44 protein-coding genes (2 of these 44 cut by a window edge) are annotated in these 57,671 nt (G+C 69.4%); 19 read left to right on the top strand and 25 right to left on the bottom strand.

Annotated elements, in window-relative coordinates; translation table 11 throughout:
• Positions 1-1,482, bottom strand: the 5' portion of a protein-coding gene (locus IT184_14485; protein MCC7010011.1) for a hypothetical protein. 1,266 nt of this gene lie to the left of the window's left edge; only the first 1,482 of its 2,748 coding nucleotides appear in the window; the start codon lies at positions 1,480-1,482; its stop codon lies off the left edge, out of view.
• 364 nt (positions 1,483-1,846) lie between these two features.
• On the opposite strand from IT184_14485, the gene IT184_14480 reads away from it, so the two are divergent.
• From IT184_14480 to IT184_14470, 3 genes are read left to right on the top strand one after another with little or no spacing between them, the layout of a single operon-like run.
• Entirely contained in the window at positions 1,847-2,779 is a 933-nt protein-coding gene (locus IT184_14480; protein ID MCC7010010.1) for a DmsE family decaheme c-type cytochrome, read from the top strand.
• Positions 2,780-2,792: 13 nt separating this feature from the next.
• Positions 2,793-5,519: an MtrB/PioB family outer membrane beta-barrel protein gene (locus IT184_14475; GenBank protein MCC7010009.1), complete on the top strand. Its 2,727-nt coding sequence runs from the start codon at positions 2,793-2,795 to the stop codon at positions 5,517-5,519.
• 8 nt (positions 5,520-5,527) lie between these two features.
• On the top strand, positions 5,528-6,178 hold the full coding sequence (locus IT184_14470; GenBank protein ID MCC7010008.1) for a c-type cytochrome: 651 nt from the start codon (positions 5,528-5,530) through the stop codon (positions 6,176-6,178).
• 107 nt (positions 6,179-6,285) lie between these two features.
• Here IT184_14470 and IT184_14465 read toward each other — a convergent pair whose 3' ends face one another.
• From IT184_14465 to IT184_14420, 10 genes are all read right to left on the bottom strand, one after another.
• On the bottom strand, positions 6,286-6,939 hold the full coding sequence (locus IT184_14465) for a hypothetical protein (protein MCC7010007.1): 654 nt from the start codon (positions 6,937-6,939) through the stop codon (positions 6,286-6,288).
• A 738-nt stretch (positions 6,940-7,677) separates the two neighbouring features.
• On the bottom strand, positions 7,678-10,557 hold the full coding sequence (locus IT184_14460; protein MCC7010006.1) for a c-type cytochrome: 2,880 nt from the start codon (positions 10,555-10,557) through the stop codon (positions 7,678-7,680).
• A 324-nt stretch (positions 10,558-10,881) separates the two neighbouring features.
• Entirely contained in the window at positions 10,882-11,289 is a 408-nt protein-coding gene (locus tag IT184_14455) for a hypothetical protein (GenBank protein ID MCC7010005.1), read from the bottom strand.
• Between the two features lie 409 nt (positions 11,290-11,698).
• Positions 11,699-13,237, bottom strand: a complete 1,539-nt coding sequence (gene actP / locus IT184_14450; GenBank protein ID MCC7010004.1) for a cation/acetate symporter ActP — start codon at positions 13,235-13,237, stop codon at positions 11,699-11,701.
• Between the two features lie 7 nt (positions 13,238-13,244).
• On the bottom strand, positions 13,245-13,553 hold the full coding sequence (locus IT184_14445) for a DUF485 domain-containing protein (protein MCC7010003.1): 309 nt from the start codon (positions 13,551-13,553) through the stop codon (positions 13,245-13,247).
• A gap of 48 nt (positions 13,554-13,601) precedes the next feature.
• Entirely contained in the window at positions 13,602-14,609 is a 1,008-nt protein-coding gene (locus IT184_14440; GenBank protein ID MCC7010002.1) for a HoxN/HupN/NixA family nickel/cobalt transporter, read from the bottom strand.
• Positions 14,610-14,653: 44 nt separating this feature from the next.
• Positions 14,654-15,109 (bottom strand): hypothetical protein, encoded by a 456-nt coding sequence (locus IT184_14435; GenBank protein MCC7010001.1) that lies wholly within the window; start codon positions 15,107-15,109, stop codon positions 14,654-14,656.
• 9 nt (positions 15,110-15,118) lie between these two features.
• A complete protein-coding gene (locus IT184_14430; protein MCC7010000.1) occupies positions 15,119-16,270 on the bottom strand; it encodes a PQQ-binding-like beta-propeller repeat protein in 1,152 nt (383 codons plus the stop codon).
• Positions 16,270-17,877 (bottom strand): hypothetical protein, encoded by a 1,608-nt coding sequence (locus IT184_14425; protein MCC7009999.1) that lies wholly within the window; start codon positions 17,875-17,877, stop codon positions 16,270-16,272. Before IT184_14425 ends, IT184_14430 begins: the two co-directional genes overlap by 1 nt.
• The gene (locus tag IT184_14420; protein ID MCC7009998.1) at positions 17,874-18,755 is read right to left on the bottom strand and encodes a hypothetical protein; all 882 of its coding nucleotides are present in this window, start codon (positions 18,753-18,755) and stop codon (positions 17,874-17,876) included. Before IT184_14420 ends, IT184_14425 begins: the two co-directional genes overlap by 4 nt.
• 249 nt (positions 18,756-19,004) lie before the next feature.
• Between IT184_14420 and IT184_14415 the strand changes: the two genes are divergently transcribed.
• The 3 genes from IT184_14415 to IT184_14405 all read left to right on the top strand — a co-directional run bounded on the left by IT184_14415 (position 19,005) and on the right by IT184_14405 (position 22,350).
• A complete protein-coding gene (locus IT184_14415) occupies positions 19,005-20,303 on the top strand; it encodes a PQQ-dependent sugar dehydrogenase (protein ID MCC7009997.1) in 1,299 nt (432 codons plus the stop codon).
• A 90-nt stretch (positions 20,304-20,393) separates the two neighbouring features.
• A complete protein-coding gene (locus tag IT184_14410; protein ID MCC7009996.1) occupies positions 20,394-21,941 on the top strand; it encodes an MFS transporter in 1,548 nt (515 codons plus the stop codon).
• Between the two features lies 1 nt (position 21,942).
• Positions 21,943-22,350 carry an EVE domain-containing protein gene (locus IT184_14405; protein MCC7009995.1) on the top strand — a complete coding sequence of 136 codons (408 nt, stop codon included), beginning with the start codon at positions 21,943-21,945 and terminating at the stop codon, positions 22,348-22,350.
• On the opposite strand, the gene glgB is transcribed toward IT184_14405, so the two are convergent.
• From glgB to IT184_14390, 3 genes are all read right to left on the bottom strand, one after another.
• Complete coding sequence (glgB, locus tag IT184_14400) at positions 22,328-24,232, bottom strand: 1,4-alpha-glucan branching protein GlgB (GenBank protein MCC7009994.1); 1,905 nt, start codon at positions 24,230-24,232, stop codon at positions 22,328-22,330. The genes IT184_14405 and glgB overlap by 23 nt on opposite strands.
• A gap of 72 nt (positions 24,233-24,304) precedes the next feature.
• Positions 24,305-25,138, bottom strand: coding sequence for an inositol monophosphatase (locus IT184_14395; protein MCC7009993.1), 834 nt, complete (start codon positions 25,136-25,138; stop codon positions 24,305-24,307).
• Entirely contained in the window at positions 25,135-26,760 is a 1,626-nt protein-coding gene (locus tag IT184_14390; protein ID MCC7009992.1) for a B12-binding domain-containing radical SAM protein, read from the bottom strand. Before IT184_14390 ends, IT184_14395 begins: the two co-directional genes overlap by 4 nt.
• 161 nt (positions 26,761-26,921) lie before the next feature.
• Between IT184_14390 and IT184_14385 the strand changes: the two genes are divergently transcribed.
• Both IT184_14385 and IT184_14380 read left to right on the top strand, forming a co-directional pair.
• Complete coding sequence (locus IT184_14385; GenBank protein MCC7009991.1) at positions 26,922-28,061, top strand: ATP-binding protein; 1,140 nt, start codon at positions 26,922-26,924, stop codon at positions 28,059-28,061.
• A gap of 125 nt (positions 28,062-28,186) precedes the next feature.
• A complete protein-coding gene (locus IT184_14380) occupies positions 28,187-28,735 on the top strand; it encodes an inorganic diphosphatase (GenBank protein MCC7009990.1) in 549 nt (182 codons plus the stop codon).
• A gap of 10 nt (positions 28,736-28,745) precedes the next feature.
• Here the strand turns inward: IT184_14380 and IT184_14375 are convergent, their stop codons facing one another.
• On the bottom strand, positions 28,746-29,903 hold the full coding sequence (locus IT184_14375; GenBank protein ID MCC7009989.1) for a diphosphate--fructose-6-phosphate 1-phosphotransferase: 1,158 nt from the start codon (positions 29,901-29,903) through the stop codon (positions 28,746-28,748).
• Between the two features lie 100 nt (positions 29,904-30,003).
• Between IT184_14375 and IT184_14370 the strand changes: the two genes are divergently transcribed.
• Positions 30,004-30,798: a DUF4159 domain-containing protein gene (locus tag IT184_14370; protein MCC7009988.1), complete on the top strand. Its 795-nt coding sequence runs from the start codon at positions 30,004-30,006 to the stop codon at positions 30,796-30,798.
• Between the two features lie 632 nt (positions 30,799-31,430).
• Here the strand turns inward: IT184_14370 and IT184_14365 are convergent.
• Positions 31,431-33,176, bottom strand: a complete 1,746-nt coding sequence (locus IT184_14365) for a PQQ-binding-like beta-propeller repeat protein (GenBank protein ID MCC7009987.1) — start codon at positions 33,174-33,176, stop codon at positions 31,431-31,433.
• Positions 33,177-33,239: 63 nt separating this feature from the next.
• A complete protein-coding gene (locus IT184_14360) occupies positions 33,240-34,670 on the bottom strand; it encodes a glycoside hydrolase family 140 protein (protein MCC7009986.1) in 1,431 nt (476 codons plus the stop codon).
• 92 nt (positions 34,671-34,762) lie between these two features.
• Between IT184_14360 and ychF the strand changes: the two genes are divergently transcribed.
• Entirely contained in the window at positions 34,763-35,866 is a 1,104-nt protein-coding gene (gene ychF / locus IT184_14355) for a redox-regulated ATPase YchF (GenBank protein ID MCC7009985.1), read from the top strand.
• An 8-nt stretch (positions 35,867-35,874) separates the two neighbouring features.
• On the opposite strand, the gene IT184_14350 is transcribed toward ychF, so the two are convergent.
• Complete coding sequence (locus IT184_14350) at positions 35,875-36,666, bottom strand: MgtC/SapB family protein (GenBank protein MCC7009984.1); 792 nt, start codon at positions 36,664-36,666, stop codon at positions 35,875-35,877.
• A gap of 99 nt (positions 36,667-36,765) precedes the next feature.
• Here IT184_14350 and IT184_14345 point away from each other — a divergent pair, with 99 nt between their 5' ends.
• Together IT184_14345 and IT184_14340 are read left to right on the top strand one after the other, a co-directional pair.
• On the top strand, positions 36,766-37,815 hold the full coding sequence (locus IT184_14345) for a DUF3616 domain-containing protein (GenBank protein MCC7009983.1): 1,050 nt from the start codon (positions 36,766-36,768) through the stop codon (positions 37,813-37,815).
• A 37-nt stretch (positions 37,816-37,852) separates the two neighbouring features.
• A complete protein-coding gene (locus IT184_14340) occupies positions 37,853-38,749 on the top strand; it encodes a DUF1080 domain-containing protein (protein ID MCC7009982.1) in 897 nt (298 codons plus the stop codon).
• A 24-nt stretch (positions 38,750-38,773) separates the two neighbouring features.
• Here the strand turns inward: IT184_14340 and IT184_14335 are convergent, their stop codons facing one another.
• The gene (locus IT184_14335) at positions 38,774-39,712 is read right to left on the bottom strand and encodes a ThuA domain-containing protein (GenBank protein ID MCC7009981.1); all 939 of its coding nucleotides are present in this window, start codon (positions 39,710-39,712) and stop codon (positions 38,774-38,776) included.
• 125 nt (positions 39,713-39,837) lie between these two features.
• Here IT184_14335 and IT184_14330 point away from each other — a divergent pair, with 125 nt between their 5' ends.
• Positions 39,838-40,686, top strand: a complete 849-nt coding sequence (locus tag IT184_14330; protein ID MCC7009980.1) for a sugar phosphate isomerase/epimerase — start codon at positions 39,838-39,840, stop codon at positions 40,684-40,686.
• A 129-nt stretch (positions 40,687-40,815) separates the two neighbouring features.
• Here IT184_14330 and IT184_14325 read toward each other — a convergent pair whose 3' ends face one another.
• The gene (locus IT184_14325; GenBank protein MCC7009979.1) at positions 40,816-43,206 is read right to left on the bottom strand and encodes a PQQ-binding-like beta-propeller repeat protein; all 2,391 of its coding nucleotides are present in this window, start codon (positions 43,204-43,206) and stop codon (positions 40,816-40,818) included.
• A 223-nt stretch (positions 43,207-43,429) separates the two neighbouring features.
• Here IT184_14325 and IT184_14320 point away from each other — a divergent pair, with 223 nt between their 5' ends.
• Positions 43,430-43,906: a YbaN family protein gene (locus IT184_14320; protein MCC7009978.1), complete on the top strand. Its 477-nt coding sequence runs from the start codon at positions 43,430-43,432 to the stop codon at positions 43,904-43,906.
• A gap of 34 nt (positions 43,907-43,940) precedes the next feature.
• On the opposite strand, the gene IT184_14315 is transcribed toward IT184_14320, so the two are convergent.
• Positions 43,941-44,954 carry a YncE family protein gene (locus tag IT184_14315; GenBank protein MCC7009977.1) on the bottom strand — a complete coding sequence of 338 codons (1,014 nt, stop codon included), beginning with the start codon at positions 44,952-44,954 and terminating at the stop codon, positions 43,941-43,943.
• Positions 44,955-45,083: 129 nt separating this feature from the next.
• Here IT184_14315 and IT184_14310 point away from each other — a divergent pair, with 129 nt between their 5' ends.
• Together IT184_14310 and IT184_14305 are read left to right on the top strand one after the other, a co-directional pair.
• On the top strand, positions 45,084-45,851 hold the full coding sequence (locus tag IT184_14310; GenBank protein MCC7009976.1) for a DsbA family protein: 768 nt from the start codon (positions 45,084-45,086) through the stop codon (positions 45,849-45,851).
• A gap of 41 nt (positions 45,852-45,892) precedes the next feature.
• The gene (locus IT184_14305; protein MCC7009975.1) at positions 45,893-47,899 is read left to right on the top strand and encodes a hypothetical protein; all 2,007 of its coding nucleotides are present in this window, start codon (positions 45,893-45,895) and stop codon (positions 47,897-47,899) included.
• Positions 47,900-47,907: 8 nt separating this feature from the next.
• Here IT184_14305 and IT184_14300 read toward each other — a convergent pair whose 3' ends face one another.
• Positions 47,908-49,266 carry an amino acid permease gene (locus IT184_14300; GenBank protein ID MCC7009974.1) on the bottom strand — a complete coding sequence of 453 codons (1,359 nt, stop codon included), beginning with the start codon at positions 49,264-49,266 and terminating at the stop codon, positions 47,908-47,910.
• A gap of 163 nt (positions 49,267-49,429) precedes the next feature.
• Entirely contained in the window at positions 49,430-49,687 is a 258-nt protein-coding gene (locus IT184_14295) for a GlsB/YeaQ/YmgE family stress response membrane protein (protein ID MCC7009973.1), read from the bottom strand.
• 435 nt (positions 49,688-50,122) lie between these two features.
• On the opposite strand from IT184_14295, the gene IT184_14290 reads away from it, so the two are divergent.
• Together IT184_14290 and IT184_14285 are read left to right on the top strand one after the other, a co-directional pair.
• The gene (locus IT184_14290; protein MCC7009972.1) at positions 50,123-50,641 is read left to right on the top strand and encodes an isoprenylcysteine carboxylmethyltransferase family protein; all 519 of its coding nucleotides are present in this window, start codon (positions 50,123-50,125) and stop codon (positions 50,639-50,641) included.
• 22 nt (positions 50,642-50,663) lie between these two features.
• Positions 50,664-51,695 (top strand): HAMP domain-containing histidine kinase, encoded by a 1,032-nt coding sequence (locus IT184_14285; GenBank protein ID MCC7009971.1) that lies wholly within the window; start codon positions 50,664-50,666, stop codon positions 51,693-51,695.
• Between the two features lie 18 nt (positions 51,696-51,713).
• On the opposite strand, the gene glgX is transcribed toward IT184_14285, so the two are convergent.
• Both glgX and treY read right to left on the bottom strand, forming a co-directional pair.
• Positions 51,714-53,825: a glycogen debranching protein GlgX gene (glgX, locus tag IT184_14280; protein MCC7009970.1), complete on the bottom strand. Its 2,112-nt coding sequence runs from the start codon at positions 53,823-53,825 to the stop codon at positions 51,714-51,716.
• 95 nt (positions 53,826-53,920) lie between these two features.
• Positions 53,921-56,599, bottom strand: coding sequence for a malto-oligosyltrehalose synthase (treY, locus tag IT184_14275; GenBank protein MCC7009969.1), 2,679 nt, complete (start codon positions 56,597-56,599; stop codon positions 53,921-53,923).
• A gap of 416 nt (positions 56,600-57,015) precedes the next feature.
• Between treY and IT184_14270 the strand changes: the two genes are divergently transcribed.
• A protein-coding gene (locus IT184_14270) for a manganese catalase family protein (GenBank protein MCC7009968.1) crosses the window boundary here: on the top strand, positions 57,016-57,671 show its 5' portion. It continues 214 nt past the right edge of the window; only the first 656 of its 870 coding nucleotides appear in the window; it begins with the start codon at positions 57,016-57,018; the stop codon falls past the right edge of the window.

Here is a 57,671-nt window from a genome sequence, read left to right as displayed (position 1 = left end):
CGGCACGACCGTCCGATCGTGCTTCAGCACGAGCAGCCGCTGCGCCGTGTCTCTCCACCAGCCGTTCACGTGCGTCAGATGCGCCACGAGCTGCGCCGGCGATTCGTCGAGCATCCGCGGCGCCGTGCGATCCAGCGCGATCGCCGGCACCGCCGGCCGCGCCGGCATCGTCGCCGTGGCCGCGACCGCCGGCAGGCCGTCGAACCGCAGCCGCCAGACGCGTCCGTGGTTCGTCGCCTTGTCGAGCCCGTACTGCTCGATCTTCGCGCGAAGATACGTGCCGCGGCCGGTCCAGTTCTTGTCCTGGATGATGCCGTTGTACATGTCGACGATGTAGACGGCGCCGTCGGGGCCGAGCTTGATGTTCAGCGGCCGGAACAGCGGGTCGGTGCTGACGATGAACTCCGATCCCGGATACGCGTTCTTCAGGACCGTGATGCCGTCGGCCTTGGTCACCTTCGCGCGCCGGACGAGGCGGCCGACCGGATCGCAGAACAGCAGGTCGCCGAGCATGTCGGGGTAGCGATCGCTTCGGACGATCTCCTGTCCATTCGTGGACGTGAAATGGTTCAGCGCGTCGATCGGCATCCGCACGCGGGGCATGCCGCCCTGCATGTCGCCGATGCCGGGCGCGGGCCAGACCACGTCGAATCCCGGCTCGAACTGGTCGGCGAGGTTGTACGACCCGTAGTGGATCGGCACCTGAAAGTTGACCGGCCCGCGCTCGCCGCCCGAATTGACGAACCACATCTTCCCGTCGTCATCCATCGTCAGGCCCCACTCGGCACCGTTCGGCCCAGTGGGCTCGCGGAGGATGCCGGAGGGCGTCCAGCGGAACCGGAACGCGTTGTAGGTCGTGTAGATCCAATTGTCGAGGCCCCAGACGAGGCCACTCTGCTCGTGCTGCACGTTGCCGTCGCGGTTCGAACCGACGCCCGTGTAGAAGACCTTGCGCACGTCGGCGACGCCGTCGCCATTCGTATCGGTGAGCAGCACCACGTCGTCCGAGTGCGTTTCGTTCATCAGGATGCCCCGATCGATCGGCAGCAGCATGCGCGGCAGGACGAGCTTTTCGGCGAAGACCGTGTGGCGATCGAAGATGCCGTCGCCCTTCGTGCTCTCGTGCAGGCTGATGCGGCTGACGGGATCGATCTGGCCCGTTCCGTCCGCGTCGCGCATGAACGTGCGCATCTCGGCGACGTACATGCGGCCGTTGCCATCGAAGGCGATCGTCGCCGGGCTGACGATGTCGGGATCGGAGAGCACGAGCTCGAGGCGGAAGCCGGGCGGCAGGATGAAGCGCTTCGCCTCGTCGGCCGGCGTCAGCGGCGTCACGGGCGGCTTCGGCGTGAAGTCCGCGACCGTGTTGGCGGGATCGGCGACGTTCGCGCCGCCCTGACCGCGAGCGCCGGCCGGGGGCGCCACGACACCGCGGCCTTGCGCGGCGCCGCGGCCCGGGCCGCCGGCCGGGAGCGCCTCCACGGAGGGCGCTGGTTGATCCTGGGCCCTGGCGACAGGCAGTTGGCCGGACGCCGCGAGGGCGACCAACGCGAACAGTGCGAGCGCACCGGAACGGCCTGCTCGGCGATTCCTCCAGACAGCCATGCGGTTCCTCCAGCGAATCGTGCGCAGTAGCTTACGCGCCGCGGCCGAGGACGGCGAAGGAAAAACCGTGCTGGTCCGAGAGCGTGCCTCGGAATAACCCTCACGTGCTGCGGAAATACCCCAAACGGTCAAGGCCATGCCGTTGACGGATGCACCGTTGCCACGAAGAGCGACGGATCCGCCGTGGCTGTCCCTTTGCAGGGCGCATCGTCGCCAGATCCTCGCAGCAGGTTGGGGTGACATGGGTGGCGCGCAGGCACTCCGCAATCTCGTCCTAGGCTTCACGGTGTGCCTCGTCGCCGGCGGGGCCGCGGCACAGACGCCGGCTTACATCGGGGAGGCCCGGTGCATCGAATGCCACGGACAGGAGAACCAGCACTTCGACGACTCGGTGCACGCCAAGGCCTTTCGGCTGAATCCAAGAACTGACATCGAGCGCCGGAGCTGCGAGGCCTGTCACGGGCCGGGATCGCTGCACGCCAAGAACGGCGTCGACAAGACGCTCATCATCGGCTTCACGAAGGCGTGGGGTACGCCGGTCGAGACGCAGAACGGCCAGTGCCTGACCTGTCACGAAGGCGGCAACCGCCTGCACTGGCCTGGATCGGCGCACATGTCCAACAAGGTCGCCTGCGCCGACTGCCACAACCCGATGCGCAGGACGTCGGCCGACGTCTCCTTGGTGCGGCAGCGCATCACCGAGACCTGCTTCCAGTGCCACCCGCAGGAGCGCGCGGAGTTCCGCAAGCGGTCGCACATGCCCGTCCTCGAGGGCAAGATGACGTGCGTCGACTGCCACAACCCGCATGGCTCGGCGACGCGCTCGCTGCTCAAGGCCGACTCGGTGAACGACGTCTGCTACGCGTGCCATGCGGAGAAGCGCGGCCCGTTCATCTGGGAACACGCGCCGGTTCGTGAGAGCTGCCTCAATTGCCATCAGCCGCACGGCTCGAATCACGACAAGCTGCTCGTGAGCGCGCGTCCGTATCTCTGCTCGCAGTGCCACAACCCGCCGGTCGGCCATCCCGGGCAGTTCTTCCGGGACGGCCAGACGGCCGCGTCCGCGCTCGTCGGCGGAGCGCAGAGCGCACGCGTCATCGGGCGCTCGTGTCAGAACTGCCACACCGCCGTGCACGGCAGCAACCATCCGGCCGGCGCGCGGTTCCAGCGCTGACGAGGAGGAGCCGATGTTGATTCGTCCTGCGACACGCCTCCTGCTCTGCTGCGGCGCGTGGGGGCTCGCGGCGCTCCCGGCCTCCGCCCAGGAGCACGCCGGCAACGCCATGAATCCCGGCATCGCCAGTGCCGTCGTGGAACGCGATCCGGTGGGCATGGGCCTCGCTCACGTTCCGCGCACGCCGACCGGATTCCTGATCCCGACCCCGGCCCGGTCGAAGGAGCCGCGCCGGACGGCCGGCGGCTGGCTCTACAGCGCCCAGGTGGACTTCGGCGCGCTCGGCACCAGCGGCGACGATGGCAACGCGAAGTTCAAGGAGTACAAAGACCTGTCGAACGGCGCCTACCTCGACAGCTTCGCCATGTCGCTCGAGAAGGCGGGCTCCGCGGGATATCTCGAAGTGCTCGGCGGCGGCATCGCACGCACCGACCAGTTCCTCACGGTCCGAACAGGCAAGTACAACGCCTGGCGGCTCCGAGGCAGCTTCAACGAGACGCCGCACGTGTTCACGACGACCTACCGGTCGCTATGGACGGGCCTCGGCAGCGACACGCTCCTCTTGTCGGGCCTGACGCCTGGCGGCGGTGCCAGTGCCGCCGCCGCGCAGACGGCCATCCAGACCACGCTGGCCAACACGGCGACGACCGAGCTCGGCCTCACCCGGCAGAAGGGCATCCTCCGGCTCGATCTCACGCTGCCGGCGAACTGGAAGTTCTACACGAGCTACACGCGGGAACGCCGTGAGGGATCCCGGCCGTTCGGGCTGGTCTTCGGCGGCGGCGGTGGCGGCGGCAACGTCGAAGCGCCCGAATCGATCGACATGACGACGAACGACGTGGTCACCGGGCTGACGTTCGCGCGCGGGCTCACGAACCTGAACGTGCAGGCGACCGCGTCGTTCTTCACCGGCGGCATCGACACGCTGACGATCCAGAACCCGTTGTTCGTCACGCTGAACACCATCACCGGCGTCCCGGCGAGCTCGTTCACGCAGGCTCGGTACGCGATGCCGCCGGACAACCGCTACTACAACGTGCGCGCGGAGCTGGCCCGGAGCCAGCCGGCGCTCGCCGCCAGCCGATTCACGGGCCTCGTGTCGATCGCCCGGTTCCAGCAGAACGACGACCTGCTGCCATGGACGGCCGAGCCGCTCACGGCCGGAGTCATCAACGGCGTGTCAGCCGCCAACCGGTGGAACACGACGGACGCGCTGACCCGCAAGACGTCGGGTGCCGAGATCGACACGACGCTCGTGGACCTGGGCTGGTCGCTGCGGCCGGCGAACGCGCTCGACGTGCGCGCGAAGGTCCGCTACTACGACACGAACAACTCGACGGAGTTCTTCGCGTGCAACCCGTTGACGGGTCAGTGGGGGCGCCTCATCAACGACGGCACCGGCGGAGCGTTCGCCACGCCGAACCTGACGGCCGGGAACAACCCGGCCGGCACGCTGGCCACCGGCTACAACGGCACGGGCTGCGACCTGGCGCGCACGATCGCGCTCGGGCTCGTGCCCGCCGCGGGCAACGTCAACATCCGGAACATGCCCTTCGAACACCGGCAGCTCACCGCGCGGGTGGCAGCCGACTATCGCTGGAATCGTCATCACAGCCTGGAGCTCGCCTACGAACGCGATGCGTTCCACCGCGCCTATCGCGAGCGCGACGAGACCTGGGAGCACCGGATCAAGGCCACCTACGTGAACCGGGGATTCGACTACGGCACGCTGCGCCTCGCCTACGAGTACGGCAACCGGCGCGGCAGCGAGTACGTGGCCGATCCGTACGAGCCGTTCCTCAGCGGCTCGTTCGGGCCGCTGCCGTCGGCGCCGACCAGCAACGTCGCGAACTGGCTGCACAACATCGAGCAGTTCCGGAAGTTCGATCTGGCGGACCGCAATCAGCACACGGCGAACGCCCGGCTGAACGTGGCCCTGCTGCCGTCCGTCGACGCCGCTGTCGGCCTGCTGGCCCGCGACGCGGCTTTTCCGTCATCGCTCTACGGCCGCGCCGATCACCAGCGGCAGGTCTCGCCGAACGTCGACGTGACCTGGCAGATCTCGAATGACGCGAGCGCCAGCGCGTTCGCCTCCTTCCAGCGCTCGCGGATGTACCAGGTCGGCCTGCAGCCGAACGGCTGCGTGCTCGGCAACTCGTACTACTTCTTCAGCGACGGCTCCATCCAGACGAACGCGACCGGCATCGCGCCGGCGGCACCGGCAGGCACGACGCTCGTGGCCACCCAGCTCGTGCTGCCGTCGAACTGGCTGTCGCTCTGCGGAAACGCCGCGGCCGACAGCCCGCTCTACCCGACCAGCCGCGCCTGGAACGTGACGCAGCGCGACCGCAACAACGCCGCGGGCCTGACCTATCACAACGGCTTCGGCCGGGCGACGCTCGATCTCGTCTACACCCGCATCCGCAGCCGCACGGCGATCGACTACGGCTACAACGCCGCCGCCCTCGCGATTCCCACCGCTCAGGCCGCGCTCGCGGGCTCCGGCTGGTCGGACCTCGTGTTCGACCAGCATCTCGCTGACGTCGACCTGTTGCTGCGGTTGACCTCGCGCGCCGGCCTCCACCTCATCTACCGGTACGAACGCGGGCGCATCCAGGACTGGCACTACGACGGCGTCGCCGAGAATCCGGCGCCGGCCAACAACGCCGTGTACCTCGACAACGGGCCGCAGCACTACAAGGTCCACGTCGGCGGCGTGCTGTTTCGACTCGACCTGTGAGGATCGCCATGCGTGTCGACGACACTCGAGCCCCACGACGATCTGCGGGGAACCCGCGACGCTGGCTGATCGCCGCGGCCCTCGTGCTCTCCGTCGGCGCCCCGGCCAGCGGGCAGGAAGGCACCGATCCCGGCGATCCGCGCCTCTGCATCGCCTGCCACGCCGTGCTCGGCACGCCCGCCGTGCCGGGAGCGTCGATTCTCGCCGCCCAGCGCGCGGACTATCTGTACAAACAGCTCAAGGACTACCGAAGCGGCCGGCGGCCGAGCGCCGTCATGGTGCCGGTCCTCGGGGTGGTCGGCGGCTCGCAACTCAAGGAGATCGCGGCGTTCTTCGCCAAGCAGGCGCCGGTGCCCGGAATCGTGGAGGACCCGTCGCTGCTTCCGGCCGGCAAACAGCTCTACGAGAACGGCAACGCGGCGACGGGCGTGCCGAACTGCATGGGATGCCACCAGGCGGACGGCGGCGGCAGCCCGAACTACCCGCGCATCGCCGGTCAGATGCAGTCGTACGTGACGGTGCAGATGGACGAGTTCAGGAAAGGCACACGCGCGAACGACCGCGCGGGCGTCATGCGGCTCGTCGCCTCACGCATGACCGACAGCGAGATCAAAGCCGTCGCGGAGTACATCGCGAGCCTGTCGCACACGCCCGAGTAGCCAGCCGATCGCGCCGCGCGGGCCTCTCGCCCGGATCGAGCGCAACGCGAATCGTCACGTCGCCGCTGACCGCCGTGAAGCACCACGCGATCGACCCGCCTGCGGGCCTACGAACGCGGCGGCGGAACGATGCGAAGGTAGGGCCGCGGGGCCTCCCAGCCGCCAGGATAGATCGTTCTGGCTTCCTCGTCCGACACGGCGCCGGAGATGATCACGTGCTCTCCCTGCTTCCAGTTCGCGGGCGTCGACACCTCGTGCTTCGCGGTGAGCTGCAGCGAATCGATCACGCGCAGCACCTCGTCGAAGTTCCGGCCCGTGCTCATCGGGTAGACGATCATCGCCCTCCAGCGAGGCGCCGGAAGCGACCCGGAACGCGGGGCGGTGACAGGTCTCAGAAGCGTGCGACCGACTCGACCACGACGAACAGCCCGGCAAGGCCGAGCGCGGCGGCGAAGCCCCGCTGCAGCCGCGGCCCCGACACCCAGGGCGCGAGGCGCGCACCGGCCGTCATGCCGCTCAGGCTGCCGGCGAGAAACGGCACGGCGATGTTCCAGGACACTTCGCGGCCGCCCACGAGCATCGAGACGAGCGCGACCGTGCTCACGAGCGCCATCACCATGAGCGACGTCCCGACCGCGCGCAGCATCGACGTCCCGGTCGCGAACAGCACTGCCGGCACGACGACGAATCCTCCGCCGACGCCGAAGATGCCGGAGAGCAAACCGGTCAGCACGCCCGCACCGGACAGCACCGATCGGCATCGCCACGACAGCCGCTTCGACGCCGCGCACACCGCCGTGCTCGCCAAACCTTCCTGCCCGGCCATCATCCACGTGCGCACGCTCACCAGCGTCACGAGCGCGCCGAAAAGCGTGAGGAGCATCGCTTCGGGAAGCGTGCCGCCCCACCACGCGCCGACAGGAGCGCCGACGATGCCGCCGAGCGCGATGAGCGTGCCGGCGTGCGTGTCGACCTCTCGGCGCCGTAGCCTGGTCCGGAAGCCGACCACCGCGGAGGCCACGACCGACAGCAACGAGATGGCAATCGCGTGAGGTGGATCGATCGACAGGCCGTACACGAGCAGCGGCACGGCCAGCGTGGCGCCGCCGGCGCCCGTCAGGCCGAGGGCCAAACCGACGACGCTTCCGAGGAGAACGGACTCGAAGACGAGCATGACTCGGGCCTCGAGGCAGAGGCACACCGGCACGAACCGTGTGCTCGAACCTCGCGGCTCTCATCAGGGTAAACGAACGCCGCGCGCAACGCGGCGAGTCCAGCATCGCGGCCGCATGGGTGCCCGTCGTCGCGTGCGTCCGGCTGCGCGCTCGAATCGCTGTCGAACCCTCTCGCATCGGCCGTCGCGCGCTTGGTGCGGAAGACGCCGTCGCGCAACCGCGACGCGAGATCGTTTCCGACGACCCGGGCTCCGGCGACGGCTCACCGCCGTCCGCTCGTTCGATCGGCGCCGGATCGAGAAAGAGGCGCTACGCAGGGCCGTGTTACTTGCCCGGCCCTGCCTCGTACACCTTCAAGCTCGAGATGACCCAGGCCGGCGCGTCCGCGACGGTGTCGGTCTGCGTGACCTTGATGAACTTCGCGCGCTGCGGCGTGAACCCGATCGCGGTGTGCGCGCCGGTGCCCTTGCCGGTCGCGACCGGCTTCGTCCACTTCGCGCCGTCGAGCGAGAGCTCGACCTGATAGCCACGCGGGAACGTCGGCTGCGGCGCGCCAGCTCCGCCGCCTCGCCCGGCCCCACCGCCTCTCGCCGGAGCCGGCGCGGGCGAATCGAACTCGATCTCGGCGACGTTCACCGGCTGCGGCAGCTCGATCTGGAACCACATGCCCGCCGCTTGCGGCGCGTTCGTCGACCATGGGCGGACGGCCATCAGCGCAGCGGACGCGTTCTCGGCGCCATGGCTGGCCGACAGCTTCCAGGCTGCGTGGTTCTCCAGCCGTCGCGGCAGCGTCGGCTCGAGCTCCTTGTACGTCCACGGCTGCTTGCGGCTCGCGGTCGCCGCGCGCAGCCGCGCCACGTCGCCGGCCGTCACCATGCCGCCGGGATTGCCGAACGCCGAGCGGACGTAGGAGGCGATCGACGCGATCCACTGATCCGTGTTCGTCCCCATCGGCAGCATGATGTCCGACCCGGCGCCCTCACCGAGCGGGCCCGTGATGCCCTTGAGCAGCACCTTGACGATGTAGTCGCGATGGCCGTTGATGCGCGGCGAGCCGGCCAGCGATGGCGCGAGCGTCGCGCCGGCCGCCCCGCCAGCCAGCGGCGCGCCACGGCCGTCGCCGCCATGGCAGCTGTAGCACAGCGACTCGTAGATCTGCTTGCCCTCGTCGACCCACTTCGCCTCTTCGGGCGTGAGCGTGCCCGCGCCCGCGACGGCCGGCGCCGGCGTCAGCAGGAAGTCGCCGATCGCCTTGACGCCGCGCGCCGTCTTCGCCGCTTGCGTCGCCTTGACGAGATCGGCGAAGTCCGCCGGCTTGAACGTGCTCAGCGTCAGCATCGCCTGGACGACGACGTCGGTGTCGGCGTCGTTGAGCGCGGTACGGTAGTCGTTCTCGAACGATCGGTCACCGGCCTTGTAGAGCGACTCGCTCGCCCGGATCGCCTGGATCCGCATGCGCGGGTTCTGGTCGCTCATCGCCTCGCGCACGAGCCCGGCGTCGAGCGTCCCCAGGCCCTCGAGCGTCCAGAGCGCGTGGAACCGGCCAACCAGGCTCTGCGACGATCGCGCCATCTGCTGCAGCGCCGGCACCACCGACCGATCCTGTCTGAGCACGAGCAGCCGCTGCGCCGTATCGCGCCACCAGCCGTTCGGGTTCGTCAGATGGGCCACGAGCTCGGCGGCTGTCTCGCTCAGCATCCGCGGCGGCGTGCGATCGAGCGCGATCGCCGGCACGGCCGGTTGCGTCGCGGCGCCGCCTTCGGCGACGCCCGCCGGGATGCCGTCGTACTTCAGCCGCCAGACGCGGCCGTGCCCGACGACTTTGTCGAGCTGGTACTGCTGGATCTTGTAGCGAAGATACGTGCCCTTGGCCGTCCAGTTCGCGTCCTGGATGATGCCGTGGTACATGTCGACGATGTAGATCGCGCCGTCCGGACCGGTCTTGACGTTCACCGGACGGAACAGCGGGTCGCTGCTCGCGATGAACTCGGCGGCCTGGTACGCGTTGCGCACCTGCGTGATGCCGTCGGTCTTCACGATCTTCGCGCGGCGGATGATGCGGCCAACCGGCTCGGCGAAGAGCAGATCGCCGCTGAGATCCGCCGGCAGCCGGTCGGTGCGCACGACCTCGGGCCCGGTCGGCGACGTGAAGTGCGCGAGGCTGCCGTTCGACGGCCGCACGCGCGGCATGCCGCCCTGGAAGTCGCCCGGCATCGGCAGGCCGTAGGGGATCTCGAATCCCGGCTCCCACTGATCCGGCACCATGAACGCGCCGTACTGCACGGGAATCTGGAAGTTCGCCGGGCCGCGCTCGCCCGCGGCGTTCACCAGCCAGATCTTCCCGTCGTCGTCCATCGACATGCCCCACTCGGCGCCGGGAGGGCCGGAGGGTTCGCGCACGATGCCGCGCGGCGTCCAGCGGAACCGGAAGGCGTTGTACGTGCTGTAGATCCAGTTGTCGAGTCCCCAGACGAACCCGCTCTGCGCCTGCTGGACGTTGCCGCTGCGGCCGGAACCGACGCCGGTGTAGAACACGCTCTTCTTGTCCGCGACGCCGTCGCCGTTGGTGTCCTGCAGGTACAGGACGTCGTCGGAGTGCGTCTCGTTGGTGAGGATGCCGTTGTCGAGCGGCAGGATCATGCGCGGGAACAGCAGGTTGTCGGCGAAGACGGTGTGCTTGTCGTACACGCCGTCGCCTTTCGTGCTCTCGTGCAGGCTGATGCGGCTCGTGGGCTCGTGCTGGCGGCCCGCGTCGACGTCGAGCATGTAGCTGCGCTCTTCGGCGACGTACATCCGGCCGTTGCCGTCCCACGCGACGACCGCGGGGCTCACGATGTCCGGATCGGAGAGCACGAGCTCGAGCGTGTAGCCGGCCGGCATGACGAAGCTCTTGCGCTGTTCGTCGGGCCGGCGCGCCAGGATTGGCGGCTTCTCGCCGTAGTCGCCGCCGACGTTGGGCGCGTCGGCCACGCCGGGCGCCGGCGGCGCCGCCGTGCCGCGGCCCGCCGGCGCGCCGCCAGCTCGCCCGCCCTGCCCTTCGCCGCCGCGGCCGGCGCCACGGCCCGCGCCGCCAGCGGGAGCCTGCGCGCCAGCCGGCGCGGCGCCCTGCGTGTGCACGAGCGAGCTGTAGCTCGACAGCACCAGCGCGGACGCGGACAAGAGCGCGGGCCAGATGCGGCGGAACGTCGTGGAAGGTCTGGTCATCGAATCACCGTCAGCCGACTCGTGAACCGCAGCACGACGCTGCGGATCGAACTCGCGGACTCTGAATTTCCAAGCAGGATATTCGCGGCGTCCGAACATGGCAAGCCGCGCATCGGCTCTCGGCTCGGGTGGGGTGAGACGACGGGAGCGGAGGACGCCGTGAAGAACACGATCGAACGCAAGGATGCGTCGCCACTGCGAGCCCAATCAGCCGGCCGAGCGCGGCACGCCCTCGCGTCGCAGCGACCGGCGCGCGCCGACGACCCGGGCGCTGATGCTCGCCCATCTGGCCGGTGGCACGCCGGATCGCTCGCGGTCCTGCGATCAGAGCCTGGCCAATGCCATCTTCGCGACGGACAGGTAGATACGCTTCGTCTGTTCGCCCGGCGACGTGGGGGCGATCACCTTGATCAGCACGTCGCCCTTCAACAGCCACGACGGCATGACGTCGCTGTAGTAGGCGGCGTCTGCGAGCCCGGCTGCGGCACCCGACCCCGTCAACGCTTCGATATCGACGTCCTTCTCGTTCATCAGCGATCGTCCCATCGCGACGGCGGCCTTCTCCGCATCCGCCTCGGCCTTGCCGCCCGTCCACACGACGGTGACGACCACGAGCGTCACCTTGCTGTTCGCTGCATCCGAGAGCTCGCAGGCGGTCTCGGTGTCGGACTGGATGTCGTGAAGGAGCGTGACGGCCTTGCCGATGATGGCCTCGACCTCCGCGCGATTCACGAAATCGCAGGCGTTCCTCCGCGCGGTCTCGCTACCTGGCGTCGCGGCAGTCGCCGTGCCCGCGCCAGCAGACGTTCCGGCATCTCTGCTGGAGGAGTTTCCGCCGCAGCCGCCCATCGCCAGCGTGAGTCCGATCGTCAACGCCGTGAAACGAACCGCGATCTGCGTGTTCACAGGCCCTCCGGCGGCTGATTATAGGTTCGCGCCCACGGGCCCGCGCGGCAATCCGGCCTGAATTCCCGCCTCTCCTCGGCGGCGTTGCGGGAGGCGGCTCGACGATTACAACCCGCGCTCGTCCTGCGACGCAGCCACCTGAGCGCAGGTACGTCCCCAAGCGATGGCGTCCCGGTCGAGGGCCAGCAGCGCGCCGATCTGCGAGGGCCTCTCCCGATACGCGAGCGCGCGTCCTCTACTCGGCCCCCACTCCCAGATACGTCCGAAGCTTCTCGTCGTCGAAGCGCACCTCGGCGGCCGGCTCGCGCGTCATGAGCGAGACCAGCACGCCGCAGAGGAAGCTCACCGGCATCGAGATGATCGCCGGGTTGCGAAGCGGAACCAGAGCCGACGGCCGATGAAGGAGATCCACCATCACGGTCGGGCTGAGCACGATCAGCCCCACCGCGAGCACGGCGCCGACGACGATCGAGGCGACGGCTCCGGCCGTCGTGAACCGGCGCCAGACGATCGACAGCAGGAGCGGCGGGAAGTTGGCGCTGCACGCCACGGCGAACGCGAGCCCGACCATGAACGCGACGTTCTGTCCTTTGAAGAGAATCCCGAGCAGCACCGCGACGATGCCGAACGCCACCGTCGCCAGCTTCGCCACGCGCACCTGCTCGTGCTCGGTCGCCTTGCCGCGCGTCACCACGTGCATGAAGATGTCGTGCGACAGCGCGCTGGCGCCGGCCAGCGTCAGCCCGGCGACGACCGCCAGGATCGTCGCGAAGGCGACGGCGGCGATGAATCCGAGGAACGGCGTCCCGCCGAGCAGCTCGGCCACGAGCGGCGCCGCCATGTTGCCGCCGGGATCGATCCGGCGAATGACGTCCCGCCCGACGAGGGCGGCCGCCCCGAACCCCACGACGGGAATGATCACGTAGAAGTAGCCGATGAGGCCGGTCGCGTAGAGCACGGACGACCGCGCCGCGCGCGCATCCGGCACCGTGTAGAACCGCATCAGGATGTGCGGCAGGCCCAGCAAGCCGAGCATCAGCGCCAGCCCCAGCGACATCGCGTCGATCGGATCCGTGACGAGCCCGCCGGGTTCCAGCGCCGCCTGGCCGTACTGCGTCGCCACGGCGGCGTACAGCGCACCCGGCGAGAACCCGTACTTCGCCAGGATCATCAGCGCGAGCAGCGTCACGCCGGACAGCAGCAGGATCGCCTTGATGATCTGCACCCACGTCGTGGCGATCATCCCGCCGAAGAGGACGTACGCGAGCATCACGCCGCCGACGATCACGACGGCCCACTCGTACGACAGCCCGAACATCAGCGTGATCAGGTTGCCGGCGCCGACCATCTGCGCGAGCACGTAGAAGAGCAGCGTGAGGATGCTCCCGAACGCCGACGCGATACGGACCGGTACCTGCCTGAGCCGGAAGGCGACGACGTCCGCGAAGGTGAACTTGCCGAGATTCCGCAGCGGCTCGGCGATCAGGAACATCAGGGCCGGCCAGCCGACCAGCCACCCGGTCGCGTAGATCATCCCGTCGTAGCCCCTCAGCGCCACGAGCCCGGCGATCCCGAGAAACGACGCCGCGCTCATGTAGTCGCCCGCGAGCGCGAGCCCGTTCTGCCAGGGACGGATCGACCGGCCCGCGGCATAGAACTCGCTCGTCGACCGGGTGCGCCGCGCGGCCCAGTAGGTCACGACGAGCGTGAGCGCGACGATCGACAGGAAGAACAGAACCGCCGAGGCCGTCGGGCTGCCGAGCGTGGTCTGCATCGTCCGCTCAGTCGCCGTGGAGCCGCCGGCGGAGACGGTCGGCCTCGGGATCGAAGTAGCGGTTCGCCCACACGACGTAGGCGGCCGTCAGCGCCCACGCGCCGACGATCACCGCGACGCCCACCGGAATGCCCACGGTCGTCACGCCATCGGCGAGCGTCCGCGACAGCCAGGCACGGTTCGCGGCAATCAGCAGGATGTAGCCGTAGTACAGCAGAAACAGCAGCGCAGAGAGCACGAGCGACACCCGCCACCGGCGGGCGAGCATGCGTCGGAACTCGGGCGAGTCGAGCAGCTCGCGATGTCGCTGCGACATGGACACGAGACTGTAGCAAAGTCCCGAGATCGAGGCACGGGACGCGCGTCAGTCCCTGAACTGGAATCGCCAGACGGCCAGCGAGGCGAGCCACGACAAGCCGAACAGCGCGACCATCAGGTAGCCCATCGCCTGGAAGTCGAGATCCTGAATCGTGCCCCAGATGCCCGTGTGCAACCCCAGCATCCGGCCGGCGACGATCGAGACCAACTGAATCGTCCCGATGCAGAGCGCGACGACGACCGAGAGGCCGGTGATCGTGAGGTTGTAGAACACCTTCCGCAGCGGATTCGCGAGCGCCCAGCCGTAGGCGCCGCACATCATCACGCCGTCGGCGCTGTCGAGCAGCGACATGCCCGCCGCGAACACGACGGGCAGGCTCAGCACGGCCGTCCACGGCAGGTCTTGCGCCGCGGCGACCCCCGCCGTCGTCAACAGCGCCACTTCGGTCGCGGTGTCGAACCCGAGCCCGAACAGCAGCCCGACCCAGTACATGTGGCGGGGCGCCGTGACGAGGCGGAACAGCCAGCCGAACCACCGGCTCATGATCCCGCGCGGCATCAGGCCGGCGTCGAGCGCCTCCGGGCCAGCGTGCCCCGCCCGCATCGCCCGAAACACCCGGTACACGTCCACTAGCACGATGAGGTTGACGATGCCCATCGCGTAGAGAAAGACGCCCGAGACCGTGGTGCCGACGTACGAGCCCACCGCGCGCAGCGCCGGCAGTTCCGCCACCACCGTCCTCGTCGTCAACGCGACGACGAGCGTGAGGGCGAAGACGACGGTGGAGTGGCCGAGCGAGAAGAAGAACCCGACACCGAACGGACGAGCGTCCGGGGCCATCAGCTTCCGCGTCGTGTTGTCGATCGCGGCGATATGATCCGCATCGAACGCGTGCCGCAAGCCGAACGAATACGCCAGCCCCGCGAGCCCGACGAGAAACGGATACTCGCGCGCCGCGATCGCCACCATGCCCCACCCCGCGAGGTGAAGCAGGACGATCACGCCGGCGTACCTAATCAACTGCGACCGCTCCACCGCACTGACTCGCGCCATGACCTCCCTATCTTACCGACGCGCGTGCATCGCTGCCGCCACGGTCACCCGGTCTTCCTGAGATCGACCGTGCCCCTTTCGGATGCGTCGCAGGTGAACCGGAAGTAGCTGCCCTTGAGCCGATCGCCCTCGACGACCGCGGTTACGTTCAACGTTCCGGAGAGCGTCGCGTAGTCGCATGCCAGCGGCGTCTGCGGCGTGAGCAGCCAGCTCACCGTGCTGCCGAGCCCACTGCCGTTCATGCTGCCGGCCTGTTGCAGCCCGGCGTCCGTGAAGTCGATCTTCCAGGTACCGCTGACGCTGATCGGCAAGGCGGTGACGTTCACGGTCACGAGACCGCGTCCGTGGACGTCGTCGACGACCTCGCCCTCCCACCGGCCCGCGAGCTCACGCGGTGCCGGAGAGGGCACAAGGGGGTTCTGGCTCGGTCCGCCGTGACACGCTCCCGAGAGCGGCGCCAACGACATGATCGCGATGACCCGAATTCCTCTGAGCAGCATGGGCCCCTCCTACCTGTCAGGCACGTAGAACGCGACGTAGCCGCTGCTCGATGCGGCGAAGGCCAGCGCACCGCTGACGGCCGGCGCCCATCCGAACTGGCCATCGGCCGGCTGCGTGCGGCCGCGCTCTCGGCCATCGTCTGGATCGAGCGCAACGAGCGGCCCGGCGAGGTGCGGCACCAGCACGGTACGCGTGCCGGCCGTCATCCCGAACGCGACCGACGACGCGTGAGGGAGACGCTGCCACCGCTGACGGCCGGTCAGAAGGTCGTACGCGGTGATCACACCCGACAGCGAGCCAGCCACGAGCACGCGCCCGGCACGCGCCAGCGGGCGATAGTCGACGCCCGCGGCGATCGGCATGACGCGGCGATCGACCGCGGGCCAGTGCCACAGGCCACGCCCGCTCGTGCGGTCGAGCACGTGGATGCGGCCGTCGGTGGCGGCGGCGACGACCGCAGAGCCGATAACCAACGGGCCGCCACCCGATCCGGTGGCGCGATCGGCCGGCGACCCGTCGCTGAACACCGCCCGCCAACGCTCCCGGCCCGTCTGGCCCTCGAGCAGCACGATGCCGCCCGCAGCCGCCCCCGCCGCGAACCCGACGACCACGTCGTCTCCGGCCGCCACCGGTGCGAACGCCGCCGCGCCGCGATCGTGCGTCACGTCCGCCGACCACCTCGTGATGCCGCTGCGCGCGTCAACGGCATGGACCCAGCCGGTGGACGATCCGGCGAACACGGTCTCACCGACCACACCGCCGAGATAGAAGCCGGGGCCGCCACCGTCCGGCGCATCGAAGCGCCATTGCCACGTCCCCACCTCGTCGAACGCCACGAGGCCATCGTCGCCCGTCACGACCCCGGCGGGCGTGGCGACGATGAGGGCTCCGCCGGTGAGCGAACCGCCGGACCCGGTTGGCCGGGTCCAGCGGACGTCGCCGCGCTCCTTGTCGATCGCCACCACCTCGTGCCGCCTCGACAGGAAATACACGAGATCCCCACGCACGGCCGGGATCCCGCGTGCCTCGCCGGCCACGCGCCAGGCCACCCGGAGCGCGCGCGGCTCGCTCGCCGCGCGCGCCGTGGAGGCGCCGCCGCCCACCAAGAGTGCGGCCAGCAGCGTCGTCTGACAACAGATCATGACGAGCGGCATCGCCATCACTGGATCGAGGTGTTGGTGGCCCACACGGGCTGACCGTCCGCGTAGATCACCACATTGCCATCGTCCTGCACCGCCAGGAAGGCGCCAGGGCGCCCGGGGGTGTCGGAGGCCCAGCGTGGCACGCCGTCGGCGTCGTACATCACCAGGTTGCCGTCTCCCTGCATCGCAACCACGCCGGTCGACTGGCCGTCGGTGTGGCTCGCCCAGATCGGCCGGCCCTGATCGTCATACAGGACCAGGTTCCCATCGCCCTGATACGCGAGGAACACGCGGCCGCCGCGGGACCGAACGATGTCACCTGGCCGGAGCAACTGATCGGGGAGCAGCTCGCCGCTGTCGATGGTGACGGGCTCGTGCGGGTCCCCAGGATTCGATCCGGAACCGCCGGATCCCCCGCTGCCTCCGTCGCCTCCACCGGCATCGCCCGGATCGGGATCTGGAGGCGGGGGGGCGGGAGAAGGTGCGGGCGACGGAGAAGGCGGCGGTGGCGGGATCGGCGCAGGCGCGGGCTCGCTCCCCCGCGGCGGTACGCCCACGTAGTTCACCAACGCGTGGTACAGCACGTCGTCGCTCTGCTGTTTCTCCTGCGTGTGCGCCGGCCCCTGGATCAGCAGGTTGGCGGCGCCCGGATACGCCTGTCGGTCGATCGGCACGACGCCGTCGTTGGGCATGCAGACCCAGATGACCGGGTGCGACACGAGCGCGCAGTACATCTGATCGATCATCAGCAACTGCGAGCCGAGGCCGATGAGCGAGAGCGCTTGCTCGATCGATGCCCAGTCGCCGGGAGCCGCGCGCCCGAGCAGCGCGTTGCCGTAGCCGATCAAGGTCCCGGCGGAGGCGTACAGCGTCACCGCGATCGCGTCGGCGTCTTGCGGGAGAACGGCGCGGGCCGGCCCCGCCCAGTAGTAGTTGTGCGCCACGCTCGCGATGCCGACGCGCTTCGGTGCGCTGGCCGCTTCGCGCGAGAGGTTGCCGTCGCTGTTCAGCGCGTTGAGGAAGCTGGAACCCGGCATCATCTGGTACGACACCGGCACCGTCGTCTGCACGCCGAGACCGGCGAAGAGACGGGTGACGGTGAAGACGCTGTAGTCCGAGGCGAACCGGAGACACTGCTGGACGGCGCCGATGACCCACGACGAGTCGGTGGGCACGGCGAACGCGCTGAGCACCCGATCGATCGCCCAGCGAGTCACGTCGTTGAACATCGCCCATTGCACGAGGTTCTGGAGGATCGGCGCACCGCCATGCGGCGTGCCGATCGTCACGATCCCGGCGAGGTTGTGGAGCTTGCTCCACTCGCGGGCGACGAGGCCGCCGTTGCTGTGCCCGACGGCCACGGTGGTGTTCGGCAGCGAGCCGAACTGGGCATTCGCCTGCAGGGCGGCCGCCTGGGCGGGGAACTCGTTCTGCCACGCGAGGCCGGGTATGCGGGCCTGCAGCGCCAGCGACTGCTGCAGGCGCGATGCGGCATCGGTCCAATCGCCGGCCGACGCGGCGAACCCGTGGAGGAACACGACCGGCCGATCGCTCGCCGCGGCGCTCGAGGTCCCGGCCGCAACGAGGATCGACATCAACAGCAGCCGACGAGCCGCGCGGCTCATCGTCCACCTCCCGCTCGCGGCGTCGCGCGGACGAGATCGACGTCGAGCAGATCCATTTCGCCCTTGCGCCCCGGCACCGCACGCTCGGCGCGAAGCCGCTTGCGCGCGAGCCCGCCTTTTCCATCGCGGTCGAACGCGATCGTGGTGCGCGACACGACCGCACCCGCGCGTTTCGTGACGACCTCGGTGGGCACGGCGAGCTCGGGGTCGACGAGCGCCTCGGTGACTTCGTCGCCCGCCACGCGCACGTGGCGGCTGAAGCCGTTCTTTCGCTCGACGGGCGGCCCGAACGTCGCCTCGAGCGCACGGCGCCGCCGCTCCACGTGACTCGGCGCCGCGAAGTCGGCGGGCCAGGCATCGCCAGCCAGCGCGGCGACCGCATCAGGCGACCCGCCTGCCGGCGCCCAGCCGGCCAGCGGATCGCGCCCAGCCGCCAACCCAAGGCGATCGCGGTCACGCTTCGTCGGTTCCCGGACGAGCTCACCGCGCCGGTTGAACAGCCTGGTCCCCGCTCCTCCCTCGTCGACCTCCATGCGGGTGACGAGGAACGGGTTGTCGAGCACGGCGCCCGTGACCGATCGCGCCTCGATCCCCGTCAGCTCCGTCAGCGTGACCGTGGTCGTCCACCCGGCGCGCGACCGCGCGCGTTCGATGTGATACGACATGCCGACCGAGAACGGCGGCGGGCTGCCCGAGACCGCCCGGCTGTGACGAACGCGCAGATCCGCAGCGAACGGCTGCGACGTATCGCCCGACTGCGCTTCGGGCCCCGGCGTGCCCCCGCGCGCGCCGTTGACGTAGGCCATGGACGATGCGGCCAGCGCAAGAACGATGGCGGTCCGAATCCATCTCGGCCGCCGGCGGCACTGTTGTGACATGCGTACCCTCCTGGTTTCGTGCGTGTCCAGGAGCAAGCGCGGTGCCGACCGGCCGGCGACCGCGCGATGTCGCGCCGCGCCAGCGTTCACGCGGGCGGATTCGCGGTTCGGCGCGAGGCCGCTGGTGCGGCATTGCAGAGACTGCACGCCGAGAGGCATCCGGCGCGTTGCAGATTCGCCGATGCCGGCGGCGCCGAATCCCTCGCCTCGCCGCGCGATCGTGCCGGTAAGATGAACGAAGGACCGTTCATGAGGCCATGGCGTTCGTTGCTGCCCGTGTTCCTCGCGATCGCGTGCGTATCGCCGGCCGCCTCCGCCCAATTGCGCGCGACGCTCGTCGCCAGCGGCTTCGATCGGCCGGTCGCCTTCATCCAGCATCCGACCGATCCGACCGCACAGATCGTCGTTCAGCAGTGGGGGCGGCTGCTCGTCCTGAAGCAAGGCTCGGTGCGCTTCATCGACTTCCTGACGCTCACGAACGAGGTGTCGACCGGCGGCGAGCAGGGTGTGCTCGGCCTCGCCTTCGCGCCCGACTATGCGGTCAGCCGCCGCGTATTCGTCAGCTTCACGAATCGCCAGGGCCACTCCGTCATCTCGCGCTATCGCACGATGACAGGCGACGATCTACGAATCGATGCCGCCACCCGCTTCGACCTCCGGTGGCCCGGCGGCGAGCGCTTCATCCGCCAGCCGTTCGTCAATCACAACGGCGGCCAGATCGCGTTCGGATCCGACGGGTATCTGTACCTGGGTCTGGGCGACGGCGGCAGCGGCGACGATCCGTTCAACCACGCGCAGACCCCCTCGTCCCTGCTCGGGAAGATGCTGCGGCTCGACGTCTCGGTGCCGGACGCGGATCCCGAGGGCTACGACGTGCCGCCAGGCAATCCGTTCGTGGGCCACGCGGGCGTCCTGCCCGAAATCTGGGCGCTCGGGCTGCGCAACCCCTGGCGCTGGAGCTTCGACGATGTGCGGAGGGGCGGGACGGGGGCGCTGATCATCGGCGACGTCGGCCAGGGGGCGTGGGAAGAGGTCGACTATCAGCCGGCAGATGTCGGCGGCCTCAACTACGGCTGGCGCAACCGCGAGGGCGCGCACCAGAACATCGCGAATCCCGGGCCGGCGTCCGCGCCGCTCCAGGAGCCAATCTGGGAGTACCCGTCGAGCACGGGCCGATCGGTCATCGGGGGCTACGTCTATCGCGGTCGCGCGCTCGGCGCCGCGTTCGTCGGGCGCTACTTCGTCGGGGACTTCGTCTCCAGCCGGATCTGGTCGCTCGAGCTGGCGGTCGATCCGGCCACGCGGAAGGCCGCCGCGCGATCGGTGGCGGATCACACGGCCGAGCTCGGCGACGCCGCCGCCTCGCCGTCGAGCTTCGGCGTCGACGCCGACGGCGAGCTCTACGTCGTGAGCCTGACCGGATCGATCTACCGCCTCGAGGGTCCTCCGGGGCAGGCGCCAGCGCCGCCGCCCTCCCCCACCGCTCCGGGGCAGGATGGACCGCGGCGTCAGAACGGCGACAGTCTCGGCAGCGCGAGGAAACGCTAGGCAGACACCGCAATCGGTCTTGACGTCCCCTGCTGGCTGGATAAAGTACGCGCACCCGTACCACACCGCGCGTCGCGCACAGGGAGACTCATGACCAACAGTCGTCGTCTGCTGATCGCCAGCGTCGTCTCCATCGCCACTACTGCGTTTGGGTTCGTCGTCCGCTCGTTCCTGATCACCGAGTGGGGCACGCTCTACAACCTGACGGAAACGCAGAAGGGCGCGCTGTCGGGCGCCGGGCTGTTTCCGTTCGCGGTCAGCATCATCCTCGTCTCGCTCGTCATCGATCGCATCGGGTACGGGCGGGCGATGGCCCTCGCCTGGATCGGCCACGTGGTGTCCGCGGTCGTCACGATGACGGCGGCGAGCTACACGCAGTTGTACGTCGGCACGCTCATCTTCGCCCTCGCCAACGGCACGGTCGAAGCCGTGACCAATCCCGCCGTGGCGACGCTCTACCCGAAGGAGAAGGTCAAGTACCTGAACATCCTGCACGCCGGTTGGCCCGGCGGGCTCGTCGTGGGCGGGCTGCTGTTCATCGCGATGGGCTCGACGTCGTGGCAGCTCAAGGTCGGCCTCTTCCTGCTGCCGGCCGTCGTGTACGGCGTGATGATGCTGGGCTGCAAGTTCCCCGTGCAGGAACGCGTGTCGGCCGGCGTGTCGTACGCCGACATGCTCAAGGAGTTCGGGTGGGCCGGCTGCTTCATCGTGGCCTACTTCGTCGCGGGCGCGGTCGACGCGGTGGCTCAGGGAATCTTCGGCGGGCCCATCCCGACCTGGCTGTTCTACGCCATCGCGGTGGTGCCGACGCTCGTGTTCGCCGCCACCTACAAGAGCTTCGGCCGGCCCGTGTTCGTGTTCCTGCTGCTCGTCATGATCCTGCTCGCCACGACGGAGCTCGGCACCGACAGTTGGGTCACGGACCTGCTCACGCCGATCCTCAAGGGCGACAGCAACTGGGTGCTGGTCTACACGTCGGCCATCATGTTCGTCCTGCGGATCTTCAGCTCTGGCCCGCTCGTCCGGCGGCTCACCCCGGTCGGTCTGCTGTTGGTCTGCGCGCTGCTCGCCGCGGCGGGGCTCGTCCTGCTGGCCAACGCCGGGGCCGCCGCCGGCAGCATCTTCATCGCCGCCACGCTCTACGGCGTCGGCAAGACGTTCTTCTGGCCGACGACGCTGGGGCTCGTCGCGGAGCAGTTCCCGAAAGGCGGGGCCCTGACGCTGAGCGCGATGGGCGGAATGGGGATGATCGCCGTCGGCGTCTTCGGCGCCCCGTTCCTCGGCGCGCTGCAGGACCAGAAGCTCGATGAAGCGCTGAAGGTCTCCGTGCCGGCGGTTCACGCGACGATCGCCGAGGAGCCGCGCTCGTTCCCGCTCATCCGCGGCCTCGGCCATCTCGGCCCGATCTCCGTCGGTCCGTATCAGCCGATCGACAAGGCGAAGCAGGCGGCCCTGCCGGCCGACGAGCAGGCGCAGGTCAACGCGCTCATCGCCGAGCACAAGCAGAAGACCCTCGTCCGATTCGCGGTGCTGCCGCTGATGATGGCCGTCGCGTACGCCGGCCTCCTCGCGTACTTCGCCAGCCGGGGCGGCTACCGGCGCGTGGAGCTGCCCGGCGTCGCGTACGAGGCGCACTGACGTGCCGTTCCTCTTCAAGGAAGAACCGTCGCACTACAGCTTCGACGCGCTGACGAAGGACGGCCGCACGACCTGGACCGGCGTGAAGAACGCGCTCGCGCAGAAGCACCTTCGGAGCGTCCGGAAGGACGACGCGATCTTCTACTACCACACCGGCGACGAGAAGCAGATCGTCGGCATCGCGAAAGCCGCGGGCGACGCCTATCCCGATCCGGCGGACCCGACGGGCAAGGCGTCCGTCGTCGACGTCGTGCCGGTGAAGGCGCTGAGCCGGCCGGTGACGCTCGCCGAGCTGAAGCGCGACGAACGCTTCGCGGACTTCCCGCTCACGCGCCTGCCGCGTTTGTCGGTGATGCCGGTGACCGACCGCCAGTGGGAGGCCATTCTCACGCTCGCGGAGCGAGCGTGAACAGCACGCCGCTGAGCGGCGGCAGCGTGAGCACGATCGACTGCGCGTGACCGTGGGCGCTGATCGGCTCGCTCGGCACGCCGCCGGCGTTGCCGACGTTGCCGCCGCCGTAGTACGCCGCGTCCGTGTTCAGCAGCTCGCGGTAGAAGCCGGGCTCCGGCGCGCCGATGCGATAGCCGGCGCGGACGACCGGCGTCCAGTTGAAGACCGCCACGACGAAATCCTGGGGATCGCGCGCGCGTCGCACGAACGAGATGATGCTCGAGTCGGCGTCCGTGCAGTCGATCCACGAGAAGCCGCCGGGCTCGTTGTCCACGGCGTGCAGCGCCGGCTCCTCGCGATAGAGGCGGTTGAGATCGATCACGGCGCTGCGGATGCCGGCGTGCAGCGGCTCCTGCGCCAGGTGCCAGTCGAGCGACGTGTCGTGCTGCCACTCCCGCCACTGGCCGAACTCGCTGCCCATGAACAGCAGCTTCTTGCCCGGGTGCGCGTACATGAACGCGTAGAGCGCGCGTACGGTCGCCGCCTTCTGCCAGGCGTCGCCCGGGACCTTGTCCATCATGGACCGCTTCCCGTGCACGACCTCGTCGTGCGAGAACGGCAGGATGAAGTTCTCGTTGTACGCGTAGAGCATCGAGAACGTCAGGTGCTGGTGTTCCCATCGCCGGTAGACCGGGTCCTTGCCGACGTAGGTGAGGATGTCGTGCATCCAGCCCATGTTCCACTTGAAGGTGAAGCCCAGCCCGCCGACCCACGTCGGACGCGACACGGCCGGAAACGCCGTCGACTCCTCCGCGATCATCGAGACGCCGGGATGGTGCTCGTGCGCGATGGTGTTCAGCTCGCGCAGGAAGTCGATGGCCTCGAGGTTCTCGCGCCCGCCGTACCGATTCGGCACCCACTCGCCCTCGTGCCGCGAGTAGTCGAGGTAGATCATCGACGCCACCGCGTCCACGCGAAGGCCGTCGACGTGGAACGAGTCGAGCCAGTACATGGCGTTCGAGAGGAGGAAGTTGCGGACCTCGTGGCGGCCGTAGTTGAAGATGAGCGTGCCCCAGTCCTGGTGCTCGCCCTGCCGGGGATCCGCGTGCTCGTAGAGCGCCGTGCCGTCGAAGTGCGCCAGGCCGTGCGCGTCCTTCGGGAAGTGGCCCGGGACCCAGTCGAGGATCACGCCGATGCCGCGCCGGTGACACTCGTCCACGAAGGACCGGAAGTCGTCGGGGGCGCCATGGCGGCTGGTCGGCGCGAAGTAGCCGGTCACCTGGTAGCCCCACGATCCGTCGAAGGGATGTTCCATCACCGGCATCAGCTCGATGTGCGTGAATCCGAGCTCGAGCACGTACGGAATCAGCTCGTGCGCGAGATCCCGCCAGCTCAGCCGCGCATCGCCGTCCTTGCGCCGCCACGACCCGGCGTGCACCTCGTAGATGCTCATCGCGTGGTCGAGCGGGTTCCGCTGGCGCCGCGCGCGCATCCAGTCGTGATCGCCCCAGGCATAGCCGGTCAGGTGCGCGGTGACCGACGCGCTGCGCGGCGGGTGCTCGGCCGCGAGCGCGAACGGATCGGCCTTGACGAGCGGCGGCCCGGCCGGCGTGTGGATCTCGAACTTGTACCGCACGCCTTCCGACACACCCGGCACGAAGCCTTCCCAGAGGCCGCTCACGCCAAGGCTGCGCAGCGGAGCGACCCGCCCGTCCCACCCGTTGAAGTCGCCGACGACAGACACGCCGCGAGCGTTCGGCGCCCACACCGCGAAGCTGTAGCCGGCGATGCCGTCGCGCTCGCACGGGCGCGCGCCGAGCTTCTCCCAGGCGCGCAGCCACGTCCCCTCGCCGAACAGGTACGCCTCGTAGTCGGTGATGACCCGGTCGGAGTTCGACATTGAACGGACTCTGTCAAAAAGCACGCAGGTCGGCAAGTCGCGCCTCGTGCCGGCGCGCGCGGTGAGATCCGATCACGCGTCGAGCCAGGACCGCACGAGCGCGGAGACGCCGGCGCTCCGGCCGGCGATGGTGAGCTGGTTCGTGGACCGCGGCGTGTACGGCCGCCCATCCCGGTGCTCCACGCGGCCGCCGGCCTCGGTGAGGATCAGCGCCGGCGCCGCGTGATCCCAGGGCAGCAGGCGGTAGTACACGACGAAGTCGGCGTCGCCCTGCAGGACGGCGGTGTACTCGATCGCCGAACAGCCGGAGAACGGCCCGGCGGCGAATCGGCCCTGCACGCGCGCCAGCACCGCATCGCGCAGGGCCTCCGGCATGAAGCGGATGCTGAACGTGCCTCGTACGGGACCGCCGCCGCCGCTCGGCGCGTGAATGCGCGTGCCGTCGAGATACGCGCCGCTCCCCGACTCGGCGACGAACACGCGGTCTCGCGCGGGCAGCACGATCCACGCGGCGCGCGCCTCGCCCGCCACGACGAGGCTGACCATGATCCCGAATCGATCGTCGCCGCGCGCGAAGTTCTTCGTCCCGTCGATCGGATCCACGATCCACACGGGCCGGTCGTCGTCGAGCAGCGCGAGCACGTCGGGACGGCCGTGCGCCAGCTCCTCGCCGATCAACCGCGCCCCCGGGGCCAGCTCGCCGAGCCGCTCCGCCAGCGCCGCCTCCGCCTCGCGATCGACGACCGTCACCATGTCGTCGGGATAGCCCGGCGTGAGCTTCGTTTCGATGTCCGCCTCGCCGAGCTGACGAAAGCGCCGCAGCACGACGTCGCGCCCCACGGCCTCGATGGCGCGGGTCACCGCGTCGATGTCGATCTCGTTCACGGCCTGCGAGTGTACGCTCACCACGAGCCGTGCGGCGATCCGCCGGCCGCAGACGCCCCGTCAGTCGCAGGCTCACGGCTGACGGACGGGATCGACGCCCCGGTGCCGGCCGGCTCGAACGGCCGGCTCGATGCACGCTCGTCCTCGGCCGCGAAGAACTGGCGTTCGCGCTGTCGCAGTCGCTTGTAGCGCCGGAACGCGTCGCGCTGCGGCTCCAGCCCGAGCCACGTCCGCAGGCGCATGCCCCTGAACGTGTGGCGCATCATCCGGATGGCGTGCCGGCCGACGAACCACGGATCGTGAACGAGCACCGGCGGAAAGTGCCGCGCCTTCATCCACCGCTCGGCGCGCCAGCGCATGAACTCGATCTCTTCCGCCTCCATCGACGTCGTCTTCACCACGGCGGTCGTCCCGTCGTACGCCTCGACGTCATGGTCGACAATGAGCCCGCGGCCGGCGAAGTCGCGCGTCATCGGCGTGCCCGGATATGGCGTCGGGTGCTGGATGTAGGGCCAGTCCACGAACCGGCGCGCGAAGGCCAGGTTCGCCTCGATCGCCTCGCGCGTGTCGTCCGGGTTGCCGACGATGAGCCCGCCCACCACGAACATGCCGTGGCGCCGGATGAGCGTGACGGCACGCATCGTCGCGCTGCCCACGGTCCGTCCGTGCTCCCGCGCCGCGTTCTTCGCCCGCGCGCCGAGGAACCCGAGGTCCTGGTCGATCACGTTCTCGATCCCGAGGAACACGTACCGGAAGCCCGCACGCCGCATGGCCGCCGCCAGCTCGTCACCGCCGGCCGCGACGGCGCTCGTCATGCCCTGCACCAGATAGTCCACGTCGTTCAGGCCCGCGGCAGCGATCGCGTCGCAGATCCGCCGGAACCGGCTGGCGTTGAGCGTCACGTTGTCGTCGACGATGAAGATCGTGCGGGCGCCGCGGGCACGCGCGTCCGCGATGTCGGCCACCACCCGGTCGATCGACCAAGTCTCGAAGTTCCGGCCGCGCATCTCGATGATCGAGCAGAACGTGCAGTCGTACGTGCACCCGCGCGACGTTTCGACGATGTCGATCGGGCGGCCGAGGAAGGTGTAGCCGCGGAGCACGCGCGCCGCGCGGTTCGGCGGCCGGATCTCCGCGTCGAGATCACGGCGCACCGGGCGGCGCGGCGTGCGCACGAACCGGTCGCCATCGCGGTACGACAGCCCGTCGATCGCCGGCAACCGCCCGTGTCCCTCGTAGGCGCGCAGCAGTTCCCGGAACGTGATCTCACCCTCGCCGAGGACGATGGCGTCCACGTCGAATCCGGCGCCCTCGTAGATCTGCGGCGCCAGGCTCGGGTCGTACCCGCCGACGACGATGCGGGCGTCCGGCCGGAGCGCCCGCACGAGCGCGACGATGCGGCGGGCCGTGTGGCGCTGAAACGTCATGACCGACAGGCCGACGACCTGCGGGTCGACGTCGCGGACGAGCCGCCGCACCGTCCCGGGCACGTCGTCCTGGGCCAGCACGAGGTCGGCGACGGCCACGCGATGGTGCGGATCGACGTTCCCGGCGAGCGATGCCAGCGCGCCGTTCGGCATCCGCATCGTCAGCGAGGGCGTGTGCTCGAACGAGTCGGGCATCGAGAAGAGCAGGACGTTCATCGCGTTGGCCCTGGGGACAGGATCACGATACACCCCGACGGGGCCGACGGGGGCCGACCGGCACGGCGCGCGCGACAGGTCCAAGGCGCGCACGTCGCTGGCCCTCTTGCCCTGTCGGGGGCATTACGGCGTTCCCTGTTATGATGACGGCACTTGACGTAATGGCTGCAGAGAATCCGTTCGTCTACGGCGAGGTCGTGCCGGCCGGGGCGTTCGTCGGGCGCGATGCGGAGCTCGACCGGCTGACGGCCGACCTGGCCTCGGGCCAGAAGGTGTTCCTGATCTCGCCCCGCCGCTACGGGAAGTCGTCGCTCATCCGCCAGGCGTGCGCGGCGCTCGCGCGACGCAAGGTCGCCACCCTGGAGTTCACCGTCAGCAGCTTCAGCTCGTACGTCGCGTTCCTCGAAGGCTACGCGCGCGCGGTCGTCGCGCTCGACCGGCAGGCCCGCGAGGTTCCGGGCTGGCTGAGCGCGTTCTTCCACGCCGCGCGGCCGGAGATCCGCGTGTCGCCGGGCCGCGGCCTCACCCTCGGCTTCCCCGCGATCCGCACGCCGCGCGACGCGGCGCGGCTGGCCGAAGAGGTCTTCGCGCTGCCCGGCGAGCTCGCGCGCCGGATCGAGCGGCCGGTCGCGATCGCGCTCGACGAGTTCCAGGCGATCGCCGGCTTCCCCGGCACGAGCGTCGAAGAGGCGCTGCGCGCGGCGGTCCAGCGGCAGCGCGACGTCGGCTACGTGTTCGCCGGCTCGGAGCCGAGCCTGATGGAGCAGATGATTGGGCCGAAACGCCCGTTCTACAAGGCCGGCCCCGTGATGCGGCTCCAGAAGATCCCGCCGGCGCTCTTCGCGCGCTTTCTCGAGCAGCGCTTCCGCGCCACCGGCATGACGCCGGCCGACGGCCTCGGCGCCGCCATCGTCGATCTCGCCGGCAACCTGCCGTACGACGTGCAGCGTCTCGCGCACGAGACCTGGGACGACGCGCTGGCGCTGAGACGACGGAAGGTGGGGCTCGAGGATCTGCACGCCACGCTGCACCGGCTGCTGACCGAGCAGGATCCGCTGTTCGAGGCCATCTGGCAGCGGCAGACGCTCGCTCAGCGGAGCGTGCTGCGGGCCGTGGTCCTCGAGCACGGCGCGGGCCTGCTTTCGGCCGAGACGCGCGACCGCCATCGGCTCGGCGGCGCCTCCAGCGTCCAGGCGGCGCTCGCGGCGCTCCAGCGCGACGATCTGATCACCCGCGAGCAGAACCGGTACGTCGTGGTGGACTCGCTCATGCGCGAGTGGGTCGCGCGAAGGACCTACTGAGCGAGCCGCGACGCACGCGCTGCAGCGGCTGATCGCTCGCCGGTCGCCCAGGAAAAGCACGAATCGGCACCGAGACGACGGCGACGAGCGTCGCCGATCGGCCGGCTCGGCTACACTGGTGTCCGATGCATCCCTGGCACGACTGCTACGTCGACGACTCGGTCATCGAGACCGCTTTTCCCGTCGTCATCGAGATCCCGAAGGGCAGCAAGAACAAGTACGAGCTCGACAAGGAGACCGGCCTGCTCCGGCTGGATCGCGTCCTGTACTCCGCCGTCTACTATCCGGCCGACTACGGCTTCATCCCGCGGACGTTCTGCGACGATGGCGATCCGCTCGACGTGCTGGTGCTGGGACAGGAGCCGGTGTACCCGCTGACGCTGGTGGACGCCCGGGCGATCGGCGTCATGCGGATGCGCGACGAGAAGGGCATCGACGACAAGATCGTCGCGGTCAGCGTCCGCGATCCGACGTTCGCCGGCTACACCGACAAGGACCAGTTGCCCAACCACGTGCTCGTGCAGGTGCGGCGGTTCTTCGAGGATTACAAGGCGCTCGAAGACAAGCAGGTGGTCGTGCAGGACATGCTCGGCCCGAGCGAGGCGCTGACCATCATCAAGGACGCCCTCGAGTTCTATCGCAAGCTCCGGCGACGCGAGCTGTCGAAGTACTGACCGGCCGGCGTCAGCTCAGCGTCGGATACCGCTCGAGCGGCCCGACGAGCGGCGCCGCGTAGTCGACGAAGGCGGGCCCCACGTCCTGGCCGTCGGCGCGGTCGACGATCCATTCGAGCGGCAACCGGCGGGCCACGCCGGCCACTTGCTCGAGCGGCACGAGGTCCGACGTACTCCGATACACCGGCGCCACCAGGCGCTCGAGCGACACCATCACGTTGGCGGCGCCAGCGTACGCCGCCCGCACCGCCGCACGCCCGCAACCGCGCGCCTCGCGCCAATCCACCTCCGACCGGGAGGCCGCCGACGCGCGCCCGAGAATGCCCGGCTTCTCGCCGCGCGCCTTGAGGCCGAGCCGCTCGGTGACGAGCAGCGCGAGCCGGTGCGCGAGATTCGTGGCCAGCGGGCCGCGCGAGCTCATGCGCACGTCGGCGCCGAACGGCTCGCCCCGTTCGTCGAGCTGGCCCTCGCACACGACCACGACGCAGCGGTTCAGCCGCGAGTACACGCGCTCGACGTCGCCGAGCAGGCGGTCGAGCGGCAGCGGCCGTTCCGGGAAGTACACGAGATGCGGCGCGTCCTCGGCGTCGTCGCGGACGAGCGTCGTCGCCGCGGCGATCCAGCCGGCATCTCGCCCGAGCACCTCGATCACCTGGACCTGCGCAGGCAGCGCGCGGTTGTCGGCGCCGATGTCGCGGACGGCCTGCGCGAAGAACCGCGCGGCGGAGCCGTAGCCCGGCGCGTGGTCGGTGGCCGCGAGATCGTTGTCGATCGTCTTCGGCACGCCGATGACCGCCAGCGGCTGCCCGGCGGCCGCCGCGAGCGCGCCGATGTGCTGTGCGGTGATCATCGAGCCGTTCCCGCCGGTGTAGAGCAACGCGTCGATGTCCCGGCTGCGGCACACGGACAGGACGCGCTCGAGCTCCGCCGCGTTCACCGCGCGACGCGAGGTGCCCAGCACCGACCCCGGCGCGGCGGCGACCGCGTCGAGCGCGCGCCGGTCCATGGTCGAGAGATCGACCAGGTCGCCGCGCATCAGCCCGTCGATGCCGAACCGTGCGCCGTAGATGCCCCGCGCCCGATGCCGGCGCGCTTCGTCGACGATGCCGACGAGGCTCGCGTTGAGCACGGCGGTCGGACCGCCGCTGTGGGCCACGACGAGCTTCACGGGCCGGTATGGTAGCGCGACGGACGCGCCTCGCGGCCGTCGCACCTCGCGTCAGCGCCACGGCGGGGCACCCAGCAGCCGATGCGATAGTGTGAGCACGATGAGAGGCCGAGTCGGTGCGGTCCTGCTGCTGGCCGCGGTGAGCACGATCGCCGCCACGGCGCAGGACCGTTGGTTCGGCGGCTTCGACGCGCTGCGCGCGCCGGTACGTCCGGCGACGAACGTCGCCTACGACGGCCGGTTCGCCTTCGTGAGGCTCTCCTACCAGACGCTGCCCGGCGGCTACTGGTACCGCGGCCAACCTGCCTGGTCGCACGGCTACCCGACGTCCGAGCGGAACCTGATGGAGATCCTGCAGGCGGTCACGAGCCTGACGCTGCACGTCGAGGAGACCAGCGTGCTGTCGCTCGAGGATCCAGCGATCTTCCGCTACCCCGTCCTCTACATCATCGAGGTCAGTTGGTGGCAGATGACCGACGCCGAGGCCGCGAACCTGCGCGCCTACCTCGACAAGGGCGGCTTCGTCATCGTCGACGACTTCAAGACCGAGCAGTGGCGCGGCGGCCGTGGCTGGGCGCAGTTCGCCGACAACATGGCCCGCGTGCTGCCGGCGGCCCGGTTCGTGGATCTCGACATCTCGCACCCGATCTTCCACCAGTTCTTCGAGATCACGTCGCTCGAGATCTTCCCTCAGGCCTACAATGCCGGCCGCCCGATCTTCCGCGGCTACTTCGAAGGCAACGACCCGGCGAAGCCGATGCGGATGTTCGTCGACTACAACACCGACATCTCGCAGTTCTGGGAATGGTCGGGCCGCGGCTACCGGGCCATCGACGAGACGAACGAAGCCTACAAGATGGGCGTCAACGCGATCCTGTACGGGTTGATGCACTAGAGCGGGCGCCGGGGCGGTCCTGGCGCGCAGGCCGCGCCGGGCGGCCGACACCGGTCCGGACGTACTCATCACGCCTGCGACGGCGACCTCTTGATTTCCGCCGTCCTGTAGCCGGCGCGACGTACGCCGGGCTCGATGTCGGGCCAATCCACGGCACCGCACCGCCACCAACTGAGGTCCACTCCCCGCTGACGCACGCGTCGCCGCCGCGTTGGCACGGTTCCGGTTGCCCGCGGCGCGGTTCAGCGGCGAATTCGCACGATTCAGGAGGAAAGATCGGCGCGCTGGAAGCCGCGCATGCGCCTTCTGCCGCCAGTGCAGCGCGGTGAGCACCGAACGATCGACGGTGAGCGGCGAGCGATCCACGGTAAGGCGCCGCTGCGGCGCAGAATTCAGAGTGATTCAGGGACACCTTCAGGACTTCAGGTGCGAGCGGCGCGACCATGCCGCCCAAGGAGGCAACAGCATGGCTCGCAACGTGAAGCAACGATACGAGATGTTCCTGAAGATCCCGGATGTCGGCGTGACGCACCGAGCGTTGTGTCCGACGCATCACCGGCCGGCAAGGCACTCGCGGCGCTGACAGCCGCCGTGGGCGACGTCGATGCCATCACCACCCCTGAGGCTCGTGCCTATTGCCGCCCGCCTGCTGGTGCGGCTCCACCGCGACCGCCGCCACGCATCGGCTCGACCGTCGGTGGTTCGGGCGGCGCAGGTGCCGGTGGGACGGTGCCGCCGAGCTTGAACGCCCACAGGCTGTCTCCGGGCGCTGACATTTGATAGCCGCGCGTGCCGCCAGCCAGAATCGCGACGTACTGCTCACCGCCGACTTCGTAGCTCACCACCGGCGCGTTCGCGCCCGCGCCGGTCTGGAAAGACCACAGCTCATCGCCGTTCTTCATGTCCCAGGCGATGATGCGCCCGTCGGGCTCACCATGAAACAGGAGCCCGCTGGCGGTGCTCAAGAGCCCGCTGCCGCCTCCAATCGGGTATTTCACCTTCTTCTGCCACACAATCCGGTTGGTCGCCGGATTCATCGCGGTCAGCGTGCCCGAGCGCGAGGCCATCGGAGGCCGCGAGAAGCTGCCCTGGTGCGTGAAGGCGGAATGGATGATCGATCCCGGCACGTAGAGCAGGTTCGTGGCCGGGCTGAAGCTCATCGGTGCCCACGTCATGCCGCCCTGCGTGCCGGGCGCGATCACCACGGGCTCGTCGAAGTACGGCGTGAAGATGCAGCCGCTCTTCATCCCTGCCGGCACGCTGGCCGGCTCAGGGCAGGTCGGCACGTACGAATCGCCAATCGGGAATGGCTGCGTCCGGGCCGTCTTGATGCGAGGCTCCTGCGGAACCTCACGCTCCTCGATCCCGATGAGCGGTTCACCGGTGACTCGGTCGAGGATGTACATCAACCCGGTCTTGCCGGTGTGCATCAGGATGCGGCGCGGCTGCCCCTGGTACATGATGTCAGCCAGCACGGGAGAGACGACGTTGTCGTAGTCCCACACGTCGTGATGCACTTCCTGGAAGTGCCACTTGTAGGCTCCCGTCTCGAGATCCAGCGCGACGACGGACGCCGTGAAGAGGTTGTCGCCGCCGCGCACCGAGCCATCGAAGTCGGGCCAGGCGTTGCCGGTCGCGACGTAGACCATACCGAGGGCGGGATCGAGCGCGGGATGCGTCCAGACGGGCGCGCCTCCCCGCTTCCAGGATTCGCCCTCCCACGTCTCATTGCCCCTTTCACCGGGGCCGGGAACGAGGAAGAAGCGCCACGCTTCCTTCCCGGTGTTCGCGTCGAACGCGCCGAAGAAACTTCGCACGCCGGATTCGCCGCCGGCGATGCCGATGTAGACGAGGCCGTTGTGGTAAATGGGCGGCGCCAGCGTCGCGCCGGCCTCCGCAAACGCAATCTTCCACAACGTCGAGCCGTCCTTCGCGTCGAGCGCCATCAGCGTGCTCCCGCCGGCCGAGGCGAACACCTTGCCCCCGCCGACTGCGACGCCGCGGCTGACACTGCGGCCGCCGCCCTCTTCAGGCCGGCGCTTCCACTTCACGGAACCAGTCGCCGCATCGAGAGCCATGACGCCGCCGCCGGGCTCGGCCGGGATGTACATCACACCGTCGATGACGATGGGCGTGCCCTGCAGGCTGCCCGGCGTCTTGTCCATCACGTTCACGGTCCAGGCGCCGCCGAGCCGGCCGATGTTCGCCGGCGTGATCTGCCGGAGTGTCGAGTACCGTTGGTTGCCGAAATTGCCGCCAGGCAACGGGAAGTCCGCGGTGGGTGGGGCAGCGAGATTGCCCTGTCCACGCGCGGTCCACAGTGCCGCACCAACGAAGAGCACTGTCAGCGTCAGTCTCGACAAAGCGTGAGGAATCATGAGGCGGCTCCAGAGTGGCAGGCGGCAGTATCGCAACGCGCACGGCGCGAGCTCGCGAAGGCTCTAACGCCGCACCCCAGGCGGGCCGAATCCCTTCGACGCGTCGTCGAGCACGAGCACCCAGTCGATCATCTCGCCAGGATCCGGCGGCGTGAACGTTCGCTCGCCGGCGTTCGGGACGTTCCCGATCCGCATCGCGCGGCCCGTCCGTGGATCGAACCACCACGCCGTGATCGTTGCGCCGGTGACCTTCGACATCCTCACCGTGAACGGCCGCCCGACCGGTGCGTACACCATCGCGTAGCCGCCGTTCGCGTCGCGCGTCGCCGCGACGTGGTAGCGGCCGGCGCCGGGCATGGCCGTCGGCACCGGTCCGGCGACGATGACGTCCTGATCGGGCACGCGCGAGAGAAACGGCCGCGACTCCAGCAGCGCCCGCGCATGCTGCATCTGAGCCGCGCCGGGTTGATCGATCGCGTCGTACCAGGGCATCAGCGGGTTGTTGATCCCCTGACGCCCCGGTGCCCACATCTGCCACACCGAGTGATGACCGTACGTGTGGCCGAACGCACCGGAGAAGAGATCCCAGTAGAGCGGCCGCCGGACGTCGCTCGCGATCGAGTGTCCGAGGTTCGCGGCATTGAACGACACCGGGTGGTCTTCGTAGATCGGCTCCCCGTCGACCACGGGCTTGATCGGCGTGCGGGCGTAATCGGCCGCGGTCTGATCGTAGCGGCCCGTGAACTCGGGCGTGTGGCCGTTCTGGCGCATGTTCACGTCGAGCCACGCTTCGTCGTGAAACCACTGCGCCGATCCCTGGCCGCCGCTCGGATGCCACGTGATCAGATGCCCGCCGGCGTCGCCCGCGCGCAGGCCGCGCGCCATCGCCCGCGTGATCTCGCGGTGCACGTCGTTCTCGACCGGCCGATCGCCGCCGAGAATCCAGATGATGTTCGGCACGTCGCGATACCGTGCGCCGAGCCACCGGCCGTACGTCTCGGCGTTGCCGGGCGTGAACACCTCCGGCCCGGCGCCGCGGCGGATGTTCCACTTGTCGCCCCACGTGGGCAGCAGGCCGACGTAGATGCCGCGGTGCGCGGCTTCCCGCACGACGAAGTCCACGTGGTCCCAGTAGTCGTCGTCCGGACCGTCCTTCACGTCCGGCGTCGACGGATCGTCGTTGAGGAGCGGCCGGTGGCCGTACGCGTTCGGCGTGTTCAGCCCGTCGAGCTCGGCCAGCGCCACCGCCTGCACGACGGTGAAGCGGCGGTCGGCGCGGTTCTGGAGGTAGCGGACCGCCTCCTCTCGATTCAGCCGGTGGAACAGCTCCCACGCGGTGTCGCCGAGCCAGAAGAACGGCGAGCCGGCATCGGTCACGAGGAATCGTCCGTTCTCCGAGACCTTCAACCGCGGCAGCGTCCCCTGTGCCGCAGCGGACGCCGCGCCGAGGACGACGATGCCGACCCAGGACCAGAACGCGCGACAGGCTGGCATGATGGCGAACGATACAGGAATCCGGACGCGACGGCGAGCCGTCTCGAGCCACGTGCTAGAGTTCAGGGTTTGCCTGTTCCCGTCGAGGCCACATGTTGAGAGCCGGAATCGTCGGGCTGCCGAACGTCGGCAAGTCCACGCTGTTCAATGCCATCACGCGTACCCGCAACGCCGAAGCGGCGAACTATCCCTTCTGCACGATCGACCCCAACGTCGGCATCGTCACGGTGCCGGATCCGCGGCTGGAGCCGCTGCGCCGCATCGCGAAGACCGACGTCGTCATCCCGGCCGCGATCGAGGTCGTGGACATCGCCGGCTTGGTCAAGGGAGCGAGCCAGGGAGAAGGGCTGGGGAACAAGTTCCTCACGCACATCCGCGAGGTCGACGCCATCATCCAGGTCGTCCGCTGCTTCGAGGATCCGGACGTGCACCACGTCTCGGGGAGCGTCGATCCCGTGCGCGACATCGAGGTGATCAACACGGAGCTGATGCTCGCGGATCTGGATTCGGTGACGAAACGGCGCGAACGGCTCGGGAAGGACATCAAGCGCGGAGACAAGTCGGCGGCAGCGGAGGAAGCCGTGCTCGCGCGGATCCAGGCGGCGCTCGATGCCGGCCGTCCGGCGCTCACCGTGGACCTCACGCCGGCGGAGCGCGCGCTCTCGGCACCGTTGTTCCTGTTGAGCGACAAACCGACCATCTTCGCCTGCAACGTCAAGGAGGCCGACCTCGCGGGCGCCGACCGGCTCGCGGCCGTTCAGCAGGTGCGCGAGTACGTCGGCCGGCACCTCTCGTGCGAAGCGGTCGTGATCAGCGCGCAGATCGAAAGCGACCTCGTGGACCTGTCGGCCGAGGAGGCGCAGGCCTATCTCGCCGAGATCGGCGTATCGGAGAGCGGCGTGGGCGCCCTCATCCGCGCGACGTATCGGCTGCTCGGGCTGCGGACGTTCTTCACCGCGGGCGAGAAGGAAGTGCGCGCCTGGACGATCCACGCGGGCGACACGGCGCCGAAGGCCGCCGGCGTCATCCATTCGGATTTCGAGCGCGGGTTCATCAAGGCCGAAACGGTGGCGTACGACGACCTCGTCCGCTGCGGGTCCGTCGCGGCCGCGCGGGAGCAAGGCCTCTACCGCATGGAAGGCAAGGACTACGTCGTCGAGGACGGCGACGTGATGCTGTTCAAGTTCAACGTCTGACGCGCGCGTCAGTCCTTGCTTCGCTTCTCGTCCCACTCGAGCGACATCTCGGCGCCGGCGGCGAGCACGCGGATCGTGTCGGCGACGTCGAACGTCCGCACATCGGGCGGGAGATGGACGACGTAGGTCAGCTCCTCGTCCGACTGGCCGACGAGCTCGAACGGCAGCGCGAATCCCGTCAACGCGCCTTCGAGCCTGGGACGAAACGCACCGGCATCCTTGACCGCCACCTTCAGCTCGTATCGGCGCCGTGCGGCCGGCTCGAAGTACTCGACCAGCCAGAGCGTCGCCGCCATGAAGATCGTGGCGAACGGCGCCAGGCGGTACAGACCGACGCCAGCCGCGAGCCCTGCCGCCAGCGCGCAGAGCATGACGACCGCATCCTTGGGATCGTCGATCGTGGATCGATAGCGGATCAGGTTCGCGGCTCCGACGATGCCGAACGCGCGCGCAAGGCTCTGGCCGACCACCAGCATGATCACCGCGCCGACGACGGCCAGCATGATCTGCGTCTGGATCACGAGGGCATTGCGGCGCGTGCGCGCCCGGTGCCGTGGCCGAAGGGCGAGCACCGCTCCCAGCGCAGCAGCGAGCGGCAACCGGATGAACGCCTCGTGCAGCTCCTGCATGCCGGGGCCCGGCGCGGCGTCGATCCCTTGCTCGACGGCCGCGCCGCCCGGTAGCGGCTGCGCCGCGCCGCCGCCCTGCGCCACGACCACCGCGCCGCACGCGGCGGACGCGACGACGAGACCAACCAGCATCGCGCGGACGAACGCTGGGATTCTCCGCTGGGGAAGCATGGCGCGAAGTATAAGGGCCTTTTCCCTTTTCGCCTTTTCCCCTTTTCCCTCTTTCCTTTGCCCTCTGCCCTTTGCCCTTTGCCCTTGTAGAATCGCGTCGTGCGCGTGACCCGAGCCCTCGTCCGGCCAATCTCGGCGTCGCCGTTCGACGACGCTAAGGTGGCCGAGCCGCCGAACGCCTCGGAAGTCGTCGCCCTCGGCGACGGCCGGTTCCTCTTCTGCGACAACAACGTGAGCGACACGCTCTTCGAGATGCGGCTCAACCGCAGGGGCCTGCTCCACGGACGGCTCCTCCGGCACACGATCAGCGGCGTCTCGCCGCAGTTCTACGACGACTTCGAAGGGATGGCGCTCGCGGCCGACGAGTCGCGCCGCTATCTCGTGCTGGCGACGTCCTTCAGCCTGAAAGTGAAACGGCGGCGCGCGGCGTTGAAGAGCCGGCGCGGCCGCCGCGCGATCGAACGGGAGAGCCTGCTGCGCGTCACCCTCGGCACTGGCCGCGATCACCAGGCCGAGATCATCCCCGGCTTCAGGTCATGGCTCTACGAACACACGCCGGACCTGGGAAAGCGCTGGCGCAAGAGCCAGATGCGGATTCCGGACGACGGCGGGCTGAACGTCGAAGGGCTAGCGTGGAATCCGAAGACGAACGAGCTGCTCTTCGGCATCCGCACGCCCGTGATCGACGGCCGGCCCGTCGTCCTGCGCGTCCGCGTGGGTCGCATCGGCGGGCCCTGGAACCTGAGCCGCTTCGAGATGCTGCCGCCCGTGCTGCTCGATCTCGAATCCCACGATCGGGGCGAGCGCGGCATCCGGACGCTGGAGTACGACGCGGCCCACGATCGCGTGCTGATCGTGACCGGCAACGCACGGAGCGGCGACAAGGTGCCGTTCGAGCTGTGCGCGTGGGACGGTTCGCCCACAGGCCGGCTCACGCGCTTTCCCGGCGTACGGTTCGATCCGCGCTTCCGCGTCGAGGGTGTCACGCCGGGAACGATCGGCGGACGCGAGGCGATGGTGTTCGTCGACGACCGCGGCGGGTACCAGGTGCTCTGGGGCGACGACCCGCGGCTCCACCATCCGGAGCGAACGCCATCGCGGCGCAGCGCCGCGCGGAGCAACGCCTCGGCGCGCGGCCACGCGGTATGATGGCGGCGCTCCGGACAACTCGCGACGGGAGGCCCCGATGAGACCGACACGGATAGGGCGGCGGGACTTTGGCGCGCTGGCGCTCGGCACCCTTGGCGCCGCGGCCTTCACGAAGCAGCCGGCCCAGAGCGGCTGGACGCCGCTCTGGAACGGACGGGATCTCAGCGAGTGGACGACCTGGCTCGCCAGGCCGGAGCCGACGTCGAACGTGCCCGGCCTGAAGCGCGACGCCAAGGGCACCTACCTCGAGCCCATCGGCGCCAATCGCGACCCGCTCGACATCTTCACCGTGGCGCGGGACATCGACGGAGGTCCAGCCATCCGCGTCTCCGGTGAAGTGTTCGGTGAGCTGCGGACGAAGGGATCGTTCCGCGACTATCACCTGACGCTGCAGTTCAAGTGGGGACAGAAGAAGTGGCCGCCGCGCGACGCGGCCACGACCGCGCGCGACAGCGGGCTGCTCTACCACGTGCACGCGGATCCCGGCGCGCAGGGGCGCACGTGGGCGCGCTCGATCGAGCTGCAAATCCAGGAGCACGACGTCGGCGATCTGTACGCCGTGGGGTCCGCCATCGCCGTGCGTGCGAAGCCGCGTCCCGGAACGTCGCCCGCCGTGTTCGAGTACGACCCGGCCGGCGACTGGACCTACTTCACGCAGATGCCGGGCTTCTCGGGCCGGTGCGTCAAGATGCCCGACGCCGAGAAGCCTACGGGCGAGTGGAACACGGTGGAGCTCGTCTGCCTCGGCGAGGAGGCGCTCCACATCGTCAACGGCAAGGTCGTGATGCGTCTCTACGGGCCGATGCAGATCAACAGCGCCGTGCCGTCCTCCGTGACGTCCGGGCCGCTCATCCTGCAGTCGGAAGGCGCGGAGCTCTTCTACCGCGACATCCGGATCCGGCCCATCGCCGCGATCCCGAAGGAGTACGCGTAGCGCCGGCGCGAAGCCGCCGCGGCCCTACCGCTGCGGCTTCGGATCGAGGTTCGTCGTCAGGTCTGCGGCCGTGATCGCATCCCGCACGCCGCCTGGCGGGACCTCGACGCGGGCGATCCACAGCAGCGCGTTGAGCACGACGCGACGCTGGTTCGGATCGCCCCAGTTCGCGTGCGTGTGGCCGCCGGTGAAGCCGAAACTGCGGCCCCCATTCGCCCGCTCGTACACCCACATCATCGTCTCGACCTTGCCGCTGTCCGCGATGACGTGCGGATACGGACCCTTCGGGCTGACGTACGGCCCCTTGCGCACGTCGTCGCTCGGCGTGGCGGTCAGGATCGGCGTCATGCGCGCGCGCGCCGCCTGGTCGGGCGTCCAGCGCATGTTGAAGTACCACTCGTCGTGGTTGCTGAAAGGCGCGACGCCGCGCGTGACCGGATGGCGGGGGAAGCTGTTGAACGCGGGCGCCCACATCGGGTTCACCGAGTAGTTCGTCTCGTAGTAGCCGCCGATCCAGCGCTGCATCGCCTCGCCGGTCGCCCCCGCCGGCACCTCGACGCCGTAGTGACCGAACCCGAGGCCGACGCCCTTGGCCGCGAGCGCGTCGACGATCGCCATGTGGTCGCGCTGAATGGCGGGATGGCCCGCGCCACCGTCCGCGTAGATCAGCACGGCCGCCGCGCCGTCGAGCGCGGCGCTATCGTCCACCGTTTGGCCGTTCACCGTCTTCGACGGCCAGCCGTTGGCGTAGACGTCCACGGTCACGCCCTTGACGCCCGCCAGCGCCTTCTGGAGCAACAGCGAACCGGCCCGGAACTCGTGCATGCCCGGCGGATGGCTCGGCTTGCCCGCGACGATCACGATGCGCGCGTCCGCCGCGCCGCTCACGGTGGCGACCCACGCTGCGGCCACCAGACACACGAGCAGGATCACACAGCCGGCTGCGAACCGAAGCGGTCTCATGGGGACTCCTGTGTAGCTATTAGAGCATCACCTCGGGGCCGTTCGAGCATCGGCGATCGGATCCTCGAAAGCCTGGGCACGGCGGCTCGCGCCGTGCCGCCGGGCATCGACAGTATGATGCGCGCATGAAGTGCGGCGTGACGACGTACATCTGGACGGCGGAGTTCACCGAAGCGCACGTCGGCGTGCTGCCGCGAATCAAAGCGCATGGCTTCGACGGCGTGGAGGTGTCGCTCTTTCGGCCGGCGACCTTCGCAGCCCGCGTCATCCGTGACGCCTGCCGCACGAACGGCCTCGAGTGCACGGTGACCTCGGCCTTCACGCCCGGCCTCAGCCTCATCGCCGAGGACGTCGCCGTGCGGGCCCGATCGCTCCAGCATCTCCGTGACGCAATCGAAGCCACGGCCGAGGCCGGTTCGACAATGCTCGCCGGCCCGTTGTACTGCCCAGTCGGCGAACTGCCCGGCCGGCGCCGGACCGACGACGAGTGGCGCAGGGCCGTCGAGGGCTATCAGTCGGTCGCCGACACGCTCGATGCCTGCGGCGTGACGCTCGCGATCGAGCCGCTGAACCGCTTCGAGACGTACTTCCTCAACACCGCGGCGGATGCCGCGGCGCTCTGCGACGCCGTCGCCCATCCATCGGTGGGGGTCCTCTTCGACACGTTCCACGCGAACATCGAGGAGAAGAGCATCGCCGAAGGGCTCCGCCGCGTCGGCCGCCACGTCAAGCACATCCACACCTGCGAGAACGACCGCGGCACGCCGGGTTCCGGGCACGTCGAGTGGGACGACGTCTTCGCCGCGATCCGGGCGATCGGCTACGACGGGTGGCTGGTCATCGAGAGCTTCGGGTTCGCGCTGGGCGATCTGAGCGCCGCGGCCGCGATTTGGCGCGACATCGAGCCGTCGCCGGAATCCATCGCGTTCGACGGCATCCGCTTCCTTCGACGGCAGATCGCTTCACGGTCTTGATTGGCTGGCAGCGAGCCGGCACTCGCTCGGGGCGGGATGGCGTCGAGGTCGGCGCCAGAACCGCGCTGACGCCGGTCACTCGTCGATGACCGGCGCCAGCGCGGTGGAGGAGCCTGAGCGTCTCTCGCCTTACCTCGGCAGCGCGAAGGCGATGTAGCCGTACGGCCCGGTCGGGTTGACGGGGGCGGCGCTGTTGCCGCCGCCCTGCGCACCGGCCACCGAGCCAGGGGTCACGGGCGGCGACATGAACACGATGTACTGGCGGCCGTTCGACATGTACATCTCGGGGATGCCGATCGACTGGCCGGCGGTCTTGCCCTTCCACAGCACCTTGCCGGTGTCCACGTCGTAGGCACGCGCCCAGCCGTCTTTGCCGTTCTGGAACAGCAGACCGGTTCCGGTCACGATCATGCCGTTGCGCGCGCCGACGCCGCCGGTGTCGTGCACGCCGGTGGTCGTGCAGGGAACGGCCGCGTCGCACGGTCCGCCGGTCGTGGTCCGCTCGACCGTCGCCGGATCGTCGCCGTTCGGCACCTGCCACTTGATGTCGCCGGTGTTCAGGTCGTAGGCCGTGATGGTCGTGTAGGGCGGCTTCGTCGAGGTCGCCATGACGTTGTAGCCCGACTGATAGCGCTTCGTCAGCTTGGCCGCGTCGACGTCGGTCGGCCACGGCATGTTGCCGGTCGTGCCGCCGACGCCCGGGAAGAACGGCCCGCCGTAGCGCGCGGGCAGCGCCGGCTTTGGCGCGCCACCGCTCGCCACGACCGGTCCAGGCGGAAGCGGCACACCCGCGCCGCGGCCACGGCCCGCACCGCCGCGGCCCGCCGGGTTCATCACGGTCAGCCACGCGTAGATCGCGCGGATGTCTTCGTTGGTCACGTCGAGGATGGGCCGCATGTTGTTCCGGCCCTCGGAGACGATGACGCGCATGCTCTCTTCGTCGATCCGATCGTTCACGCCGAGCAGCGACGGGACGCCGGGAATCGCGGGCTTGAGGTCAGCGCCGTGGCACGCCGCGCAGTACTGCGCGAACGCCCGCTGGCCCTGGTTCACCTGGCCCATGTTCACCTGATTGCCGCCGCCACCACCGCGGCGGCCCTGCGCCAGCGCGGGATCTTCGATGTCGTTCACGCGGAGCACCGCCACCTGGTTCACGCCGGCGACGAAGACGAACCCTCGCTGCGGATCGCCCGCCGTCGTCCCCCAGTTGGAGCCGCCCTGGTTGCCGGGCATCGAGATCGAGTCGCCGTTGAGCTGTGTCGGCACGAACAGGCCGCCCTGCGGCCCCGTGCCGTTCCGCGCGTTGCGCACGCGCAGCTTGAGAGCCTCGTATTCCTCCTTCGTGAGGAGGTTCGGGTTCACGTCGTCCTCGGTGAACGACTGGCGAGCGAAGGCAGGCGGCTTCGTCGGGAACGGCTGCGTCGGCGAATACCACTCGCCGGGCACCTCGCCCTTCATCACCGGGCGCTCCTCGATCGGCCAGATCGGCGCGCCCGTCTGGCGGTTGAACACGTAGAGGAAGCCGGTCTTGCCGGCGAGGGCGACGACGTCCACGCGCTGGCCGTTGTGGTTGGCCGTCACGAGCTGAGGCGCCGAGACGTTGTCGAGGTCCCACAGATCGTGGTGAACCGTCTGGAAGTGCCAGAGCCGCTTGCCCGTGCGGACGTCGAGGGCGAGCAGGGAGTTCGCGAAGAGGTTCTGCCCGTGGCGGTCGGCGCCCCAGAAGTCGGCGGTCGCCGAGCCGGTCGGGATGTAGACGATCCCACGCTCGTCGTCGACCGACATCTCGCCCCAGTTGTTCGCGCCGCCGATGTACTTCCAACCGTCGGGCGGGTTCGTCTCGTAGCCGAACTCACCCGGGCGCGGCACGGTGTGGAACTGCCAGACGAGCTTGCCCGTGAGCACGTCGTAGGCGCGGATGTCGCCGGGCGGCGTCATGATCTGCTCGCCGGCCTGCCCGCCGAAGATGATCGTGTTGCGCCAGATGCGGCCCGGGCTGGCCGGCATCACGCGCAGGCTCGTGCCTTCCGCGCGCGGAAGCCCGACGCGCATGTCGGTGATGCCGTTCGTGCCGAAGGAGAGAATCGACTTGCCGGTGGTCGCGTCGATCTCCTGCAGGAAGCTGTCGACGGCGAAGATCAGCCGGCGATCCTTGCCGTCGGCGCTCTCCCAGTAGTTGATGCCCTTGCTGGTGATGCCGTTCAGCCCTTCGTGCACCCAGACCTCTTTGCCCGTTGTCGCATCGAGCGCCACGAGCGCGGAGTTGTTGCGTCCCAGCCCGTACACCATGTTGTTCGCGTAGACCGGGCTGAACGTCGGCGCGCCATACGGGTAGAACCAGGCCATCTGGAGCTGGCTCACGTTGGCCTTCGTGATCTGATTGAACGGCCGGAAGTTCGAGCTGTTGGCGCCCGGCAGCCCCTTGCTCTGCTGCTGTGCCGCTGTCAGCGCGCCCAGACAGACGGTGGCGACCGTGAGTGCGGCAGCCGTCACCGAAAACGTGCGACTGGTCGATTTCATACCAAGTATCCCTCTGCGATTCGGGTCGAACACGAACGCGCCGCGCCGGCCGCCCCTGCGGGGCCGGAAGGGTCGCCATGCTACGCCCGCCTGTTCTGCATCGCACAGTAAATCACGAATGGGGGAGGACGGCCAATCCAGCAGCCCTCGAGCGGCGGGCCGCAGCCGGGCACAACGCCACGTCGAGCCGGACGGCGCCCGGGATTAAGATGAATCGTCCGCGATGAAGCCCGCGATCTCGACCCCAGAGACCTGTCCGCCCGACGCCCAGCCGATGTCGTGGACCCGCGATCTGCGGCGGCTCACGTTCGCCGGTGTCGGCGTCGTGTCGGTCGGCGTCGGCTGGATCGGCGTGTTCGTGCCGGGACTGCCGACCACGATCTTTCTGATCGTCGCGTCGTACTGCTTCACGCGGAGCTGCCCGTGGCTCGAGCAGCGGCTGCTTCGCGTGCCGATTTTCGCACGCTACATGAAGGTGCTCGACGAGGGACGGGGCATGTCGACGCGGGCGGTCGTGACCGCGCTCGCGTCCATGTGGTCGTGCGTGGCGGTCAGCCTGCTGGTGCTGTCGGTGGCCGGCCGCCTGCGCCCGTGGGTCGCCATCGCGATCGTCGGCGCGGCGCTCGTCGGCACGGCCACGATCCTCCTCTATGCCCGCAAGCCCGCCGCAGGCGTGACGCCCACCGGGACGTCGACCTAACCCGGCGGCCGTCCGAACGCCGTTGCCCTTCGGGTCAGTTCGTCGGCGGCGCGTACGCCACGCCATCGGGCGTGGGACCGGCGGCGAGATAGCCCACGATCGCGCGTTTGCCGAGGTCGATGATCGCCACGCGGGCCTGAGCGCTGAGCGACAGGAACAGATACCGCCCGTCGGGCGTGAGCGTCCCGCCCTGCGGCGCCGCGCCCGCGATCGACAGGCGGGCGACCTCGCGCCGCGCGGCGCGGTCGAGGAACCGTACTTCGTGCAGCGTCGGATCCGGCACGATCACGTATCGGCCATCCGGCGTGAAGAGCATCCGATACGGCCACCGCATGCCGTCGACGACCGTGGTCACGCTGCCGGTGCCGGGCTCGAGCACGCTCACGCGTCCCGTGCCGTTGCTCCCGACCCACACTTCCCTGCCATCCGGCGTGACGTCGATCGCCTCCGGCGTCGCAGGCACGTCGAATGTCCGGAGAAACGCGCCGTTCACCAGATCGAGCTCGGAAACCGTGTGGCCGCTCATGTTCCCGGTGTATCCGCGCCTGCCGTCCGCCGTGACGCCGATCATGTGCGAGCCGCCTGCCTCGGTCGGAACGAGGGCGCGAACGCGCCGGTCGACGACGTCCACGATGGCGACGTTGCGGCTCGCCTCGTTCGTCACGGCGACGAGGCGGTCGCCCGGGAGGAACGCCACGCCGTGCGGACGGCCGGCTTGGCCGAGATCGATCGTCTTCGCCGTCCGGCTCGGCACGTCGACGACGGTCAACGTGCGGCCCGCGCCGTAGTCGGTCACGACCGCCGTACGCCCGTCTGCCGACAGCGCGATCTCGTGCGGGCCCTGGCCGGTTCGCACCGTGGCCAGCGTGCGGCCGCTCGCGACGTCCAGGATGGTCGCGGTGCCGGGAGTCTTGTTGGTGACGATGAGCGTGCCGGACAAGCCGGGCACCTGGGCGGTCGCGGGGCCGGCCGCGCCGACGCCCGCGATCAGCGTCAACGTGAGCACGGACGGCAGCATGTGGGCGAACGGACCTGCGGCTGACGACATGCGCGACTCCTCTGCAGATGCGTTTGCCGTGTCTCGTTGAGACGGCCGCCGCCATCGGTTCGTTCCGGCATCTCGCCGCGACGTACAATCGGCCGACGGCGCGAGACCCTGCCGTCGGGAGGCGTGTTCGTGGCGTCAGCGCAAGGATCCGGTCCTCCATCCCAGCCCGGCTCGGCGACCCGCCGTCCTCCCCGCGTCGCCTGGACCATCGTCCTGCCCGTGGTGTCGATCGTGCTGTCGCTGTTCGTTTGGTACGAGACGCGCCAGGAGCTGGCGAAGCTCTCGCAGTCGCACGCGCAGCTCCAGACCGATTTCGACACGGCGCGCGGCCGCACGACCATCGACGTCGCGGGCGCGCCGGCGCTCGGTCCCGCCGACCAGGTCGTGACGCTCGTCGAGTTCTCCGACTACGAGTGCCCCTTCTGCCTGCGGCACTTCACGCAGACGATGCCCCAGATCGAGACGCAGTACATCAAGACCGGGCGGATCCGTTACGTGTTCAAGGACTTCCCCATCGATGAGCTGCACCCGGCGGCCATCCGCGCGCACGAGGCCGCCAGGTGCGCCGCCGAGCAGGGCAAGTTCTGGCAGATGCACGCGCGGCTGTTCAGCCGCGCCGGATCGCACGACGACGCGGGGATCGAGGCACGCGCGACGGAGGCTGGCCTGTCGGTGCCGTCGTTGCGCGAATGCCTCGCGAGCGGCCGCGCGACCGCCGGCGTGCGGCAGAGCGTCGAGCTGGCGAAGTCGCTCGGCGCCAACGGTACGCCGTCGTTCTTCGTCGGACTGCGAGACCCGGCGACCGACGAGGTGCGACTGCTGACGGCCGTCACGGGCGCCCAGCCGTTCTCCGTCTTCGAGCAGGCCATCGCCGCCGCCGCGGCCCGGGCACGCTGAACGTCTCCGTCCCTCGGCCTTCGGTCTACAATTCGCGCCCTGTGTCGCCCGAGGCCCCATCCCCAGCCAGGCCGGCGCCGCTGCCGCGGTTGCTCGCGGCGCTCGTCGTCATCGTGTTCGCCGCGGTGCTGGTCCGCACGGCGTGGATCGGCGACGACATGCTGATCTCGCTGCGCGCGGTGTTGAACGTCACGCACGGGTTCGGGCTGACGTACAACATCGCCGAGCGTGTGCAGGCGTTCACGCACCCGTTGTGGGTGCTGCTCGTCACGCTGGCCTATCTCGTCGGCGGCAATCTGCTGCTCGGCACGCTCGCGCTCGCCGGCGCGCTGTCGGTGGCGGTCGTGTGGCTCGTGCTCACGCGCGCGACGACCGCGGCGCAGGCCGCGGCCGCCGGCGTCGTGCTGCTCTTCTCCAACGCGTTCGTGGACTACTCGACGTCGGGTCTCGAGAACCCGCTGTCGCACGCGCTCATCGTCGCGCTCGTGCTGGGGGCCATGCGTGCCGAGCACTGCGATCGTGAAGGTGTCCCCGGCGGGTGGGCCGACTCGCTGGCCACGCTCTGGTCGATCGAGTCGCTGCTGTACCTGACGCGACCGGATCTCGTGCTGATCGGCGCGCCGCTCGTCGTGTTCGGCTCGCTCCGGGCGCGCTCGGTAGCGCGCGTCGCGCGAGCGGCGGCCATCGGCACGACACCGGCTCTCGCGTGGACGCTGTTCTCGCTCGTCTACTACGGGTTCCCGTTTCCGAACACGGCGTACGCGAAGCTCGGCGCCGGCATCGGATTCGGACCGCGGTGGACGCAAGGGTGGCTCTACGCGGCCGACTCGATCGACCGCGATCCGCTCACGCTCGTCGCGACGGCATTCGCCGTCTTGCTCGGCCTGTCCGCGCGCCACGCCGTGGCACGCCTGCTCGCCGTCGGCATCGCGCTCTACCTCGTGTACGTCGTCTCGATCGGGGGCGACTTCATGAGCGGCCGGTTCTTCTCCGCGCCGCTGCTCGCCTCGGCGCTGATCGTCGGATGGATGGCCGACCGGCCGCAGGCGTTCTGGGTCGCCGCGACGACGGTGCTCGTGGCCGTCGGGCTCAGCGCCGCGCACGTTCCGCTGCTGAACGACAGCCGGTTCGACGATCCCGGCATCCGCAAGAGCGGCATCGTGGACGAGCGCGGCACGTACTTCAAGGAGCGATCGGTCGTCCGCGGCGATCGGCGGACGTTCCGGAGCCCGGGCTGGCCCATGAACACCGGCGCGGCGATCCGGCCGCGCGTCGTGCCGGTGTGCGGGCTCGCCGGCGCGGCCGGGCTCGAGCAGGGGCCGTTCGTGCACGTGCTCGACGAGTGCGCGCTGACCGATCCCCTGCTCGCTCGCCTCCCGGCCGTCTACAACGACGAATGGCGCATCGGGCACCTGCGGCGGACCATCCCGGACGGCTACGAAGCGAGCCTCGCGAGCGATGCGAACCTGCTCACGGATCCCGCGTTGAAGCAGTTCTACGATCGGATCCGCCTGATCACGCGAGGCCGGCGTCTCCTCGCACCCGAGCGCCTTCGGGCGATCGCCGGCATGACGACGGGCCGGTACGATGCGCTCGTCAACGTGCCGTACTACCGCCACGAGCGGGCGCTCGTGCCGCTCGACTCGCTCGCGGACGTCAAGGAGAACGGCACCGCGATCGACGCGCCGGGCGTGCGGCGGCTGACGGGGCCGCTCGCGGTGTCGTGCGAGGACGAGGGCGGCCGCCGCTACTACGAGGTGAGCCTGACCGCCAGCGCCTCGTATCGGCTGGTGTTCCTGAAGCGCAATCAGCACGTCGGCGCGGTCGAGATCGGCGCGGTCCCGGAACATCGACGGCCGCAGGGGCTCGCCGTGCACTACGGCGACGTGCCGCCGCTCGCCCTCCGCGGCGGCTTCGATGTGGTCGTCGTCGAACCGTTGTCGGACGGCGGCGGTGACGCGATCGGCCACCTGCTGCTCGACGGCACGCCGGCGACCGACGCGCTGCTGCGCGAGCGGCGCGCGCGGCTCGGCGAACCCGTCCAGTAGCGCGCCGCCTACGCGGCGGCCTGGAACGGCCACTGCGCCCTGTGCTTCGACCAGCCGAGGAAGCACACGATGCCGAGCACGAGGAATCCGAGACCGAAGACGATCACCGTCGGATCGGTCGTCGCGAACACGAAGATCCAGCCGAACAGCGCGACGAGCGCGGGGAGCGGGTACAGCCACATCCGGTACGGCCGCGGCATGTCGGGCCGGCGGCGCCGCAGTGCGATCAGCCCGCCGATCTGGCCGATGAACTGGACGAGGATGCGGGTCGCGATCAGCGCGTCGATGACCATGCCGAGCGAGACGAAACTGCAGAGGATCGAGATGGCCCCGAGCACGAGGAGCGACACGTACGGGAACCCGCCGGTGGGATGGAGCCGGCCGAACACCTTGAAGAAGTAGCCGTCTTCGGCCGCCGCGTACGGGATCCGCGAGTAGCCGAGCAGCAGGGCGAACACCGAGCCGAACGCCGTCCACAGAATCAGCCAGGTGAACCCGCTGGCGATCCCGTGCCCATAGATGCGCTCCATGAACGTCGAGACGACGAAGTCCGACTCCGGATGCGCTGACGCCGGCACGAAGTCGCGCCACGGCACGACGCCGATGATCGACAGGTTGATCATCAGGTAGATCAGCGCGACCGCCACGGTGCTGATCACGATCGACCGCGGGATCACGCGGCCGGGATCCTTCACCTCGTCGCCGATGTAGCAGACGTTGTAGTAGCCGAGATAGTCGTAGACGCCGACGCGCGCCGCGGCGCCGAGGCCGAACAGGAACCCGAGCGAGAAGTTGAAGGCGCCCGGCGGGAAGTCGAACGCGACCTTCGGATCGAAGTGCGCGATGCCGGTCACGATCACGCCCAACGTGGCCACGAGCGTGCCGATCCAGAGCGCCACGGTGATCTTCGCGATCGACGTGATGCGCCGGTAGAGCACCACCACGTTCAGCACGCCGACGCCGGCGGCGACGAGCAGCATCTGGCCGGGCGTCAGGCCGGTCCAGATGTAGCCGAGGTACTTCGTGAACCCGATGTAGCCCGACGCGATCTCGAGCGGCCCGCTCAGCACGAACTGCCAGACGAAGAGAAAGGCCATCAGGCGGCCGAACGTCTCCCGCCCGAAGGCTTCGCGCAGGTACCCATACGACCCGCCGGACTTCGGCATCGCCGCGCCGAGCTCGCTCCAGACCATGCCGTCGGAGATCACGATCGCCAGCGCGACGACCCATCCGAGCATCGCCTGCGGCCCGCCGAGCGCGGTCATGAGCAGCGGGATCGTGATGAACGGCCCGATGCCGATCATGTTGATCATGTTCAGCGCCGTGGCCTGCAGCAGTCCGAACCTTCGCGTCAGCGTCGTCGACATGGAGGCGAAATCGTACAAGGGCAAAGGGCAGAGGGCAAAGGGCAAAGGTGAAGGGGAGAGGGAAAAGGGAGGGGAGAGGGAAAAAGGAAAAGGAGGGAAAAGGGAAAAGGGAAAAGGGGGCAGGAGCGTCGCTCCTGCCCCCTTTCTCGAGCGCGGCGTGACGTCAGACCGTTCGTCGTCCGGCCATCATGCGGTAGAGGAAAAGAAGAATGAGGGCGCCGACGAGCGACATGATGAAGCCCGCCGGATCGCCCGGACCGTAGAGGCCCATGGCGCGCCCGAGGAAGCCGCCGAGCACGGCGCCGACGATGCCGAGCAGGATCGTGACGATCATGCCGCCCGGATCACGTCCGGGCATCAGCAGCTTGGCGACGACACCGACGATCAGGCCGAAGACGATCCATCCCAGAATGCCGAACATGGTCAACATCCTTTCTGCAAGGGTGAACTGGACGCGCCGCCCATCGGCGGCGTCGTGCTGGACGACGAACCTCGCTCTGTGCCCGTGAGCCCCGTGAACGACGACGCGCGGCGTGCGCACGGCCGCGATGCCTCGGCACCGTCGCGATGGCGGGCGCCGCCCTGCACCGTCGCTCATGTTTCCGCGTGCTTTGACCTTGCACTGCGGGCGAGCAAAAAGCAAGAGCTGAGCCAGCCCAGCGTCGTCGTGAGCCGCCTGGTGGACGGTCCGAACCGGGCGCCGCGCGCCTCAGGGTGGCTAGCGACGCGCCGAGAGTATCCGGCGATTCGCAACGGCACGGTGACCCGATCGACCGAAGGAGATGCTGCCGGCGGCCGCGTTCCCGGCTAGGCCGTGGCTAGGCTCTTGCACTCCGCTGCCGTGACCGGACCTTCTATGGCTTCTCACCTCGTGCCTCCACGCGCCGCGCGGCAACACGAGTCGGCGACCGATCGCGGGCCCGGCACCCCTGTGCCGCCGCTGTCGCTCTTCGCCCTGGGCATCGTGGGCGGATGGTGGTGGGACCGGCGCCATCCGTGGCCGCTCACGCCCGACGAAGCGTCCTGGCTGATGGTCGCCAGCGGCGTCGCGCTCGTCGCTTTGGGCGCCGGATGGTTCGCGTGGGGCATGGAAACGTTCGCACGCGCGCGCACCGGCATCCTGCTCCAGCGCGCCGCGACGTGCGTGGTGCACCACGGCCCGTACCGATGGTCGCGCAATCCGATGTACGTGGGCTGCGTGGCGATCTATCTCGGTGCGACGTCGTGGCTCAACTCGGCGTGGCCGCTCGTGCTGCTGCCGGTCGTGATCGTCGCGCTGACGTCGATCGTGATCGCGCGGGAAGAACGGTACATGCGGTGGCGCTTCGGCGCGGAGTACGACGCGTATTGCCGCCGCGTGCCGCGATGGCTGTGAGGCTGACTGGAGCAGAGACGCGATGATGCACCGCTTCGACCCACGGCTCGGCACGCCGCATCCCGCCACCGCGCTCGTGCTCGGCGCGCTCGCGGCTCCGGCGGCCGCCGCCGGCGCGCTCTTTGGTCTCGGCGTCGGCCCGGCGATCGTGGCCGGCGCGCTCGCCGCCGGCCTCGCCGGCGTCTGGCACATCCGGCGGCTCACCGCCGATCGCGCCCGCACGATCTCGGATGCGGAGACGCTTCGCCGAGAGCTCGACGACGCGCAGCAGGCTCTTCGGACACGCGAGGCGCTCCTCGATCAGGAGCGCGAGGCACACCGTGCCAAGGACGCGCTGCTCTCGGCGATGTCGCACGACCTGCGTGCGCCGCTTCAGGGCATCACCGCATGGACCCAGCTCCTCAGCGCCTCGCAGGACGACCCGGCGTGCTCTCGCGGCCTTGCGGCGATCGCGCGAAACGCGCAGAACCTTGGGCGCGTGCTCGCGGAGCTGGCGGATGTGTCGAACGTCGTGACCGGCACGACGGACCTGACGTTCGATCTCGTCGACCTGCGGACGCCGATCCGGGCGGCGATCGACAGCGTCCGATCCCCGGCGCACGCGAAGTACATCGTGCTCGACGTCCATCTGCCCGAGGAACCCTGCTACATCACCGGCGATCGCGATCGCCTCCAGCGTGTGATGAGCACGCTCCTGTCCAACGCCGTGCGTTCGACCCAGACCGGCGGCGTCATCAGCGTGATGGTGGCGCGCGAGGGCGCCGACTACCGCGTGGACGTCGCCGACACGGGCATCGGCATCGCGTCGGACGTGGCACGCCCGTTCGAGCGCTGCCAGCCATTCGACGTCGCGGCCGCACGGGAGCACACCGGCGTGAACCTCTGGCTCGCCATCGTCAAGGAACTGGCTGAACGGCACGGCGGATCCGTCGACGCGTCCAGCGCGTGCCTCGACGACGCGTCGGCGATCGCGATCAGGCTGCCGGCGCTGACCGATGTGCGGTGGCCCGACGCCTGCGGCCCGCCGCCGCCATCGCCGAGGTCGACCGCATGACGCCCCGGCCGCTCCGGCTCACCGCTCGGCGCACGCGACCTCGATCGATCGCGCCGAGACCGAGACGACGTCGCCCGCGGCGTAGCGACGTGACGGCTCGCGGCCGTCGGACGTGTCGATCACGACCGCCCAGCGTGCGCTGAACGATGCCGCGGGGATCGTGAACTCCAGCGGCTCGTGGTGCGCGTTGAACAGCAGCAGGAACCGGCCGTCGCGCAACGGCACGCCCTCATCGTCGCGATCGCCGAGGGCGTCTCCGTTGAGGAAGACGGCGAACGAGCGCGCGAAGTCGGATTGCCAATCCTGATCGGTCATCTCCTGGCCGTCGGGCCGGAACCACGCGATGTCGCCCAGCCCGCGGCCGCGCGGCGATTGGCCGGTGAACCAGCGACGGCGCCGGAACACGGGGTGATCGCGCTGCAGCGCGATCACCCGGCGCGTGAAGTCCATGAGATCGCGATCGACGTGCTCCCAGTCGAACCAGGAGATCTCGTTGTCCTGGCAGTAGGCGTTGTTGTTGCCCTGCTGCGTGCGGCCCAGCTCGTCGCCTCCGAGCAGCATCGGGATGCCCTGCGACAGCAACAGCGTCGTCAGGAAATTGCGCTGTTGGTGGGTGCGCAGGCGGTTGACGTCGGGATCGCCGGTCGGGCCTTCCGCGCCGCAGTTCCATGACCGATTGAAGGACTCGCCGTCGCCGTTCGCCTCGCCGTTCGCCTCGTTGTGCTTCTCGTTGTAGGAGACGAGATCGCGCAGGGTGAAGCCGTCGTGGGCGGTGACGAAGTTGAGGCTCGCGTACGGGCGCCGGCCATCCGCCTCGTACAGATCCGACGAGCCGGTGAACCGGTTCGCGAACTCGCCGAGCTTCCCCGGCTCGCCGCGCCAGTAGTCGCGGACCGCGTCGCGGTACTTCGCGTTCCACTCGCACCAGCGCACGGGGAAATTGCCCACCTGGTATCCGCCCTCGCCGAGATCCCACGGCTCCGCGATGAGCTTCACGCGGCTGAGCGTCGGATCCTGATGGATGATGTCGAAGAACGCCGACAGCCGATCCACCTCGTAGAGGCCGCGCGCCAGCGTGGACGCCAGGTCGAACCGGAAGCCGTCGACGTGCATCTCCTGCACCCAGTAGCGGAGCGAGTCCATCACCAGTTGAAGGGCGTGCGGATGACGCATGTTCAGGCTGTTGCCCGTGCCGGTGTAGTCCATGTAGTAGCGCGGCTGGCCTTCGACGGTGCGGTAGTAGGCCAGGTTGTCGAAGCCCTTGAGGCACAGCATCGGGCCGAGGTGATTGCCTTCCGCCGTGTGGTTGTAAACCACGTCGAGGATCACCTCGAGGCCGGCGGCGTGCACGGCCTTGACCATCTCCTTGAACTCGCGCACCGCGCCGGCCGGATCCTCGCAGGAGGCGTACTCGCGGTGCGGCGCGAGGTAGCCGTACGAGTGATAGCCCCAGTAGTTGCGGAGGCCGCGATCGAGCAGGTGGGGCTCGTGCAGGAACTGGTGGATCGGCAGGAGCTCGATGGCCGTGACACCGAGCCACCGCAGGTGCTCGAGCGCGGCGGGATGCGCGAGCCCGGCGTACGTGCCACGCAGCGGCTCAGGCACGTCGGGGTGGCGCTTCGTGAATCCTTTGACGTGCACTTCGTAGATGACGGTCTCGTTGAGCTTGCGGCCGATGGGCGCGTCGTCGCCCCAGTCGAACCGATCGTCGACGACGACCGAGTGCGGGATGTACGGCGCGCTGTCGGTCTCGTCGCGGACGAGATCGTCGCCGCCGGCCGGATACGGAAAGATCGACGGGTGCGCGGCGACGTCGCCGTCGAGAGCCCGGGCATAGGGATCGACGAGCAGCTTCGCAGGGTTGCAGCGCAGGCCCCGTTCCGGATCCCACGGCCCGTGAACACGAAACCCGTACCGCTGACCCGGCCCGATGCCGGGGATGTAGCCGTGCCAGCAGAAGGCCGTGCGTTCGGGCAGACAGACGCGCCGCTCGGCGCCGGCGGCGTCGAACAGACAGAGCTCGACGCGCTCGGCGACTTCCGAGAACACCGAGAAGTTCGTGCCGTGGCCATCCCACGACGCGCCGAGTGGCAGCGGGTCGCCGGGCCGTACGAATGGACGCTTTGCCATACCGAAAGAAACCGGCGTGCGCCACTGCACATCTCGGGCCACCGTGGGAATCGGAGGCCGGCCGCCGGTGTGTAACGCGCGTGCGTCTCGGAGCGTCAGAGCTCGCGGGCGACGCAGCGAACGAGGAGGGCAACGGGAAACGTCCGCCACAACCGGGCGCAGTCGACCTCATCGGCGATCGGCGCATCGGCATCGAATCGGTTCCTCCATTCGCCCGGCGGCAACGCGAGGCGCGCGCCTTCACCGATCGGATCACCGAGCACGAGCCGCGGGACGGCCACGACGACGTCGGTTCCGCGCCGAAAGGCCAGCACGCGATGAGCATGCGGCCCCGTCGCGGCGAGCGGCAGGTACTCGGACGATGGGCCGAACGTTTGCGGGCGCTCGCGGCGAAGACGCAGAGCCTCGCGGATGATCCACGGCTTCGGCAGGCCGTCCTCGGCGCGCCGCCAGATGGCGTCTGGCGTGAGGCCGTCGAGCTCGGCGAGCCGCTGCCGGCGGAGGTCGAAATCCACCAGCCCGCGGTTGTCGGGATCGACCAGCGTGTGCGCCCAGAGCTCGCAGCCTTGATAGACATCCGGCACCCCAGGACACGTGAGCTTGAGGAGCGTCTGCGACAGCGAGTTGATCCATCCTGGGCGTACGAGCGGCGCCACGAACGCTCGCACGTCCTCCATGAGGTCGGCGTCCTGCCACACACCCTCGACGAACCGGCGCAGTGCCGCTTCGTACGGCGCGTCGGGTGACGTCCAGGACGTGTACAGTCTCGCCTCGCGCGCAGCCTTCTCCATGTGCGTCACCGCCCGCTCGAGCGAGAGCGGCCATGCGCCGACGAGCGTCTGGTAGAGGTAGTACTCGGTGTTCCGATCGGGCCGCTGACCGGTGCGATAGCGATTCGCCATGCTCGACCAGCGGCGCACGGCCTCGCTCCAGCGCACGGGACACTCGGAGAGGAGCGCGAGCCTCGCACGCACGTCCTCGCTCCGCTTCGTGTCGTGCGTGGACGTCGCGAGCATCGAGCGCGGCCGGCTCGCCTGTGCGTCGCGGCACGCGGCGTGGAACGCGTCCACGCTCACGGCGAACTGCGTCGGATCGCCGCCGACCTCGTTGAGCGCGATGAAGCGGTTGTAGACGTAGAACGTCGTGTCCTCGATACCCTTGGCCATCGCGGGCCCGGTCGTCTGCTGCAGGCGTGAGACGAACTCGGCTTCGAGCGGACCCGTGATCTCGAGCGCGAGCAGTGCCCGGAGGAACTCGAAGAGCGCCGGCTCGAGATCAGGACGCTCGGCCGCCGCCGCGCGCGTGACCGCCTCGATGACGCGACGGTCCGACTCGCGCACCCATGAAGCGGCAGGCCGGACGTACGTGCGGTAGACGGGGTGCCAGGCGATGACCTCCCGGATCGCGTCCGTCAGGTGATGCCGGGAGTAGTCGCGGTACCGGCGATGGCGTTCGCAGATGTCCACGAGCAGCCCCGTGAGGCGATTGACGTCGCTGCCCAGGACGTCGCGCGCGACGAGCAGCATCTTGTCGTGCGCGATGCGCCCATAGTCGGTCGACTCGCCCGTGAACTCGGCGTAGAACTGCGTGAGCGGCGCCTCGGCCGACGGATCGACGAACAGCCGCGTGACGAGGTTCAGGAAGTCGTAGCCCGTCGTCCCGGCCACGGGCCACTCGGCGGGCAGGGTCTCACCCCGCGACAGGATCTTCTCCGCGATGATCCAGGCGTTGGGCACAGCGGCGCGCAGCCGCTCGAAGTACTCCTGGGGATCCCTCAGGCCGTCGGGATGATCCACCCGAAGGCCGGCGACGAGACCGCCGCGCGCCCAGTCGAGCACACGACGGTGGATGTCCTCGAAGACCTGCTCGTCTTCGGTTCGCAGACCGATCAGCGTGTTGACGTCGAAGAACCGCCGGTACCCCAGGTCGCGCCCGGCGCTGCGCCACCAGGCGAGCCGGTAGTTCTGCAGCTCCAGTATCGTGTGCAGCGCGTCCGGATCCCCGTTCGTCGCGCGGACGACCTCGTCCACCGCGGCGGCCACGGCCGCCTCGTCGCGCAACAGCCGATCGAGGGCCGCGTGCAGGACCTCCTTGTCGCGATGCCGCCGGCGCACGCTGGCGCGGTCCGTGGCGGTTGGCCGCGGCAGGGCGCTGAACGCATCGGCGAGATCAGCCAGGACGTCGGACCCTGCTTGCCGCGCCGCGGGCCCGAGGAGCGGCCCGAGCGAGCTCGCGCTCAGCGGATATCGGTGATCGGACCCGTAGATCACGAAGAAGCTCGCGCCGTCGCGCTCGAGCCGGATCTCGCCGTTCTCGAGCACGCGACCGTAATGGTCGGCCAGCACCGGCAGCAGCACCAGGTTGCGCAGGCGCGCCTCCGGCGGGTCCCAATCGACGTCGAAGTACGACGCGAAATGGCTCGACGGTCCGTTCTCGAGCACGTCGGCCCACCAGCGATTCCCCGTCGACACCGCCATGTGGTTCGGCACGACGTCCACGACCTGCGTGAGGCCGTGCGCACGGAGCGCCTCGACGAACCGCCAGAATGCCGGCTCCCCGCCGAGCTCGTCGTTCACGCGGCCGTGATCGACGATGTCGTAGCCGTGAGTACTGCCGGACGCGGCCTGCAGATACGGCGAGCAGTAGGCGTGCGTGATGCCGAGCGAGGCGAGGTAGTCCGCGATTGCCGCCGCGGCGTCCAGCCCGAAGCGCGGCTGGAGTTGCAGGCGATAGGTCGCGGACAACGGGATCGACTCATCGGTCGGTGGCGTCATCGTCGCGTCGGGTCAAGGCCGGTCCAAGCCGCTGTCGCGCGCCCGCCGGCGGTTCACGTAGACCGCCTCGACGACCACGCGCTGCGATGCCATCGCAGCGCGGTGCCAAACCCATGCCCAGTTGTCTCGCGTTTCTGGCGCGAGCGCGCTCTGCACGCTGGGCAGAACGACCCTGCCGGCGCTCACATTCATCCTCGCCGAGAGGCGCAGACCCGGCGCTGCCTCAGGTCCGTCTCCGTTTCCGTGGCACTGGCGTTGCACTAACGGTCTCTGGAGACCTGCGCGAGAGGCCGCGCGCGAGCGAGCCACGCGAGCGAGCCCGCGCGAACGGCGCGGGGCCTTGGGGGCCCCCGCGAGTGAGCGCGTCGGGGAGCCCGCAGGGGCGAAGCCCCTCGGACTGATCAAAGGAGATCCGGATGTTCCACCACAATCGGAAGCTGCAGTACAACGCGAAGCCCGATCGTCCGGATCCGCTGTTCGCCCGCCAGTTGCAGGAGGCGCTCGGCGGCCAATGGGGGGAGATCAGCCTCATGATGAGCTATCTCTTCCAGGGCTGGAACTGCCGCGGGCCCGCCAAGTACCGCGACATGCTGCTCGACATCGGCACGGAGGAGATCGCCCACGTCGAGATGGTCGCGACGATGATCGCGAGGCTGCTGGAGAAGTCGCCGGTCGATGCCACGGATGCCGCGGCGAAGGATCCCGCGCTTCGGGGCATCATGGGCGGGGCGACCGTCAGCGACGTGTTGCTCGCCGGCATGAACCCCCAACACGTCATCGTCACCGGCGGCGGCGCTTCGGCGACCGACAGCGCCGGCTACCCGTGGACGTCGCGCTACACGATCGCGAGCGGCAACCTCATGGCCGACTTTCACTTCAACGTGACGGCGGAGTGCCAGAGCCGGTTGCAGCTCGCGCGCCTGTACGAGCTGACCGGCGACGCCGGCGTTCGCGACATGCTCTCGTTCCTCATCGCGCGCGACACGATGCACCAGAACCAGTTCCTCGCCGCGATCGAGGAGCTGCAGCACGACGGCCTGGAATCGATGCCGGTGCCACACAGCTTGTCGTC

Source organism: Acidobacteriota bacterium (assembly GCA_020853395.1).
In the GTDB taxonomy this organism is placed as follows: domain Bacteria; phylum Acidobacteriota; class Vicinamibacteria; order Vicinamibacterales; family SCN-69-37; genus JADYYY01.
This window is presented reverse-complemented; position numbering and strand designations above follow the sequence as displayed.

Bases quoted from the DNA above. Each gene is read 5' to 3' on its own strand.
- IT184_14480 (MCC7010010.1), top strand. From the start codon at position 1,847: ATGGGTGGCGCGCAGGCACTCCGCAATCTCGTCCTAGGCTTCACGGTG.
- IT184_14475 (MCC7010009.1), top strand. From the start codon at position 2,793: ATGTTGATTCGTCCTGCGACACGCCTCCTGCTCTGCTGCGGCGCGTGG.
- IT184_14470 (MCC7010008.1), top strand. From the start codon at position 5,528: ATGCGTGTCGACGACACTCGAGCCCCACGACGATCTGCGGGGAACCCG.
- IT184_14465 (MCC7010007.1), bottom strand. From the start codon at position 6,939: ATGCCGATCGGTGCTGTCCGGTGCGGGCGTGCTGACCGGTTTGCTCTC.
- IT184_14460 (MCC7010006.1), bottom strand. From the start codon at position 10,557: ATGACCAGACCTTCCACGACGTTCCGCCGCATCTGGCCCGCGCTCTTG.
- actP (MCC7010004.1), bottom strand. From the start codon at position 13,237: ATGCAGACCACGCTCGGCAGCCCGACGGCCTCGGCGGTTCTGTTCTTC.
- IT184_14445 (MCC7010003.1), bottom strand. From the start codon at position 13,553: ATGTCGCAGCGACATCGCGAGCTGCTCGACTCGCCCGAGTTCCGACGC.
- IT184_14440 (MCC7010002.1), bottom strand. From the start codon at position 14,609: ATGGCGCGAGTCAGTGCGGTGGAGCGGTCGCAGTTGATTAGGTACGCC.
- IT184_14435 (MCC7010001.1), bottom strand. From the start codon at position 15,109: ATGCTGCTCAGAGGAATTCGGGTCATCGCGATCATGTCGTTGGCGCCG.
- IT184_14430 (MCC7010000.1), bottom strand. From the start codon at position 16,270: ATGGCGATGCCGCTCGTCATGATCTGTTGTCAGACGACGCTGCTGGCC.
- IT184_14425 (MCC7009999.1), bottom strand. From the start codon at position 17,877: ATGAGCCGCGCGGCTCGTCGGCTGCTGTTGATGTCGATCCTCGTTGCG.
- IT184_14420 (MCC7009998.1), bottom strand. From the start codon at position 18,755: ATGTCACAACAGTGCCGCCGGCGGCCGAGATGGATTCGGACCGCCATC.
- IT184_14415 (MCC7009997.1), top strand. From the start codon at position 19,005: ATGAGGCCATGGCGTTCGTTGCTGCCCGTGTTCCTCGCGATCGCGTGC.
- IT184_14410 (MCC7009996.1), top strand. From the start codon at position 20,394: ATGACCAACAGTCGTCGTCTGCTGATCGCCAGCGTCGTCTCCATCGCC.
- glgB (MCC7009994.1), bottom strand. From the start codon at position 24,232: ATGTCGAACTCCGACCGGGTCATCACCGACTACGAGGCGTACCTGTTC.
- IT184_14390 (MCC7009992.1), bottom strand. From the start codon at position 26,760: ATGAACGTCCTGCTCTTCTCGATGCCCGACTCGTTCGAGCACACGCCC.
- IT184_14385 (MCC7009991.1), top strand. From the start codon at position 26,922: ATGGCTGCAGAGAATCCGTTCGTCTACGGCGAGGTCGTGCCGGCCGGG.
- IT184_14380 (MCC7009990.1), top strand. From the start codon at position 28,187: ATGCATCCCTGGCACGACTGCTACGTCGACGACTCGGTCATCGAGACC.
- IT184_14370 (MCC7009988.1), top strand. From the start codon at position 30,004: ATGAGAGGCCGAGTCGGTGCGGTCCTGCTGCTGGCCGCGGTGAGCACG.
- IT184_14365 (MCC7009987.1), bottom strand. From the start codon at position 33,176: ATGATTCCTCACGCTTTGTCGAGACTGACGCTGACAGTGCTCTTCGTT.
- IT184_14360 (MCC7009986.1), bottom strand. From the start codon at position 34,670: ATGCCAGCCTGTCGCGCGTTCTGGTCCTGGGTCGGCATCGTCGTCCTC.
- ychF (MCC7009985.1), top strand. From the start codon at position 34,763: ATGTTGAGAGCCGGAATCGTCGGGCTGCCGAACGTCGGCAAGTCCACG.
- IT184_14350 (MCC7009984.1), bottom strand. From the start codon at position 36,666: ATGCTTCCCCAGCGGAGAATCCCAGCGTTCGTCCGCGCGATGCTGGTT.
- IT184_14340 (MCC7009982.1), top strand. From the start codon at position 37,853: ATGAGACCGACACGGATAGGGCGGCGGGACTTTGGCGCGCTGGCGCTC.
- IT184_14335 (MCC7009981.1), bottom strand. From the start codon at position 39,712: ATGAGACCGCTTCGGTTCGCAGCCGGCTGTGTGATCCTGCTCGTGTGT.
- IT184_14330 (MCC7009980.1), top strand. From the start codon at position 39,838: ATGAAGTGCGGCGTGACGACGTACATCTGGACGGCGGAGTTCACCGAA.
- IT184_14325 (MCC7009979.1), bottom strand. From the start codon at position 43,206: ATGAAATCGACCAGTCGCACGTTTTCGGTGACGGCTGCCGCACTCACG.
- IT184_14320 (MCC7009978.1), top strand. From the start codon at position 43,430: ATGAAGCCCGCGATCTCGACCCCAGAGACCTGTCCGCCCGACGCCCAG.
- IT184_14315 (MCC7009977.1), bottom strand. From the start codon at position 44,954: ATGTCGTCAGCCGCAGGTCCGTTCGCCCACATGCTGCCGTCCGTGCTC.
- IT184_14300 (MCC7009974.1), bottom strand. From the start codon at position 49,266: ATGTCGACGACGCTGACGCGAAGGTTCGGACTGCTGCAGGCCACGGCG.
- IT184_14295 (MCC7009973.1), bottom strand. From the start codon at position 49,687: ATGTTCGGCATTCTGGGATGGATCGTCTTCGGCCTGATCGTCGGTGTC.
- IT184_14290 (MCC7009972.1), top strand. From the start codon at position 50,123: ATGGCTTCTCACCTCGTGCCTCCACGCGCCGCGCGGCAACACGAGTCG.
- IT184_14285 (MCC7009971.1), top strand. From the start codon at position 50,664: ATGATGCACCGCTTCGACCCACGGCTCGGCACGCCGCATCCCGCCACC.
- glgX (MCC7009970.1), bottom strand. From the start codon at position 53,825: ATGGCAAAGCGTCCATTCGTACGGCCCGGCGACCCGCTGCCACTCGGC.
- treY (MCC7009969.1), bottom strand. From the start codon at position 56,599: ATGACGCCACCGACCGATGAGTCGATCCCGTTGTCCGCGACCTATCGC.